General features: G+C 44.0%; 48 protein-coding genes, 1 rRNA gene and 1 other annotated feature (1 of these 50 running past the window's edge). Of the genes, 17 read left to right on the forward strand and 32 right to left on the reverse strand.

What is annotated here, in order from left to right:
* The 4 genes from VIB_RS01180 to rluD form a co-directional block, all read right to left on the reverse strand.
* Positions 1–664, reverse strand: a 16S ribosomal RNA gene (locus VIB_RS01180); the annotation flags it as partial.
* Between the two features lie 569 nt (positions 665–1,233).
* The gene (gene clpB / locus VIB_RS01185) at positions 1,234–3,807 is read right to left on the reverse strand and encodes an ATP-dependent chaperone ClpB (RefSeq protein ID WP_040903771.1); all 2,574 of its coding nucleotides are present in this window, start codon (positions 3,805–3,807) and stop codon (positions 1,234–1,236) included.
* A gap of 241 nt (positions 3,808–4,048) precedes the next feature.
* A complete protein-coding gene (gene pgeF / locus VIB_RS01190; protein WP_004394103.1) occupies positions 4,049–4,774 on the reverse strand; it encodes a peptidoglycan editing factor PgeF in 726 nt (241 codons plus the stop codon).
* Positions 4,775–4,777: 3 nt separating this feature from the next.
* Positions 4,778–5,752 carry a 23S rRNA pseudouridine(1911/1915/1917) synthase RluD gene (gene rluD, locus VIB_RS01195; RefSeq protein WP_004394104.1) on the reverse strand — a complete coding sequence of 325 codons (975 nt, stop codon included), beginning with the start codon at positions 5,750–5,752 and terminating at the stop codon, positions 4,778–4,780.
* A gap of 155 nt (positions 5,753–5,907) precedes the next feature.
* Between rluD and VIB_RS01200 the strand changes: the two genes are divergently transcribed.
* From VIB_RS01200 to yjjX, 4 genes are all read left to right on the forward strand, one after another.
* Positions 5,908–6,636, forward strand: a complete 729-nt coding sequence (locus VIB_RS01200) for an outer membrane protein assembly factor BamD (protein WP_004394105.1) — start codon at positions 5,908–5,910, stop codon at positions 6,634–6,636.
* 428 nt (positions 6,637–7,064) lie between these two features.
* Entirely contained in the window at positions 7,065–7,391 is a 327-nt protein-coding gene (gene hpf, locus VIB_RS01205; RefSeq protein ID WP_004394106.1) for a ribosome hibernation-promoting factor, HPF/YfiA family, read from the forward strand.
* Positions 7,392–7,502: 111 nt separating this feature from the next.
* Positions 7,503–7,627, forward strand: a sequence feature (Phe leader region).
* Positions 7,628–7,638: 11 nt separating this feature from the next.
* Positions 7,639–8,820 carry a prephenate dehydratase gene (pheA, locus tag VIB_RS01210; protein ID WP_004394107.1) on the forward strand — a complete coding sequence of 394 codons (1,182 nt, stop codon included), beginning with the start codon at positions 7,639–7,641 and terminating at the stop codon, positions 8,818–8,820.
* Positions 8,821–9,102: 282 nt separating this feature from the next.
* Complete coding sequence (gene yjjX / locus VIB_RS01215) at positions 9,103–9,663, forward strand: inosine/xanthosine triphosphatase (RefSeq protein ID WP_004394108.1); 561 nt, start codon at positions 9,103–9,105, stop codon at positions 9,661–9,663.
* A gap of 124 nt (positions 9,664–9,787) precedes the next feature.
* Here the strand turns inward: yjjX and trpR are convergent, their stop codons facing one another.
* Positions 9,788–10,081 (reverse strand): trp operon repressor, encoded by a 294-nt coding sequence (gene trpR, locus VIB_RS01220; RefSeq protein ID WP_004394109.1) that lies wholly within the window; start codon positions 10,079–10,081, stop codon positions 9,788–9,790.
* 55 nt (positions 10,082–10,136) lie between these two features.
* A complete protein-coding gene (locus VIB_RS01225; RefSeq protein WP_004394110.1) occupies positions 10,137–12,098 on the reverse strand; it encodes a transglycosylase SLT domain-containing protein in 1,962 nt (653 codons plus the stop codon).
* A gap of 272 nt (positions 12,099–12,370) precedes the next feature.
* Between VIB_RS01225 and ettA the strand changes: the two genes are divergently transcribed.
* Positions 12,371–14,038 (forward strand): energy-dependent translational throttle protein EttA, encoded by a 1,668-nt coding sequence (gene ettA / locus VIB_RS01230; RefSeq protein ID WP_004394112.1) that lies wholly within the window; start codon positions 12,371–12,373, stop codon positions 14,036–14,038.
* Positions 14,039–14,175: 137 nt separating this feature from the next.
* Entirely contained in the window at positions 14,176–14,541 is a 366-nt protein-coding gene (locus VIB_RS01235) for a PilZ domain-containing protein (protein WP_040903853.1), read from the forward strand.
* 6 nt (positions 14,542–14,547) lie between these two features.
* Here VIB_RS01235 and tyrA read toward each other — a convergent pair whose 3' ends face one another.
* Together tyrA and VIB_RS01245 are read right to left on the reverse strand one after the other, a co-directional pair.
* Positions 14,548–15,672: a bifunctional chorismate mutase/prephenate dehydrogenase gene (gene tyrA / locus VIB_RS01240; RefSeq protein ID WP_004394114.1), complete on the reverse strand. Its 1,125-nt coding sequence runs from the start codon at positions 15,670–15,672 to the stop codon at positions 14,548–14,550.
* 14 nt (positions 15,673–15,686) lie between these two features.
* The gene (locus VIB_RS01245; RefSeq protein WP_004394115.1) at positions 15,687–16,760 is read right to left on the reverse strand and encodes a 3-deoxy-7-phosphoheptulonate synthase; all 1,074 of its coding nucleotides are present in this window, start codon (positions 16,758–16,760) and stop codon (positions 15,687–15,689) included.
* 246 nt (positions 16,761–17,006) lie between these two features.
* On the opposite strand from VIB_RS01245, the gene VIB_RS01250 reads away from it, so the two are divergent.
* Positions 17,007–18,686, forward strand: coding sequence for a sensor histidine kinase (locus VIB_RS01250; protein ID WP_004394116.1), 1,680 nt, complete (start codon positions 17,007–17,009; stop codon positions 18,684–18,686).
* Between the two features lie 3 nt (positions 18,687–18,689).
* Entirely contained in the window at positions 18,690–19,412 is a 723-nt protein-coding gene (btsR, locus tag VIB_RS01255; protein ID WP_004394117.1) for a two-component system response regulator BtsR, read from the forward strand.
* Between the two features lie 41 nt (positions 19,413–19,453).
* Here btsR and nagZ read toward each other — a convergent pair whose 3' ends face one another.
* Positions 19,454–20,443 carry a beta-N-acetylhexosaminidase gene (nagZ, locus tag VIB_RS01260; protein ID WP_004394118.1) on the reverse strand — a complete coding sequence of 330 codons (990 nt, stop codon included), beginning with the start codon at positions 20,441–20,443 and terminating at the stop codon, positions 19,454–19,456.
* Positions 20,444–20,627: 184 nt separating this feature from the next.
* Here nagZ and VIB_RS01265 point away from each other — a divergent pair, with 184 nt between their 5' ends.
* Positions 20,628–21,737 carry an anhydro-N-acetylmuramic acid kinase gene (locus VIB_RS01265; protein WP_004394119.1) on the forward strand — a complete coding sequence of 370 codons (1,110 nt, stop codon included), beginning with the start codon at positions 20,628–20,630 and terminating at the stop codon, positions 21,735–21,737.
* A 21-nt stretch (positions 21,738–21,758) separates the two neighbouring features.
* Here the strand turns inward: VIB_RS01265 and VIB_RS01270 are convergent, their stop codons facing one another.
* Positions 21,759–22,100 carry a DUF2799 domain-containing protein gene (locus VIB_RS01270; RefSeq protein WP_040903772.1) on the reverse strand — a complete coding sequence of 114 codons (342 nt, stop codon included), beginning with the start codon at positions 22,098–22,100 and terminating at the stop codon, positions 21,759–21,761.
* Between the two features lie 225 nt (positions 22,101–22,325).
* Here VIB_RS01270 and VIB_RS01275 point away from each other — a divergent pair, with 225 nt between their 5' ends.
* Positions 22,326–23,813, forward strand: a complete 1,488-nt coding sequence (locus VIB_RS01275) for a carbon starvation CstA family protein (RefSeq protein WP_004394121.1) — start codon at positions 22,326–22,328, stop codon at positions 23,811–23,813.
* Positions 23,814–23,928: 115 nt separating this feature from the next.
* On the opposite strand, the gene ispH is transcribed toward VIB_RS01275, so the two are convergent.
* The 6 genes from ispH to murJ form a co-directional block, all read right to left on the reverse strand.
* On the reverse strand, positions 23,929–24,891 hold the full coding sequence (gene ispH, locus VIB_RS01280; protein ID WP_040903774.1) for a 4-hydroxy-3-methylbut-2-enyl diphosphate reductase: 963 nt from the start codon (positions 24,889–24,891) through the stop codon (positions 23,929–23,931).
* 29 nt (positions 24,892–24,920) lie between these two features.
* Complete coding sequence (gene fkpB / locus VIB_RS01285) at positions 24,921–25,352, reverse strand: FKBP-type peptidyl-prolyl cis-trans isomerase (protein WP_040903775.1); 432 nt, start codon at positions 25,350–25,352, stop codon at positions 24,921–24,923.
* Between the two features lie 220 nt (positions 25,353–25,572).
* Entirely contained in the window at positions 25,573–26,070 is a 498-nt protein-coding gene (lspA, locus tag VIB_RS01290; protein ID WP_040903778.1) for a signal peptidase II, read from the reverse strand.
* Between the two features lie 33 nt (positions 26,071–26,103).
* Entirely contained in the window at positions 26,104–28,950 is a 2,847-nt protein-coding gene (gene ileS, locus VIB_RS01295) for an isoleucine--tRNA ligase (RefSeq protein ID WP_004394125.1), read from the reverse strand.
* 30 nt (positions 28,951–28,980) lie between these two features.
* Positions 28,981–29,949, reverse strand: a complete 969-nt coding sequence (gene ribF, locus VIB_RS01300) for a bifunctional riboflavin kinase/FAD synthetase (RefSeq protein WP_040903781.1) — start codon at positions 29,947–29,949, stop codon at positions 28,981–28,983.
* Between the two features lie 185 nt (positions 29,950–30,134).
* On the reverse strand, positions 30,135–31,697 hold the full coding sequence (murJ, locus tag VIB_RS01305; RefSeq protein WP_040903855.1) for a murein biosynthesis integral membrane protein MurJ: 1,563 nt from the start codon (positions 31,695–31,697) through the stop codon (positions 30,135–30,137).
* A 353-nt stretch (positions 31,698–32,050) separates the two neighbouring features.
* On the opposite strand from murJ, the gene rpsT reads away from it, so the two are divergent.
* Positions 32,051–32,311, forward strand: a complete 261-nt coding sequence (gene rpsT / locus VIB_RS01310; protein WP_004394128.1) for a 30S ribosomal protein S20 — start codon at positions 32,051–32,053, stop codon at positions 32,309–32,311.
* A gap of 159 nt (positions 32,312–32,470) precedes the next feature.
* Here rpsT and VIB_RS01315 read toward each other — a convergent pair whose 3' ends face one another.
* Together VIB_RS01315 and nhaR are read right to left on the reverse strand one after the other, a co-directional pair.
* Positions 32,471–32,767, reverse strand: a complete 297-nt coding sequence (locus VIB_RS01315; protein ID WP_040903783.1) for an ArsR/SmtB family transcription factor — start codon at positions 32,765–32,767, stop codon at positions 32,471–32,473.
* A 306-nt stretch (positions 32,768–33,073) separates the two neighbouring features.
* Positions 33,074–33,964: a transcriptional activator NhaR gene (nhaR, locus tag VIB_RS01320; RefSeq protein WP_004394129.1), complete on the reverse strand. Its 891-nt coding sequence runs from the start codon at positions 33,962–33,964 to the stop codon at positions 33,074–33,076.
* A gap of 360 nt (positions 33,965–34,324) precedes the next feature.
* Between nhaR and VIB_RS01325 the strand changes: the two genes are divergently transcribed.
* On the forward strand, positions 34,325–35,473 hold the full coding sequence (locus tag VIB_RS01325; RefSeq protein WP_004394130.1) for a Na/Pi symporter: 1,149 nt from the start codon (positions 34,325–34,327) through the stop codon (positions 35,471–35,473).
* Positions 35,474–35,659: 186 nt separating this feature from the next.
* Here VIB_RS01325 and VIB_RS01330 read toward each other — a convergent pair whose 3' ends face one another.
* Genes VIB_RS01330 through rppH form a run of 5 tightly spaced genes read right to left on the reverse strand, consistent with a single transcriptional unit; the run spans position 35,660 to position 40,947 of the window.
* Positions 35,660–36,511, reverse strand: coding sequence for a thymidylate synthase (locus tag VIB_RS01330; protein ID WP_004394131.1), 852 nt, complete (start codon positions 36,509–36,511; stop codon positions 35,660–35,662).
* Positions 36,508–37,335: a prolipoprotein diacylglyceryl transferase gene (gene lgt, locus VIB_RS01335; RefSeq protein ID WP_004394132.1), complete on the reverse strand. Its 828-nt coding sequence runs from the start codon at positions 37,333–37,335 to the stop codon at positions 36,508–36,510. Before lgt ends, VIB_RS01330 begins: the two co-directional genes overlap by 4 nt.
* A 30-nt stretch (positions 37,336–37,365) precedes the next feature.
* On the reverse strand, positions 37,366–38,163 hold the full coding sequence (locus VIB_RS01340) for a sulfite exporter TauE/SafE family protein (RefSeq protein ID WP_004394133.1): 798 nt from the start codon (positions 38,161–38,163) through the stop codon (positions 37,366–37,368).
* A gap of 17 nt (positions 38,164–38,180) precedes the next feature.
* Entirely contained in the window at positions 38,181–40,427 is a 2,247-nt protein-coding gene (gene ptsP / locus VIB_RS01345; protein ID WP_004394134.1) for a phosphoenolpyruvate--protein phosphotransferase, read from the reverse strand.
* A gap of 1 nt (position 40,428) precedes the next feature.
* A complete protein-coding gene (gene rppH, locus VIB_RS01350) occupies positions 40,429–40,947 on the reverse strand; it encodes an RNA pyrophosphohydrolase (RefSeq protein WP_040903856.1) in 519 nt (172 codons plus the stop codon).
* A 620-nt stretch (positions 40,948–41,567) separates the two neighbouring features.
* On the opposite strand from rppH, the gene mutH reads away from it, so the two are divergent.
* Both mutH and VIB_RS01360 read left to right on the forward strand, forming a co-directional pair.
* Positions 41,568–42,236 (forward strand): DNA mismatch repair endonuclease MutH, encoded by a 669-nt coding sequence (mutH, locus tag VIB_RS01355; protein WP_004394135.1) that lies wholly within the window; start codon positions 41,568–41,570, stop codon positions 42,234–42,236.
* Positions 42,237–42,457: 221 nt separating this feature from the next.
* Positions 42,458–43,492, forward strand: a complete 1,035-nt coding sequence (locus tag VIB_RS01360) for an NADP(H)-dependent aldo-keto reductase (RefSeq protein ID WP_004394136.1) — start codon at positions 42,458–42,460, stop codon at positions 43,490–43,492.
* A 50-nt stretch (positions 43,493–43,542) separates the two neighbouring features.
* Here the strand turns inward: VIB_RS01360 and vpsR are convergent, their stop codons facing one another.
* The 4 genes from vpsR to brnQ all read right to left on the reverse strand — a co-directional run bounded on the left by vpsR (position 43,543) and on the right by brnQ (position 49,478).
* A complete protein-coding gene (gene vpsR / locus VIB_RS01365; RefSeq protein WP_004394137.1) occupies positions 43,543–44,871 on the reverse strand; it encodes a cyclic-di-GMP-binding transcriptional regulator VpsR in 1,329 nt (442 codons plus the stop codon).
* Positions 44,872–45,271: 400 nt separating this feature from the next.
* Positions 45,272–46,804 (reverse strand): lysine--tRNA ligase, encoded by a 1,533-nt coding sequence (gene lysS, locus VIB_RS01370; protein WP_004394138.1) that lies wholly within the window; start codon positions 46,802–46,804, stop codon positions 45,272–45,274.
* 32 nt (positions 46,805–46,836) lie between these two features.
* Positions 46,837–47,935, reverse strand: a protein-coding gene (gene prfB, locus VIB_RS01375; RefSeq protein ID WP_115152517.1) for a peptide chain release factor 2 whose coding sequence is annotated in 2 segments (ribosomal slippage) — positions 46,837–47,859 and positions 47,861–47,935 — 1,098 coding nt in all. Because the reading frame shifts where the segments join, the coding sequence is not laid out codon by codon here.
* A 229-nt stretch (positions 47,936–48,164) separates the two neighbouring features.
* On the reverse strand, positions 48,165–49,478 hold the full coding sequence (gene brnQ, locus VIB_RS01380; protein WP_004394140.1) for a branched-chain amino acid transport system II carrier protein: 1,314 nt from the start codon (positions 49,476–49,478) through the stop codon (positions 48,165–48,167).
* Between the two features lie 305 nt (positions 49,479–49,783).
* Here brnQ and VIB_RS01385 point away from each other — a divergent pair, with 305 nt between their 5' ends.
* Together VIB_RS01385 and srmB are read left to right on the forward strand one after the other, a co-directional pair.
* Complete coding sequence (locus VIB_RS01385) at positions 49,784–50,506, forward strand: tRNA1(Val) (adenine(37)-N6)-methyltransferase (protein ID WP_004394141.1); 723 nt, start codon at positions 49,784–49,786, stop codon at positions 50,504–50,506.
* A gap of 89 nt (positions 50,507–50,595) precedes the next feature.
* Positions 50,596–51,831 (forward strand): ATP-dependent RNA helicase SrmB, encoded by a 1,236-nt coding sequence (srmB, locus tag VIB_RS01390; protein WP_004394142.1) that lies wholly within the window; start codon positions 50,596–50,598, stop codon positions 51,829–51,831.
* Positions 51,832–51,896: 65 nt separating this feature from the next.
* Here srmB and prfC read toward each other — a convergent pair whose 3' ends face one another.
* Positions 51,897–53,486, reverse strand: coding sequence for a peptide chain release factor 3 (prfC, locus tag VIB_RS01395; RefSeq protein ID WP_004394143.1), 1,590 nt, complete (start codon positions 53,484–53,486; stop codon positions 51,897–51,899).
* 192 nt (positions 53,487–53,678) lie between these two features.
* Here prfC and VIB_RS01400 point away from each other — a divergent pair, with 192 nt between their 5' ends.
* Complete coding sequence (locus VIB_RS01400) at positions 53,679–55,703, forward strand: putative bifunctional diguanylate cyclase/phosphodiesterase (protein WP_115152519.1); 2,025 nt, start codon at positions 53,679–53,681, stop codon at positions 55,701–55,703.
* A 56-nt stretch (positions 55,704–55,759) separates the two neighbouring features.
* Here the strand turns inward: VIB_RS01400 and rimI are convergent, their stop codons facing one another.
* The 4 genes from rimI to ubiT all read right to left on the reverse strand — a co-directional run.
* Entirely contained in the window at positions 55,760–56,206 is a 447-nt protein-coding gene (gene rimI, locus VIB_RS01405; RefSeq protein WP_040903786.1) for a ribosomal protein S18-alanine N-acetyltransferase, read from the reverse strand.
* A 3-nt stretch (positions 56,207–56,209) separates the two neighbouring features.
* Positions 56,210–56,611, reverse strand: coding sequence for a DNA polymerase III subunit psi (locus VIB_RS01410; RefSeq protein ID WP_040903788.1), 402 nt, complete (start codon positions 56,609–56,611; stop codon positions 56,210–56,212).
* Positions 56,612–56,696: 85 nt separating this feature from the next.
* Entirely contained in the window at positions 56,697–57,218 is a 522-nt protein-coding gene (locus VIB_RS01415) for a GNAT family N-acetyltransferase (protein ID WP_004394146.1), read from the reverse strand.
* A protein-coding gene (gene ubiT / locus VIB_RS01420) for a ubiquinone anaerobic biosynthesis accessory factor UbiT (protein WP_040903790.1) crosses the window boundary here: on the reverse strand, positions 57,202–57,671 show its 3' portion. Its footprint extends 58 nt past the window's final position; only the last 470 of its 528 coding nucleotides appear in the window; its start codon lies off the right edge, out of view; it ends in the stop codon at positions 57,202–57,204. The genes VIB_RS01415 and ubiT overlap by 17 nt, the downstream gene beginning before the upstream one ends.

A 57,671-nucleotide genomic window follows, 5' to 3' on the forward strand; every position in this document is an offset into this window, starting at 1 on the left:
GCCAGTTTCAAATGCAACTCCGAGGTTGAGCCCCGGGCTTTCACATCTGACTTAACAAACCACCTGCATGCGCTTTACGCCCAGTAATTCCGATTAACGCTCGCACCCTCCGTATTACCGCGGCTGCTGGCACGGAGTTAGCCGGTGCTTCTTCTGTCGCTAACGTCAAAGAATACCGCTATTAACGATACTCCCTTCCTCACGACTGAAAGTACTTTACAACCCGAAGGCCTTCTTCATACACGCGGCATGGCTGCATCAGGCTTGCGCCCATTGTGCAATATTCCCCACTGCTGCCTCCCGTAGGAGTCTGGACCGTGTCTCAGTTCCAGTGTGGCTGATCATCCTCTCAGACCAGCTAGGGATCGTCGCCTTGGTGAGCCATTACCTCACCAACTAGCTAATCCCACCTGGGCATATCCTGACGCGAGAGGCCTTGCGGTCCCCCTCTTTGGTCCCTGTTCATTATAAACAAGGGCATCATGCGGTATTAGCCATCGTTTCCAATGGTTATCCCCCACATCAGGGCAATTTCCCAGGCATTACTCACCCGTCCGCCGCTCGTCAGCAAAGAAAGCAAGCTTCCTTCCTGTTACCGCTCGACTTGCATGTGTTAGGCCTGCCGCCAGCGTTCAATCTGAGCCATGATCAAACTCTTCAATTTAAGTTCTTTTTGGCTCAATGAATACTGACTCTAAATTACCTAGCTCCTATAAATAGAAGCGTAATTCAAAGCTATTATCGTTCCAACAGAACGATAATGAATTGACTGTGCCGATAGTGCTAAAAGCGCTATCAATTTGGTCACTCAGTTCATTGAAACCGAAGTGCTTATTGCTAAGCATTTTGATTATCATCAACGAGTGCCCACACAGATTGATTGGTTTAAATTGTTAAAGAGCTGGCTTGCGAATCTCTCGTTGAGCTTCGAAGCGGAGGTGAATTCTAGCGAGTTAATTTGAAGAGTCAAACACTTTTTCAAATTTTCTTTTTTAGAAGCTTTCCCTCAACCAACACTGCCTGAAGCCTTGCGGCGTCTGCCGTGTCAGTGAGGGCGCATTATAGGGATAAAATTCAGGTTGGCAATAGTAAAAACAAGAAAAAAGCACACAAGCGAATCAAGCGCTCAATAAACCATCAAAAAACTGAATTCACCCGATTTATTGACTGATTTCGACCTTGGTCAATAAACAAAGAAGGCTATGCCACGAGCATAGCCTTCATAAAAAAGAGTTACTGATGAGCGACGATATCACCCTCTTTAACATCAAGATAGATTGGTGTACCAGGAATAAATTGCCCTGATAATATCGATTTTGCTAATGGATTCTCTATTGTTTGCTGAATAGCACGTTTTAACGGTCTTGCACCATATACTGGATCAAAACCAATGTGGGCAACAAGATCTAACGCGTCATCGCTAACAATTAATCCATAATCTTTATCCGCTAAACGTTGACGTAAACGCTCTAACTGAATAAAGGCAATAGATTTAATCTGCTCTTGAGCTAATGGATGGAACACCACACTTTCATCAATCCGGTTTAAAAACTCGGGACGAAAATGTTTGCTCACGACCTCCATAACTTGCTCTTTCATAGTCTGATAATCCAAATGAGCAAAATTTTCTTGGATGCGTGATGACCCTAAATTCGAGGTCATGATCACTACCGTATTACGAAAATCAACGGTTCGACCTTGACCATCGGTTAATCGACCATCATCGAGCACTTGTAATAAAATATTGAACACATCAGGATGCGCTTTCTCAACCTCGTCCAACAACAATACGGAATAGGGTTTACGCCGTACCGCTTCAGTCAAGTATCCGCCCTCTTCATAACCTACATAACCAGGAGGCGCACCAACAAGACGAGCTACTGAATGTTTTTCCATAAATTCAGACATGTCGATACGCACCATGGCATCTTCACTATCGAACATGAAATTAGCCAGCGTTTTACAAAGCTCAGTTTTCCCTACACCCGTTGGACCTAAGAATAAAAAAGAACCTATTGGGCGATTAGGATCCGATAATCCAGCTCGACTACGACGAATAGCATCAGCAACCACCTCAACCGCCTCCGACTGCCCGATGACACGTTGATGTAAAAACGTTTCCATCTGCAACAGCTTCTCTTTTTCGGCTTCCAGCATTTTCGCAACAGGAATCCCCGTCTGTTTTGACAATACTTCAGCAATTTCTTCATCGGTAACTTTATTGCGTAACAAGGTCATCTCTTGCATTTCAGCTTGAGTCGCTAAATCTAGCTGTTTTTCTAGTTCAGGAATCCGTCCATATTGTAACTCAGACATGCGGTTTAAATCACCAGCACGTCTTGCCACTTCTAAATCTAAACGCGCTTGTTCTAATGCTGATTTAATGTGTTGCGTTCCCGATAACGCTGCTTTTTCTGTGTTCCAAATTTCTTCTAATTCTGAATACTCGCGCTCTTTTTCTTTTAACTCATCATTAATAATGCCCAAACGCTTTTCGCTCGCATCATCGTGTTCATTGCTTAATGCTTGCTGTTCAATCTTCAATTGAATGATTTTTCGTTCCAATTTGTCGAGCACTTCCGGTTTCGAGTCCATTTGGATACGAATACTCGAAGCGGCTTCATCGATTAAATCGATCGCTTTATCTGGTAATTGACGATCGGAGATATAACGATGCGATAATGTTGCCGCAGCAACAATCGCAGGATCGGTAATCTCAACATGATGGTGCAATTCATAGCGCTCTTTTAACCCTCTTAGGATCGCCACCGTATCTTCAACGCTCGGCTCATCGACTAAGACTTTTTGGAAACGACGCTCCAATGCCGGATCTTTTTCGATATACTGGCGATATTCATCGAGTGTTGTCGCGCCAACGCAATGCAATTCTCCACGCGCCAATGCCGGTTTGAGCATATTCCCGGCATCCATCGAGCCTTCACCTTTACCCGCGCCGACCATGGTATGTAATTCATCAATAAATAAGATGACATTACCTTCTTCTTTGGCCAGCTCGTTCAGCACCGATTTTAAACGCTCTTCAAATTCACCGCGATATTTAGCTCCTGCAACTAAAGCGCCCATATCAAGAGACAGAACTCGCCGACCGCGTAGCCCTTCTGGTACTTCATTATTAATAATTCGCTGTGCTAAACCTTCGACAATGGCGGTTTTACCAACACCAGGTTCACCGATGATCACTGGGTTGTTTTTCGTACGCCGTTGCAATACTTGAATGGTACGGCGAATTTCATCGTCACGACCTATCACCGGGTCTAATTTGCTCTGCTCAGCTCGTTCAGTCAGATCAATCGTGAATTTTTCTAAAGCTTGACGCAGTTCTTCGGCATTAGGATCATTAACTTTTTGCCCACCACGGATAGTTTCAATCGCTGCAGAGAGCTTTTTCTCACTCAATCCAACCTCTTTTAATAATTGACCAAGAGGTCCTTTATCTTCGATTGCCGCTAGCAAGAATATTTCAGAGGAGATGTACGCATCTTGGCGTTTTTGTGCCACTTTATCACAGAGATTAAATAACGTACCCAACGCACCAGATAGCTGAACATCACCACCAATCCCACTCACTTTAGGGAGCCTGTCGAGCATCTCGCCTAGTTTTGAGCGTAACTGTGCCACGTCAATATTCAACATGGTTAACAACGGACGAATAGGGCTGCCATTTTGATCGAGCAGTGCCACCATTAAATGAACTGGCTCGATATACTGATGATCACGACCTAGAGCCAAAGACTGCGCATCAGAAATGGCTATTTGAAATTTACTGGTAAATCTATCAAGACGCATAACCACCTTCCTAATCTCATTCAAGAGAAACTAATCACATAGAGAACATGGTTACGCAAAGAAGATATTTCAAGTCAAAGAGGATAACTTTATGAGCAAAAAACACGCTATATAAGCGCTATAGAACAAAGGACAAAGGACAAACTTAAAGTGACTAACAAGCGCTAGCTCGTTAGGTGACAAAAAAAGGTTAACTATACAGAGTCAGATTTTAATCATGAAACCGTGCTATTTTGTCTGGCTATTCTATCCAGATGAAGCAAGCCTGTCGGCCTGTTACACCATCGCGGCGGTACGAATAAAATTGTTGATCATGTTGATAAGTACATAAATCACTTTTAATCACCTGATCAATACCAATTTTTGCTAAACGTAATTGTGCAAGTTGAGCGATATCGGCCAACCATTTTCCACAATTTGATGTTGCTGAAAAAGCCCTTTGCGCATGACTATCATAATCGCAAAAAGCCTGCCTAACTTCGTCACCAACCTCAAAGGCTTGAGGACCAATCGCAGGACCAAGCCAGATTAAAACATCATCAGAAAACTTGTCTAGAGCCTGTTCCACAATCCCTCCGGCTAATCCTCGCCAACCCGCATGAACCGCGGCAACTCGAGTACCTTGTATATTGGTAATCAATACTGGTAAACAATCAGCTATCATGGCTGAACAAACGACACGCGGAGTCGAAGTGACAAGACCATCAGCATCCAGCACTTTATGACTAGGCTGGCTGACTTCAATCACTCGAGTGGAATGTGTTTGATTAAGCCAGATAGGCGAGGATGGCATCTGACAGTATTGTTGCAACCAGTCGCGATTCCTTGTCACTATCGACGGATCATCCCCAACATGCATGCCAACATTCAAACCATCGTAAGGCGGTACAGAAAATCCACCATCACGGGTTGAACAAAACGCTTTCACATTGTTAGGCGCTGGCCAGTTAGGAATGATCACCGACATGGTTTAATACTCTTGCGAATAGTTTAGTTTAGCATCTTCACGTAGCGCTTCTGTCATAATAACCATATCATCGGGCACCGGAGCATGAAACTCAAGCTCTTCGCCAGTGATCGGGTGTTCAAATTTTAACATTACGGCATGCAGTGCTTGTCTATCAAAAGCTCTAATCATTTCTGTGAGCTCAGGGGTTGCTCCTTTAGGAATACGCGCCCGACCACCATAAGCACTGTCACCTAACAACGGATGTTGCAGATAAGCCATGTGTACTCGAATTTGGTGAGTTCGGCCGGTTTCTAAACGCAAGCGAATCCGGGTATGTTCACGAAAATGTTCTGCGACACGATAATGCGTGACCGCAGGTTTGCCCATTTGATTCACCGCCATTAAGGTACGCTTTGTTGAATGACGACCGATTGGTTTATCAATCATGCCACCCGCGGTCATTTTACCGATCGCAATCGCTTCATATTCACGGGTAATATTGCGTTTTTGCAAATCTCTTACCAAACGTGTTTGTGCTGGTACTGTCTTTGCGACCACCATTAAACCTGTCGTATCTTTATCAAGACGATGCACAATCCCTGCACGTGGCACTTCGGCAATCGGTGGATAATGAAAGAGTAAAGCATTTAATACGGTCCGATCTGGCGTTCCCGCCCCCGGATGAACGACAAAATCTCTGGGTTTATTGATCACCAAAATATCGTCATCTTCATAAACGATATTAAGTGGAATATCTTGCGCTTCCCAGCGTTGTTCATCTTCTAGCTCGGCTAGAACGGTAATGCACTCTCCCCCCATCACTTTGGTCCGTGGTTTAGTGACCACCGTTCCATTGACTGTAATTTTGCCATCTAATAACCACTCTTTAAGACGAGAGCGGGAAAAATCGACAAATAATTCTGCTACCGCTTGATCTAAACGCTGACCAAGCTGGCTTTCTTTTACTGTTTGAGTTAATTCAATCTGCTGAGCCATATCGAACTTTTTTAAAAACCGTGAGACTAATAGCCACGAGTGTGGAAAAATATGTTTTCATTGTATCTGTTACTGATCGGAAAGTAACGAAACGATTTACGGAGCAAGCTCGCTCCAAGTTTAAGAAGCTTTATTGCAAGGAACCTAACCCTGACATGAAATACCAAACTTTATCAGGCTTACTCGCATTATCTTTATTAGTTGGCTGTTCAAGTAAAGAAGAGATTGTCCCTGACGTTCCACCCGCAGAGTTGTACAGCGATGCTCAAACCTCATTGCAAAGCGGTAATTGGTTAACCGCCATCGATAAGTTAGAAGCGCTAGACTCTCGCTATCCATTCGGAGCGTATTCAGAGCAGGTTCAGCTGGACTTGATCTACGCTTACTATAAAAATGATGATCTCGCTTTAGGGCTTGCGACCATTGAACGTTTTATTCGACTCAATCCCACTCATGAAAAAATGGATTGGGTTCTGTACATGCGCGGCTTAACTCATATGGCCCAAGATCGAAACTTTATGCACGATCTATTCAACATTGACCGTAGTGATCGCGACCCTGAACCGGTAAAAGCCGCTTTCGCAGATTTTAAGCGTCTACTCGAACGTTACCCAAACAGTTTATACGCTAATGATGCACAACAACGCATGATTGCTTTGAAAAATCGTTTAGCTGAATATGACTTAGCGACGGCTGATTTTTATTTACGCCGTGAGGCTTGGATCGCCGCAATTAATCGAACTCAAGAGCTACAGAAAACCTATCCGGGTACTGAAGCGGCACGCAAATCCTTATCTATTCAGCTAAAAGCCTATCAACAACTAGGCTTGACGGATGCGGCCGAGCGAACCAAACAGCTAATGCAACTGAACACTCTTCCTTAAGCTTAAATTCAGTATCATGATTACCCCTCAGTTCTATAACTAAACGACTGAGTTATGGGTAAGCGAAAAATCAATGCCCCAACTTGCATTAATCAATAATGCAAGTGGGGGCATCGTGACTCAAGTGGATAAGTAACAAAGGATTAAATCGTAATAAAGCGAAGCATTAAGGAAGCTATATGGCATTTTTTAGGCCGTAACAAAGCGCTAAAATAGGTATAATATTTAGTGATTCCACTCACCAATCTAGCGCTTTCTTTGATAATAACAAGTCTTTTTATCCACTATTCCTACCACACTTTGCGAAAGATCACGTTTGCTTTCAAGCGTCTCAACACCCAACAAAAAAGAGATCTGGATCACATTATTTTATCCAGAAACCTGTAATCTGAAGTTAACCCATAAGGGATGCAACAGAGGAAAACACTATGCAAATGAACATCACTGGCAAAAACATTGAAATCACCTCTGCAATCCGTAGCTACATTGAGAGTAAGTTTAAAAAGCTCGAAAAATGGCAAGTCGATATTACCGGTTGCCAAGCAAGCTTTAGTGAACAACCCAATAAGCAGAAAAAATTTGAAGCGACGGTCACTATCCCGAAAGGTCAACTAGTCGCTTCTGCAATTCACGAGGATCTCTATGCCGCGATTAATGAAGTTGAACAAAAATTAGAGCGACAGCTCAATAAATTGCGCCATAAACCCGATGCTCGTCGTACCGAGAAACCTGAAATTGTAGAAGTCGAAGAATAATCTTCCCCTGTTATCCATTTAGCGCCTTAGGGCGCTATTTTTTTGCTTGACGCTGTTTACTGGCTTGCTTATTGTGTCCATTCAGTCGCTAAGGTAGCAATAACCGATGTTAACCTCTCATTTTCTGTTTGTTTTTAACTTCTTTTTTCTCCAATAATCTTGGAGGCTTGCTCGTTTAAAGAAAATAAGTCAAAAACGAACAGACAGAAAGCCTCCCATCGGGAGGCTTTTTTATAAGGATTTAGTTATGACCAGCCCAAAACTGTCACTAGAAGAGATTCGAGACCGATTAAACACCATTGATAATCAGCTACTTAAGTTGCTTTCCGAACGTCGCCAACTGAGTGTCGAGGTCGCCAAGAGTAAAGTACAAACTTCAAAGCCCGTACGCGACCCTGTTCGAGAGCAGCAACTATTGGTTAAGTTAATTCAAATCGGTAAACAGGATTATCAATTAGACGCCCAATACATTACCAAACTGTTCCATACGATTATTGAAGATTCCGTATTACTGCAGCAAGCTTATTTACAAAACCTAGCTAATCCACAAAACCGTAAGCCATTGGCTAGAGTTGCTTTTCTCGGTGCGAAAGGCTCTTACTCACATCTTGCGACCCGAGAATATTTCAGCCGTAAAAATACTGAGCTTATCGAACTCAATTGCGAACAATTTAGAGACATTACCAAAACCGTTGAATCCGGCCATGCGGATTATGGTGTTTTACCGATTGAAAACACCAGTTCAGGCTCGATTAATGAAGTTTATGACTTACTTCAACATACCACCCTATATATCGTCGGCGAGATCACTCAACCAATAGAACACTGCTTAGTAGCCACACAAGATATCCGCTTAGAAGCGTTGAAAATTCTCTATTCACACCCACAGCCACACCAACAATGCAGTGAGTTTTTAAGTCGCTTGCAAGGGGTCAAACTAGAAACCTGCGCTAGCACTGCCGATGCGATGAAAAAAGTACAACAACTGCAACGTGATGATGTTGCAGCAATTGGCAATGCAGCAAGTGGCAAATTGTATGGCTTACAATCGATTAAAACCAATATCGCTAACCAAACAGAAAACCATACTCGGTTTATCGTCGTTGCCCGTAAACCGATTGAAGTCTCAACTCAAATTCCAGCAAAAACCACCCTGATTATGTCCACGGCACAAGAGGCTGGCTCATTAGTCGCCACCCTATTAGTGCTCCAACGTTATGGTATTAATATGACCAAACTGGAATCCAGACCTATCATGGGTAATCCGTGGGAAGAGATGTTCTATGTCGACTTGCAAGCTCATCTGGATTCAGACGAGATGCAAAAAGCACTCAGTGAGCTAACTAAACTGACCAAACATTTAAAGGTGCTTGGCTGTTATCCTATTGAAAATATTAAACCCACTCAGGTTAAGTTAACCCCAGCGTAAAAACACTGCTGATGGTGCAATATCTAACAATATTGAGTGACTGATAAGTGGGAAGCACGTCAGTCACCATTAATATAGATAACCATAGTGATTGAAACGAACGTAGCTATACCCAAACGACTTGGAGTTGCAGGTAGACGGCAAGTAAGTAAATCCCGATGAGCATAGGCAAACTATGTGATTGGGGAGCCAACACCGCTACAACTTCAAGTAGGAGGGGATAACACCGCAACAATTCAAGTAGCAACAACATATTGACTAGGAAATAAAGAGAATCACAACATGTCATCAAATCAAGCCATTATCCACATCATCGTCGCTTCACTGAATCCTGCCAAAATTAATGCCGTCAAAAGCGCTTTTGAGCAATTATTTCCTAATCATACATTGCAATTACAGGGCGTAACGGTTGATAGCGGTGTTGCTGCTCAACCAATGAGCGATGAAGAGACCAAACAAGGCGCACTTAATCGAGTACACCATGCCGAACAAGCTCATCCAGGAGCTGATTTTTATGTGGGCTTAGAAGCCGGCATTGAACACGGAATGACGTTTGCTTGGATGATCGTTAAATCGGCAGAACAATATGGAGAATCTCGTTCTGCCAGCTTAATGTTACCTCCTGCCATTAACCAACGTTTACACGCCAATAATGAACTTGGTGAGATTATGGATGAAGTATTTGGTACCGATAACATCAAACAAAAAGGAGGAGCGATCAGTTTACTTACTCAACATCACTTAACTCGTAGCTCAGTTTACCATCAGGCACTTATTTTAGCGTTAGTACCATTTTTGAACCCTGATTTGTTTTTATCTGCAGGTAACGATCTGAAAAAGTAGTTGGTAGGTTAAGCTTATACTTATGCGGTATAAACAAATAAGTACAAGCTTAACTTAATAAAATAAAACGTTTTTTTCTGGTTTACTGCGAAATGATTCATATCACGGCAAGTAATAAATCGCGCTACTTCAGTAATAACGCCGCCAAAGCTTCACGCTCTGTTAATGAGCGGGATTTCAGCTCATTAGACCCACGAGTAATGGTCGCTACGCCCACTCCTAGAAGTTGGCTCATTTGTCGTTGAGATAACTCCCCTTTCAGTAACTCACAGAGAATATTAACTCGTGCAACTAATGCCTCTCGTTCATCAGGGGTCATTAACATGGTCAGTAGCATCTCATGTTGATCGAGTGATGCTGCTTGTTGCACCAAGGTTAATAATTCGCTCCAGTCACTGTAATCCGGTTGTGTTGACATGGTTGTACTCGTTAAGTGATACATGATCCGTATTGTAGAACAGACTGCGAGGGAATCAATACATAGTCTGCAACTCATTGTCGGTTAAAAATGGGCCATTTACTCCCATCACATCGCGATAGTAAGTTTCAAACATCAACACGTTTTGGATATAGCCTCTGGTTTCGCGAAATGGAATCGCCTCAATAAACGCATAAGCATCTAACTGACCTTGAGTCTGTTCTCGCCAGCGATCGACTCGGCTGGGGCCAGCATTGTAAGCAGCAAAAGCTAAAATACGATTATTGTTGTATCTCGCCAATAAATCATTCAAATAGTGACTGCCAATTTCAATATTTTTACCGACTTGGAAAAGCTCATCCTCATGTTGATAACTTAAACGATATTTTTGCGCGGTATAGCGAGCCGTTGTCGGCATGACCTGCATAATGCCCCGAGCACCAACAGGAGAACGCGCTTCGATATCCATCGCACTTTCTTGCCTCGCCAACGACATCAAGGTAATCGGATCAATACCATGTTTCTCTCCATAAAAATTGAACCACCATTGATGAGCGAGAGGAAAACGTAACTGAGTGTTATCCCATAAATTAGCCGATATCGTCGCGCGGACCGTTAAATGATACCAATGTTGTGTGGCAGCATAGACCGCGAGCATCTCTTTGCTGGGTTGTTCCACTCGCTGCAATAGCCAATTCCATTCGCTCTTCGCTGCGGCGATTTTATCGCGCTCAATCAACTCACCGATGCGAATGAGCTCTGTTTGATAAGGTTTAATCAACTCGCGATTTAAAGAGAGCGTCGAACTTGGGTATTGAATAGATTGTTGTAATGCTTCTGCTGCAGCAACACTATAAAAATTACGTAACCCGAGTAAGCTACGCATTCTTTTCAGTCCCTGTTCCGCTTGTCCTGCTTGTAATTCACTGCGTGCTAACCAATATTGCCAACGCGTTGAAGCTTTATCTTCTGCGGGTAATTGCTCTATCCACTTAGCTATTCCCTGCCAATCCATACTGCGCAACGCTAAACGTATTCGAGTTTCAATTAAGTGGGTATTATCACTGCCCATAATCATACTATCGCGCCATTGTTGAAGCTCAGGTGGTTCGACACTCATCATACGTAAAGCGATATATTGCCCAGTCCGAGCACGCAACGAATCCGACCAATCTAGCTGTTTATCAACTAATATCCATAACCGTTGGGCTTGAATCGCATCGGCTCTCGCTGCTTTTTCTAACGCCAGCTCCACCTGACGATACAACAGGGTTTTATCGCGATACTGGGTAATAAAACTCACTACCGTTTCAGGTTTGTCGTACAAGCCGATCATTGCCAACGCTTCTGCATGTGTCGGTTTGCCATCCAGCTTACTGGCTAAATGACGCATTAATGACCGATTTCGCCCTTCAAAAGCCAATAGCATACGTTGTAAAACTAGACTATCCGTCAAGCCACCTTGCTGCTCCCACACCGTGAAGAGCGGATCGCAAGCCGAAGAAACACTTGCGCCACTTTGCCACAGCGCTTTAGCGCCAACGAAGGCTTCGTTGTAACGCCCAGTTTTTAACTTGGCATGATAATAGTGACAGCGATACGTTTCTCCATTGGGTTCATTCGGTGAAAACTTCAACATCTCCGCCCACTTTCCCTGACTCGCTAAAGCATCAAAATAAGGTGCACTGATCCGATTTGAAAAAGGAAATGTTTTATGACTATCGATAAAATTACGCACCACAATCGGAGATTTATCACCTAAATCAATCAAAAAGCTCCGATAGTCGAGATATGGTGTTAATGGATAATCGGCTATCTGTTTGCGCGCTTTTTTGAAACGTGTGACATCTTTATTATCTAACCATTGGTGTGCTTGTTCATACAATTCACGTTGCGCTTCTAAGTCTAAGGTTTTGCTAACCCCTAAGTGACTAAAACTCATTGCACCGATCAAAACGCAGCCGAGCAGCATTGATGAACTGTGCTTATGCCGTTTCAATAAAACCCGATACCCCATTGCGATGATCCCTTCTATTTCCCTTTCCCAATTCACATTATTACGCAGATTCTTCAGCGAAATGTAAAGGTGTAAGATGTAAACTTGAAGTCAATAGTAATAAAAAACCTTAATCTACTTGTTGCATTTAATTTTCTTACACATTGTGTGGTTCATTTCCCCAGTCAGAAACCGTCAACCAAGCAAAATAACTGGCTGACGAGTAACAAAAGGATTAGCTTTGATATAGAATAATGGCTTTGTTCTGTTTGAAAGATTAGGAATGATCGGCAATGGCTGAATACGTCTATACCATGTCGCGGGTGAGCAAAGTTGTGCCTCCTAAGCGTCAAATCCTCAAAGATATTTCGTTAAGCTTTTTCCCTGGTGCTAAAATCGGCGTGCTTGGCCTCAATGGCTCAGGTAAATCGACACTCCTACGCATTATGGCAGGGATTGATCAAGATTTTGATGGCGAAGCTCGTCCGCAACCCGGCTTAAATGTGGGATACCTTCCCCAAGAGCCTGTCTTGGACGAAAATAAGACGGTGCGTGAAGTGGTTGAAGAAGCGGTTGCTGATGTGGCCCATGCACTCAAGCGACTCGATGAAGTCTACGCCGCTTATGCTGAACCGGACGCAGACTTCGACGCCCTAGCCAAAGAGCAAGGCGAGTTAGAATCGCTGATCCAAGCCAAAGATGGTCATAATTTAGAAGCCGCTCTTGAGCGCGCCGCCGACGCTTTACGTCTGCCTGAATGGGATGCCAAAATCGCCACTCTATCAGGTGGTGAACGCCGCCGAGTAGCGATTTGTCGTTTACTGCTTGAAAAGCCCGATATGCTACTGCTCGATGAGCCCACCAACCACTTAGATGCTGAATCTGTGGCTTGGCTTGAGCACTTCTTGGTTGATTATAGCGGTACTGTGGTGGCGATTACCCACGACCGTTACTTCCTCGATAATGCTGCAGGTTGGATTTTAGAACTGGACCGTGGTGAAGGTATTCCATGGCAAGGTAACTACACGTCTTGGCTAGAACAAAAAGATGAACGTTTGAAACAAGAAAAAGCTGGGGAAAGTGCCCGTCAAAAAACTATCGAAAAAGAGCTAGAATGGGTTCGTCAAAATCCAAAAGGTCGTCAAGCTAAATCTAAAGCGCGGATGGCTCGCTTTGAAGAGATGACCACTGGCCAATACCAAAAACGTAACGAAACCAATGAATTGTTCATCCCACCTGGTGAGCGTCTCGGTGATAAAGTGCTAGAAGTCAACAACCTAACCAAATCGTTTGGTGATCGCGTACTGATTGATAATCTGTCATTCAGCATGCCGAAAGGCGCGATCGTTGGTATTGTCGGTGCTAACGGCGCCGGTAAATCAACCTTATTTAAAATGCTTAGTGGCGCTGAGCAGCCCGATTCAGGAACCATTGAGTTAGGTGAAACGGTTAAATTAGCTTCGGTCGACCAGTTCCGTGACAGCATGGATGACAAGAAAACGGTCTTCCAAGAGATCTCTGAAGGCGCGGATATCATTAAGATCAATAACTTTGAAATTCCAGCGCGAGCGTACTGCTCTCGCTTCAACTTTAAAGGTAATGATCAGCAAAAAATCATTGGTGAGCTATCTGGGGGGGAGCGTAACCGCGTCCATCTAGCCAAGCTGCTTAAAGCGGGAGGCAACGTCCTACTGCTCGATGAACCAACCAACGACTTAGATGTTGAAACCCTACGCGCACTCGAAGAAGCCTTATTGGGATTCCCAGGCTGTGCGATGGTGATTTCGCACGACCGTTGGTTCCTTGACCGTATTGCCACTCATATCCTTGATTATCGGGATGAGGGACAAGTGAACTTCTATGAAGGTAACTATACCGAATATATGGAATGGCTAAAGCGCACGCTTGGCGCTCAAGCGGCTGAGCCACATCGTATTAAGTACAAACGGATCAGCAAATAACCCGTTGCCCAGATTAAAGCTACCTTCGGGTAGCTTTTTTTGCTCTGCACAAAACCTTATTTCGTGCGCCAAATTCGAGTTAAGGCACCTGCACTCTGCTATGCTTAATGCGTACTCATTACGCAATTGTAGGACTTATGATCGAACGTCGACAGTTTTCACGCATCCTTTACCAAGCGCCAGCAATGTTACAGCAAGGCGATATACAGCTCACGACTTGTATCCACGATCTCTCTTTACGAGGTTTACTCTTGTGGGCCGTCGATGAACCCAATTTAGATAGCGATCAGTTAGTAGACGTGGCGTTTACCCTGCCGGAAAGCGAGATCACGATTCGTTTAAGCGGACAATTGGTGCGGCAAAATGAGCGTATTCTGCATATCAAGATAGTTCATATTGATTTAGAGAGTATCGCCCATTTAAAACGCCTAGTAGAACTCAATATCGGTGATGACGAGCTTTTACACCGCGATTTAGAACATTTAGTGACTGAGGCTCCATAACGTTTCTCAACGTTGCCAAGCATCGCTGGCGTGTTTAAGTAAGTGCTGACTCTCTTGCATAAACTGCTGAGAATAGTCGCCAAACCAATCGCTCACTTGGTTAAATTGGCTAACAAAACCTAGTTTATCCCCTTGTTTAAGCAAGCCGACCGCTTGTTCCAAACTATCCTGAAAACGGCCAATCATCTCAATATTCTCTTGCGAAGATAAAATAATATCCGCGTATAAATTTGGGTCTTGCCCAAACAAACGCCCGACCATCGCCAATTCGAGACGGTAAATCGGTGAGCTTAATTTAAGCAACTGTTCAATATTAGGATTAACTTTACTTAAATGCAGACCGTAAACAAATGAAGTGAAGTGACGTAATGCTTGAATTAAGGTCATACCTTGATCGTGCTCTTGGGCATCAATGGCACATAAACTCGCTCCCCAAATCGCAAATTGGTCCAGCAGCCATTGATACTGCTCCACTCCTCGGCCATCACAATACACGATGACTTGCTTTGCTAAGCTTGGAACATCAGGTCCGAACATCGGGTGTAAACCAACCACAGGGCCAGAATGAACCTTCAACATGGCCGCCAACGGCTTCGATTTAATTGACGTTAAATCACATAAAATACAATCGGAAGGGAGTTGATTGAGTTTCTCAATCACATCGACAGTCAAATCTATCGGTACTGTCACCACCACTAAACCTGCATTATGTAAGAGTTCATCGGCGCGATGCCAATCTTGGCTACCCAGTACTTTGACCTGATAACCGGATAAATCAAACATGCGAGCAAACAGGCGACCGAGTTGACCATGACCACCGATGATCACCACTGAGCGTAATTCAGGCTTTAAACATTTAAAACCTGAGTCTTTCTCACTGGCGTAAGACTCGCGCATGGTTCGGCGTAAAATATCTTCGATTAATTGTGGTGGCACACCTTGTGCTTCAGCTTCAGTACGGCGCGACGCCAGCATACTCGCTTCCCGTTCTGGAACATAAATCGGCAATCCGTAACGGCTTTTGACCTCTCCGACTTGCTCAACTAATGCTAAACGGCGAGCCAGTAAATCAATCATCTGTTTATCCAATGCGTCGATTTGTTCCCGTAATGCATTCAACTCTTCAGCCATCGTTGTTCCTTTATCTACGATTTACAGCGGTCTGCTAAAAAAGGCACCAGCGCCTGGTGAGCATGACGCAATAATTGTTCTGTCGTTTGCCAATCAATACATGCATCCGTGATTGAAACGCCGTATTGCATTTGCGATTTAGGTAGCTCCGCTGATTGATTTCCTTCGTTTAAGTGACTTTCAATCATCACACCGATGATCGAGCGGTTTCCTTCGCGAATTTGATGAATCACATCTTCGGCCACCAATGGCTGGCGACGATAATCTTTACGTGAGTTGGCATGACTGCAATCGACCATCAATGCCGCGTCCAACCCAAAACCGGTTAATTGTTGTTCACACTCAGCGACCGAAACGGAATCGTAATTGGTTTGTTTGCCGCCACGTAAAATAACATGGCCATTCATATTGCCTTGTGTGGTTAAAAGAGCCACTTGCCCTTCACGATTAATGCCCATAAAACGGTGGCTTGATGACGCGGCTTGCATCGCGTTAATCGCCGTCGATAAGCTACCATCGGTACCATTTTTAAAGCCAATCGGCATAGAAAGACCACTGGCCATCTCACGGTGAGTTTGTGATTCCGTCGTTCGAGCGCCAATCGCTGCCCAGCTGAAAGTATCGGCTAAATATTGCGGACTGATCGGATCAAGCGCCTCTGTCGCAAGTGGCATGCCCATCTCCGCTAAATCTACCAATAATTGACGGCCAACATGTAAGCCATGCTCAATATCAAACGATCCATCAAGATGCGGGTCATTAATCAGACCTTTCCAGCCAACCGTGGTACGTGGTTTCTCAAAGTAAACTCGCATCACAATATACAGTTGATCGCTCAGCTCAGCCGCCAATGCCTGCAGTCGTTTAGCATACTCTTTTGCGGCTTGAATATCATGAATAGAACAAGGGCCACAAACCACCAATAAACGGTGATCACGTTTATGGATAATATCCGCGATGGTTTGCCGAGATTGTCGAATCGACAGTCTGGCTTTTTCACTTAATGGCAGTTTAGCTTTTAATGCATCAGGGGTAATCAATACCTGTTCATCAACGATATTAATGTCACTTAAATCACTTTTCTTCATTGCTACACCTGTAATCTTTAATTTACACCAAAATGTATTTGGTGACCAAAACTCAACTAAACACAAAATAACAGGCTAAAAAAACATTGCAAGTGTAAATTTAAAAAAACAATTTGTGTAAACTAAAAATTACACACTGGGTGCGGCATAGCATTGGAAAAGTAATTCATTAAACCAATGTATTTTATTGCCTTCAAGTTACTTAAAATAGCGGCTTTGACTCTTTATGACTAGGCGCAAACATCGATGGAACTGATCCTCTCCCTACTACAGCAAATGTGTGTCTACTTAGTCTTGGCTTATATGCTGAGTAAAACCCCAATCTTTCTGCCATTACTCAACATTTCAGGTCATTTTAGTCATAAAATGACCGTTTATGTGCTGTTTTCATTGTTTTGTATTATGGGCACCTACTTCGGATTGCACATTGATGATGCGATAGCCAACACGCGAGCCATTGGCGCGGTTATGGGCGGGTTATTTGGTGGTCCTTTGGTCGGTTTTGCTGTCGGGTTAACAGGAGGTCTGCACCGTTATTCTCTTGGTGGGTTTACCGATCTTGCTTGCGCTATTTCGACCACTGCAGAAGGGCTGATTGGCGGCATCTTTCATGCTTATTTACTTAAACGAGGCAAACGCCATTTACTGTTTAGCCCTAGTGTGGTGTTTGGCATTACCTTCGTCGCTGAAATTGTGCAGATGGTTTTGATCTTACTGATTGCTAAGCCGTTTAGTGAGGCTTATCACCTCGTGTCTGCGATTGCGGCGCCGATGATCATCGCCAACTCAGTAGGGGCGGCACTGTTTATGAGTATTTTACAAGATAGGAAAACCATTTTTGATGAGTATTCGGCGACTTTTTCACGCCGAGCGTTAAACATCGCCGAACGTTCGGTTGGCATTTTAGCGGCAGGTTTCACTCCAGAAAATGCCCATAAAATTGCTCGTATTGTTTATGAACAAACCAATGTGGGTGCCGTTTCAATTACCGATTGCGACAAAATCCTCGCTTTTGTCGGCGTTGGCGATGATCACCATCGACCGAATACCGCGATATCTTCACAAAGCACTTTAGACGCCATAAATCGTAATGCGATCATTTATCTTGATGGTAAAGAGCATCCCTATCAATGCTCATTATCGGCAAACTGTAAATTGGGTTCCGCATTGATTATTCCACTACGAGCAGGAGATCGAGTGATCGGGACCATCAAGTTGTACGAGCCGAAACGGAAATTATTTTCAACCATTAATGTCTCAATGGGCCAAGGTATTGCTCAACTACTCTCAAGCCAAATTCTGTATGGTGAATATCAAGCGAAACAAATTCTTCTCTCACGAGCTGAAATCAAATTACTGCAAGCTCAAGTCAACCCACATTTTTTATTCAATGCACTCAATACGATTAGCGCCGTGATCCGACGTGATCCAGCTAAAGCCCGCGATCTTATTCAGCATCTTTCGCAATTTTTCCGCAGTAATCTCAAGCAAAATGTTGAAACGGTCACCTTGCAAGATGAGCTCGCACACGTGAATGCCTATTTAACCATTGAAAAAGCACGTTTTAGCGATCGTTTAGAAGTTGAGATTACGATCGATGAGCCACTATTAACTCGTCAATTACCGAGCTTTACTTTGCAGCCCTTAGTGGAGAATGCGATTAAACATGGAGTATCTAATCTGCTCGAAGGCGGTAAAATACGCATCTATAATCTCGCCGAGCCTGCCGGTCAGCGCATAGTGGTGGAAGATAATGCGGGGAGTTATCAAACGCCACAACACGATCACGATGGTTTAGGAATGCACATTGTCGATAAACGTTTAATCCATAAGTTTGGTCACTCAGCAACGCTTAAAATTGACGTTGAGCCAAACCATTGCACGCGAATGAGTTTTCTCATTCCTGAACAACAACGAGGAGCTTAAGGGATGGTAACGTTATCAGCTTTAGTCATTGATGATGAGTGTTTGGCCCGAGAGGAACTCATTGAATTACTGAATGAAAATGGCAACATGCAGGTAATTGGTGAAGCGAATAATGCGATTGAGGGACTGAAAAAAATCAATCAACACAAACCAGATGTGGTTTTCTTAGATATTCAAATGCCTCAAATTACTGGAATAGATCTGCTCGCGATGCTCGATCCTGACACCATGCCCAAGGTGGTTTTCGTGACTGCCTATGATCAATATGCACTGCAAGCCTTTGAAGATAACGCCTTTGATTATTTACTTAAACCGGTCGATCCAACGCGGCTTGAAAAAACCATCCAACGTTTACAACGTAGCGTAGTGAAAACTCCAGATTACTCGATTCTCGCCCCCAATCAGCTTGATCAAGTTCCGTGTATCGGCCTCAATCGAATCATGATCATCCCAACGGGAGAGATCGAATTTGCTTGTAGTGATATTGCCGGAGTGCACGTGCAAACCGCGCAGCAGCGAGCCAGTAGTCAATTGACGTTAAAAGTCCTAGAAGAAAAAACGCCGCTGCTACGTTGTCATCGTCAATATCTGATCAATCTCAAAGCCATCAAAGAGATCAAATTATTAGACAACGGTCTTGCCGAGATCATCACCCGTTCAGGCTACATCGTCCCAGTAAGCCGCCGTTTTTTAAAAGAACTCAAAGAGAAATTGGGGTTTTATTAGCCCCAATTTATTAATGAGAGAATCCTATTGCCACGCTAAAGTTAAGCAGAAGCCTCAACCAAACGGCGCATTGCCAAAGACGCTTGCTGCCACTCTGATGAAGACTGTAGCTCACGATAAGTAAAACTCTGCTTTTTCAATAAGGATAATGCTTGTGGTACTTCACTGATCGGTAGATTATCCAGCACCTCAACCGCCGATTCGCGTCGATTACACATCAAAATCATGTCGCATCCCGCCGCTAAAGACTGCTGTGCACGTTGTGCTGGACCGCCCATCACTGCCGCCCCTTCCATACTTAAATCATCAGAAAAGACAATCCCTTGAAAACCGAGCTGTTGACGCAGTACTTGCTTTAACCAATAAGCCGAGCCACTGGCTGGTTGTGGATCATAATGAGGATAAATCACATGAGCAGGCATCATCGCATCCAAAAGACCTTGCTCGATATGAGCACTGAAAATGGCCATATCATCAGCAATCGAGTCACGTTCATCGATTGGCGTTTCAAGGTGTGAGTCTGCCAGCACCGCACCATGCCCAGGAAAATGCTTCCCTGTGGTAGCCATCCCGACCGCTTTCATGCCACGCAGGTAAGCTCCGCTATAGATCAGTACACTCTGCACATCATCACCAAAAGCTCGATTACCAATCGCTCGGCAATCAAAACCTTTGTCTAATACTGGGGCGAAGCTGAGATCAATATCATGGGCAATCAGTTCAGCAGCCATTAACCAACCACCACGATACGCCAACGCTTCACCATCAGCCGATTGTGCGTAGTATTGCGCTGCAGGAATTGGACTAAAACCATCACGAAAACGCTGCACTCGTCCCCCTTCTTGATCAACTCCAATCAATATTGGCCGTTTAGCCGCTTGACGAATAGCGTGATTAAGAGCAATTAACTGTTGGTTATCATGATAGTTACGAGCAAACAGTATGACGCCTCCTACCGTAGGGTGAGCGAGAATTTCACGGTCTTCCGCCGTCAATTCATAACCAGCGATATCAAGCCATAGCGGTCCCATGTTGGCTCCTTATACAATGAGAAAGTTGAGAGTATTATCGACGCCATGCTCGTGTCGTTAGCGTGATACGAGCAATAAAAATGCAAATTAGCATAGCGAGTAAAGTTATTCAGGTAGTTTTTCAATTACAATGTCGTTTATCTTATCAATCACTTGGCAAATCGTATAACGATCGGAGTCGCTTGTGGATAATCCTGAACTGTATATTGGCATCATGTCTGGCACCAGTATGGATGGCGTCGACAGTGCGTTAGTCTCCCTTACTGGTAATACCATCAAACTATTAGCACACGATAGTTTACCGATGCCAGAATCTATCAAGCAGCGCTTGTTAAATATTTGCTTAGGCCAGCCCACCAACTTACACGAGATTGGTCAATTGGATCATCAACTGGGTCATCTATACGCACACGCAGTAGAACAATTACTGGCGCGCAGTGGTTATCGCCCAGAGCAAATCACGGCGATTGGTAATCATGGGCAAACCGTCTTTCATCAACCTACGGGAGAAACACCATTTACCATTCAGTTGGGCGATGCGAACATTCTTGCTACCCGTACTGGGATCACCACCGTAGCCGATTTTCGACGTAAAGATATCGCATTGGGTGGTCAAGGAGCTCCGCTGGTCCCGGCTTTTCACCAAACCATTTTTAATGCCACCGATTCAACTCTCGTCGTTCTTAACATTGGTGGCATTGCTAATATCTCAGTACTCACCACTGATAAGCGTGTCATCGGCTACGATACAGGGCCTGGCAATGTGCTAATGGATTATTGGTGCGCGCAGCACACTGGTCGAGCTTATGACGAAAATGGTCAATGGGCTCGACAAGGGAAGGTAGATTTCCCCCTCTTGCAGCGATTAAAACAAGATACTTACTTTTCACAACCTGCGCCCAAAAGTACCGGTAGGGAATGGTTTAATCTCGCTTGGCTTGAAAGCAAATTGGCGGGATTAAGCGTAAACCAGCAAGATGTTCAACGTACATTATGCGAACTCACCGCACAAACCATTAGTGAACAAGTGAATCAGTATGCTCAAGGAGCTACACCACAGTTATTAGTCTGCGGTGGAGGGGCACAAAACCCCTTGTTAATGGAGCGCTTACAAGCCAACTTACCCACTTGGTTGGTTGCTCCCACTCAAGCGAAAGGCGTCGATGGTGATTATATGGAAGCCATGGCTTTTGCTTGGTTAGCCCAGCGAAGGATCCATGGTTTACCAAGCAACTTACCGGAGGTCACCGGCGCTAAACGAAGCACTTCGTTGGGCGTTATTTACTTACCTTAAACAAACGAACATGGCAGAACATCAGCGGTTGTATTCTCGCCAACCGCGCTGCCATTCCATGCGAAACTTATGGGCTTGCTCAGTCCCCTCGCAAACGCCTTCGTAATACTGTCCACTGAGCCCCATCTGATAGGCAAAGTTAGGGTTGCAATATTCTTGAACACCGTCTAGATAACCACGTTCATAATCAGCATGCTTGGCACTACCTAATTGAGATAGCGTTTGATAAGAGCGTTGTAAATTTCCAGCAATGCCATCGTTATAACCGATTTGATACCAATCTCCTTTCGCGGCGAGTTGATCATCGCTAGCGGCACAACCGAGCATTGCTAATAACCATAAAGCCATTACCCATCTTTTCATAAGTCACCTATCTACTGTCGTTAACCATTGTAACGTTTTATTAAAAACCACTTACCAAGCTTAAATGCCGCTTAATAAATTATACGACCACTGATAACAAAACGCCGTGCTAGTCACGAATTGTTCATTTAGTCTTCTACCGATTTTACCCCTACACATCCTACACCTAAGCCACTCAACGAAAAGTGAGCTAGGTATAATACAACCTGATAAAGGATACTGACTATGTTGTGGTTTCTCACCTGTGTTGCCGCGCTGATTGGTGGTTATTTTCTCTACGGTTTAGCCGTTGAAAAAATCTTTGGCATCAATGAACAACGCAAAACCCCCGCGCACACCAAAACCGATGGGGTCGATTATGTACCAATGTCTACACCTAAAGTCTACTTAGTCCAGTTGCTTAATATTGCTGGTGTAGGGCCTATTTTTGGTCCAATCATGGGCGCACTTTACGGTCCAGCAGCGATGCTATGGATTGTTGTCGGCTGTATTTTTGCTGGTGCGGTTCACGATTACTTCTCCGGCATGCTATCAATTCGTAACGGTGGCGCATCGGTACCTGCGATCACCGGACGTTACTTAGGCAATGGCGCCAAACATTTTATGAACATTTTTGCCATTGTTCTACTACTGCTGGTCGGTGTCGTCTTCGTGTCAGCGCCTGCTGGGATGATAACCAACCTTATCAACTCACAAACCCATTTCACCGTCACCATGACCAGCATGGTGGTGATCATTTTTGCTTACTACATTATCGCCACCATTGTCCCGGTGGATAAAATCATTGGCCGTTTTTACCCGCTGTTTGGCGCGCTGCTGATTTTTATGTCAGTGGGGCTAATGAGCGCTATCGCTTGGTCGAGCGATCATCAAGTTCTTGGTGGCTTTGAGATGCGAGATATGTTCAGTAATCTCAACCCTAATGATATGCCACTGTGGCCTGCACTATTTATTACCATCGCTTGCGGTGCTATCTCAGGTTTTCATGCCACGCAATCGCCGCTCATGGCACGCTGTATGGAAAATGAAAAAAATGGCCGCTTCGTGTTCTTTGGCGCGATGATCGGTGAAGGGATCATTGCTCTAATTTGGTGTACGATTGCCCTGTCTTTCTTCGGTTCACTCGATTCACTGTCTGCAGCGGTAGCGAATGGAGGACCAGGCAATGTCGTTTATAGTGCTTCCTTTGGTTTGCTTGGCGTATTTGGTGGAATACTGGCTTTTCTTGGTGTGGTAATTTTACCGATCACCTCTGGCGATACGGCGTTTCGTTCGAGCCGTTTGATTCTTGCCGAATATTTTAATATGGAGCAAAAAACGCTGCGCAATCGACTCATGATGGCGCTACCACTGTTTATTCTGGGTGGGATGTTAACCCAAGTCGACTTTGCGATTATTTGGCGCTACTTTGGTTTCGCTAACCAATTGACCGCGGTAATGATGTTATGGACCGCATCCGCTTATCTACTACGTCACAATAAGTTGCATTGGATCACAACCGTCCCAGCCCTGTTTATGACCACGGTTTGTGTGACCTTTATCCTCAGCAATAGTGCGCTGGGCTTTGGCTTAGCCATGACGCTCTCGACCATTATTGGAATAAGCACGTCATTAATCGCGATGGTCTATGTGATGCGTATTTCCAAAGGCAAAGGCGATATCGATTTGGCTGAACAGCAAGAGATTGAGAAGAACTCGGTCGAAACCGCTTAGCAAAATACGTCATCGTTAAGCTACTCGTATTAAGATCGGCGTAAAAAAGGGGCTAAATACATTAGCCCCTTTTTAGCCTGTGACGGTTAAGCCAACAGGCTCATTAAATCGGTTATCAATGAATCTGCTTAATTTGTAACTCTTTAGGTACTTCGAAAAACATATTTTCTTCTCGGCCTAATACCTCTTCAACGTCCGTAGCCCCAAAATCTTTAATTTGCTGCAAAATTTGATTAACCAACGCTTCAGGAGCAGAAGCACCAGCGGTTACCCCGATCATAGTGACATCATTAAACCAATCTGGTGAGATATCCTCAATACAATCAATCAAATAGCTAGGCGTGCCTAATTTTTCTGCCAGTTCTTTCAACCGCGTTGAGTTGGACGAATTTTTCGATCCCACAACGACCATCACGTCCACTTGCTCGGCCAAAATACGCACCGCGTCTTGGCGATTTTGTGTCGCGTAGCAGATATCATCTTTACGCGGCCCCTGAATTTCAGGGAAAACCTCACGCAGCTTTTCAATCACATCAGCCGTTTCGTCCACGGATAGGGTGGTTTGACTCACATAGTGTAAATGACTTGGATCTTTTACTTGAGTTTTTAAAGCATCGACATCTTCCGGCTTTTCCACCAAATACATCTTGCCTTTTTGACTGGCGTATTGCCCCATGGTGCCTTCCACTTCAGGATGCCCCGCATGACCAATCAAAACCACTTCCATATGGCGACGACTCGCACGCGCCACTTCCATATGGACTTTAGTGACCAAAGGACAAGTGGCATCAAATACCGTCAAGGCTCGTGCTTTGGCTTCTTGACGAACCGCTTGGGAAACACCATGAGCAGAGAAAATGACGATGCTATCGTCAGGAACTTCACTGAGCTCTTCAACAAATACAGCACCACGCTGTTTTAGTCCTTCAACCACAAAACGGTTATGGACTACTTCATGGCGAACATAGATCGGCGGCTGATACAGCTCTAATGCACGTTCAACAATGCTGATCGCGCGATCAACGCCAGCGCAAAAACCGCGCGGATTGGCTAACAATATTTTCATGTTATGGCTCATGGATTCAAATCGGGCTAGTGTAAAATAAATTAATCAACGGAGACAATTTCTACATCGAAAATAACCTCTTGGCCAGCAAGAGGGTGATTAAAATCAACGGTCACTGAGTCGCCAGCGATTGCGGTAATAATACCAGGAATTTCCATCCCATCAGGACCACTAAATGCCATAATAGTCCCAACATCGACGTCACTGTCACCGACAAATTTACCACGATCCATATAATGGATATGATCGGGGTTCGGCAATCCAAAAGCATCTTCAGCAGCCAGCTCAATCACTTTCTTCTCTCCCGCTTGCATACCATGCAAGTGACGTTCAAAATTATCACTAAGACTACCATCCCCCATGATCAATTTGGCAGGTTTTCCCATATTATGGGTACTATCCGCTACCGATCCATCCTTGAGTTTAATAGTAAAATGTAACGTCACAGCAGAATTATCAGTAATGATACTCACGTTATTAGGCTTCCTTAAAATGGTCAATCGCTTCTCATCGAGCGATTTATTATGATCAGTAACAGAAATGATGCACAGGGCACTCATTATTCGATATCTCGGCGCTGAGTGATAAACACGTTAGCGTTGTTGCAATACTCCCGACACGTTCTAACAAAAAGCGCCGACCGAATCAACGGACGACGCTTAAGGTTATTCAATGAGACGAGACTTCAAACTGTTATTTTTTATTGCGAAAGCCATCTAAAATAACCATCGCAGCCCCAATACAGATCGCGCTATCCGCTAAATTAAAGGCTGGCCAGTGGTAAGTTTTCCAATAAAAATCGAGATAATCGACCACAAAACCGTGTACGACACGATCAAAAACATTACCAACCGCACCACCAATGATCAATGCATAAGCAATATTATTCCATTTCTCCGTGGCGGGTAAACGGCGCATCCAATACACCAATAACGCTGTGACAGCAAAAGCAATGGCCGTAAATAGCCAACGCTGCCATCCCGCCTGTTCACTGAGAAAACTGAATGCTGCGCCGTAGTTATGAACATACAATAAATTAAAAAATGGCAGTACTTCTATCCGATTATGCCATCCATAACCCATGTTGTTCATGACGATCGATTTAATCCCGATGTCAGCCAGAAAAATCAGCAGCGCTAGCCACAGCCAACGCACACCGGATTGTTTTAACGTTAATGCCTGTTGAGTCATAGATAACCTTGGTAATGAAAGAAACCAATACGATTACGCGAACTGACGTTGTTCACCATCGCCATCAATGTTAGACACGCAACGACCACAAATGGTTTCATGGCCAGCAATCGTACCCACATCATCGGTATGGTGCCAACAGCGCTCGCATTTCTCGGCATCGACTTTACTCACCTCAACCCATAGACCATTAATCTCAGTGGCTTGGGCAAGCGCACTTTTTTCACTCAACGATTTGACTTCAGCTTTAGACGTTAACAAAACAAACCGTAACTCGTTATGCAGTCGCTTAAGCTTAGCGGCCAGTGCATCATCGACAAACAAAGTAACTTGCGCTTGTAACGAACCACCAATCACTTTTTCATTTCGAGCATTTTCGAGTAGCTTATTCACCGCACCACGAACGTGTTGGATATCGGTCCAAAATGCGTTGTTAAACGTTTCACTTTCGTCTAAACCAACCAGACCTTGATACCATTCGCTGGTAAAGACAAATTGACCGCGTGCTTGACCGTCAGCTTGCTTGGCTGGCATCGCGTGCCAAATCTCATCGGCTGTGAATGACATGATCGGTGCCATCCAACGTACTAACGCTTCCACGATATAATACAAGGCCGTTTGGCAGCTACGCTGCGCATGGCTACCGCGTTTTGCCGTGTATTGGCGATCTTTGATCACATCTAAATAGAATGAACCCATTTCAATTGAACAGAAATGCATTAAACGCTGTACGACTGCATGGGTGTTGTATTCATCGTAAGCTTTGATGATCTCTTGCTGCGCAGCCAATGCACGACCGACAGCCCAACGATCCAATGCCACCATTTCCTCAACAGGGATCATATCCGTCGCAGGATTAAAGCCATTAAGGTTAGCGAGGAAGAAACGAGCCGTATTGCGAATTCGGCGATAAGCATCGGCGCTGCGTTTTAAAATTTCATCAGACACCGCCACTTCACCAGTATAATCGGTCGACGCTACCCACAGACGTAAGATATCCGCACCTAATTTATTGGTGACATCTTTCGGCGCAACCACGTTACCAATCGATTTAGACATTTTACGTCCTTGACCATCAACCACAAATCCATGGGTTAACACCTCTTTATAAGGTGCTTTACCTTTCATTGCGACCGATGAGATCAATGACGATTGAAACCAACCGCGATGCTGATCCGAACCTTCAAGGTACATGTCAGCTTGTGCTCCGTTAAACTCAGGACGAGTATCAACAACCGCATAATGAGTTACGCCTGAATCGAACCAAACATCCAATGTATCCAGTACTTTTTCATACTGTTCAGCGTCAGCACCCAAGAGCTCAGCAGTATCGACATCCCACCACGCTTGAATGCCTTTTTGCTCAACCAACTGTGCAACTTTCTCAATTAAAGCAGGCGAGTTAGGATGTAATTCTGCCGTCTCTTTATGCACAAATAGAGCAATCGGAACGCCCCAAGTACGCTGACGAGAAATACACCACTCAGGACGGCCTTCAATCATACCTTCAATACGGCTTTGACCCCAATCTGGCATCCATTTTACGCCTTTGATTTCACTTAAGGCTTGTTCACGAAGACCCGCTTGATCCATCGAGATAAACCATTGAGGCGTCGCACGGAAAATGATTGGCGTTTTATGGCGCCAGCAATGTGGATAGCTGTGCTCATAAGCATGGTGATGCAACAACGCACCTTTTTCTTTCAATACTTCAACCACCGCATCGTTGGCTTTAAAGACATGTTGTCCTGCAAACAGTTCGGTATCTGAAAGATAAACCCCATTTGAACCGACAGGGTTGGCAACTTCAAGACCGTATTTTTGACCAACGGCAAAGTCTTCTTGACCGTGTCCTGGCGCAGTATGCACCACACCCGTCCCCGACTCGGTCGTCACATGATCGCCCAAAATGGCGGGAACCGTAAAATCATAGAATGGATGGTTAAACTGAGTGAGCTCAAGCTCGGCACCTGTGGCAAAGCCAAGATTATGGAAGTGCTCAATACCAGCGCGATCGATGACTTGCTTAGCAAGGTCAGAAGCAACAATGATTCGCTCAGGTTGCTCACCTTCAACTTGGATCAATACATATTCTAAATCATTGCGTAAACAAACCGCACGGTTAGCTGGCAGTGTCCATGGTGTGGTAGTCCAAATCACAATCGAAACCGGCCCATGACCTTGATGCCCCTCTGATAAGCCAAATTTTGCTAGTAAGCTGGCTTCATCAGTAGCACGAAAACGGACATCAATCGACGGCGATACTTTGTTCTTATACTCAACTTCTGCTTCAGCCAACGCCGAGCCACAATCGGTACACCAGTGAACCGGTTTAAAGCCCTTAAGCAGATGGCCATTATCGGCAATTTTACCTAACGCACGGATAATGTTCGCTTCAGTGGAAAAATCCATTGTCCGGTAAGGTTTATCCCATTCACCAAGAATGCCTAACCGTTTAAAACTCTCTTTTTGTCCTTCAACTTGCCCCGCCGCATAGTCACGACATTTTTCGCGAAACTCTGCCGCCGTCACTTTTTGACCCGGTTTACCGACTTTTTTCTCAACCATTAATTCAATCGGTAAGCCATGACAATCCCACCCAGGGATATAGGGCGCATCAAAACCTGATAACGTTTTGGATTTAATAATAATGTCTTTAAGAATCTTATTGAGTGCGTGACCAATATGAATGTCGCCGTTGGCATAAGGAGGGCCATCGTGCAGGACGAAAGATTTTTTGCCTTGTTTCGCTTGACGGATTGCTCCGTACAGATCTTCTTTGTACCAACGTGCTAGCATTTCTGGCTCACGTTTAGCCAGATCGCCACGCATTGGAAACCCTGTTTCAGGTAAGTTCAGGGTATCTTTATATTCACTCATCGATTCTTAATTCCGTTGTATTGGGCGACGTTAGACATTATACGAATCGGTGGAATCAACCGATTCGCTGTAAAGCTGCTGCAGCCACACCCTTGCTGCCTCAGCATCCAATTCAATTTGCTGTTTCAGTGCATCAAAAGATGCAAATTTTTGCTCATCACGCAACTTGTGCAATAAAGCCACTTCAAGTTGCTTACCATATAGATTGCCTTGAAAGTCAAAAAGATGCACTTCAAGTTGTTGCCGAACACCATTGACTGTCGGACGTTGACCAATATTCGCGACGCCGCCCAAAGGCAATGTCGAAAGACCATAGACCTCAACCACGTAAACACCAGAAACCGGTGATACGCATCGTTTAAGAGGAATATTTGCCGTTGGAAAACCAATCGTTCGCCCCAGTTTACGACCGTGCGAAACACGACCACTGATACTGTAGGCTCTGCCTAACATCGTATCGGCCGTTGCAAGTTGATCGCTGGCCAATGCTTCTCTGATTAAGGTACTACTGACACGTGACTGCTGAACACAAAAACTTTGTGTACTGACAACCTCGAAACCGTATTGCTCACCGGCTTGACGTAGCATCGCAAAATCACCTTTGCGACCTTGTCCAAAACAGAAATCATCACCAACAACCAGAAACTTAACACCCAATTGCCCGACCAACAAGTCACGGATAAAAGCCTGCGCTTCTAAATTAGCAAAACGGTGGTTAAAATTAACGCACAGTAAGCGATCAATGCCTAATTTCCCTAACTGAACAAACTTATCTCTTAAACGAGTAAGCCTTGCGGGAGCTTTCGATGTTAAAAACAGCTCCATGGGCTGCGGTTCAAAAGTCATCACCACGGAAGGCAAATTCAGCTGTTTGGCTCGCTGAGAAACTTGGCTTAATACTTGTTGATGACCAAGATGCACGCCATCAAAGTTACCGATAGTTAGCACACAACCATGATGATGAGGCTTGATATTATGAATACCGCGGATCAATTCCATTGGGATAAACTTAAAACCTATTATTCTTAATGGTACCGACACCCGATCGCAAAACAGACTGGCGCAAGTGAATCTCAACCATCATTAACGGTAAGAAACACACACCACCAGCACGATTAGAACTGACGATCAGCAGGGCATCTCTAATATGGATATAAAACCGACGGATTATACCTTAATTGTCATTAATCTGTCGCCGCTTTTAAATCTTTTAAACGTATCCCTAACAATAAGGCCGTTAACAAATAGGCAACCGCTCCGAGTACAATCAACCAACATAAAGTCAATGCTCGTTCAGTTAAACTCCACTTGAGCCAATCGGCCATGGAATCCAACTGCCAATAAATCGCCATGACCATCACAGCACCAGCAATAACTAAACGAGCAATAAATGCTAGCGTTTGGGTGGTCACTTTATACACGCCTTGCTGATGCAATCCGCGATAAAGTAGTGCCATATTAATGAATGCCGATAAGGCCGTCGCTGCCGCTAAACCGACATAACCAAAAGGCCAAGCAAAAATTGCATTGAAAATAATATTACTCAACATAGCTACAATGCCATAGCGAACCGGGGTTTTAATGTCTTGTCGTGAGTAATACCCCGGCGCTAAGACCTTAATTAACATAAAGTTTAATAAGCCCGTTGAATAAGCAAACAAAGACAGTGACGCCTGTTGAACATCATGAGCAGAAAACTCACCACGCATAAAAAGCACCATCAACATGGGTTTGGCTAACACCATCAATCCGAGCATCGCCGGAATACCCAGTAAGATGACCATTCTGACCCCCCAATCCATGGTCTGCGCAAAACCAGCTTGATGGGCATCGACATGTTTACGGGATAAAGCTGGTAAAATCACGGTTGCAATAGCGATTCCGAATAAACCAAGCGGAAATTCAAGTAAACGATCGGAATAATAAAGCCAACTGATCGAACCCGTTTGTAAGAAACTGGCAATAAAAGAGTCAAATAGCAGGTTAATTTGGCTAACAGATACCCCAAAAAGTGCTGGAATCATCAATGTACGAATTTTAACCACACCGGGATCTTTCCAAGCCCATTTCGGCCTAACTAACATACCTGCTTGGATCAAAAATGGCAGTTGGAATAGAAATTGGACTAAACCGCCCAAAAACACACCTATTGCCAAACCGATTTCTGGTTTAGCGAGATTAGGCGAAATATACCAAGCAGATAAAATCATCATTACATTAAGAAATACCGGCGTAAAAGACGAGACGGCAAATTTTCCTAACGTGTTTAGTACCGCCCCAGAAAGCGCGACAAAGGTAATAAACCATAAATAAGGGAACGTGATTTTAAGTAATAGGCTAGCCAACTCAAACTTTTCGGCAGCAGGACCTCCCGATAACCAATCTAAAAACCAGCCAGCGCCGAATAGCGCCGTTACGACACCGGAAAACAGTACACCGATTAAAGTCACGATCGTCACTAACAAACCAAGAGTACCAGAGACTTTGGCAATCAACTCTCGCGTTTTCTGTTTGTCTCCCGCAGCATGGTATTCCGTTAAGACAGGAACAAAAGCTTGCGAGAAAGCCCCTTCAGCAAATAGACGGCGTAAAAAGTTGGGGATACGATTAGCAAAGAAAAACACATCGGCACTCGCTCCCGCTCCCATTAAATTGGCCACGACAATATCCCGCACCAGTCCCAATACTCGGGAAATAAAGGTCATAGTACTGACGACAATACCAGACTTGAGTAAGCGTTTACTCACAGTAACCTCGAAGAAAAAACCTGAATATAAATACAAAGAATGAGTAGAGCGCATAAGCCGCCCTTCTCGCCAACTTACCTGAACAATCACGCTCCCAAGCGAGGGTAACCACTGGATGAAGGATAATATCGCGTAATCTTAAATAAGAATGTCAGGATGAGATCAGATAAGTATTAGCATTGCCCAAAAAATACTGTTAGAATCCACGCCATCTTAACCGTGAAAGCCTTGTGATACCAAACTTGTTTGGTTTAGACGGGTTTTTGCACAAATCATTTGACATTTAAGTGCAAATAAGGGATATTTCCGGCCCTTAAATTGTCACCGAACTAAAGTTTTTGGGAGTTAGACCCTTGGCAAATAACAAATCTGCTAAGAAGCGCGCTATCCAATCTGAAAAACGTCGTCAGCACAATGCTAGCCGTCGTTCAATGATGCGCACTTATATGAAGAAAACAGTTGCTGCAATTGCTGCTGGCGACAAAGAAGCTGCAACTGCTGCGTTTGCTGTAGTTACACCAATCCTTGACCGCATGGCGACTAAAGGCCTTATTCATAAGAATAAAGCAGCTCGTCATAAGTCTCGTTTCTCTGCTGCGATTAAAGCTCTATAATAGAACTTGATATCCATCAGTGATAAAAAAACCGGCTAAGGCCGGTTTTTTATTTATCTAACAACTTTGATTTTTCACTCTGTTGATCATAACAAAATCTTTTTTGTCATGGGGGCATCGTTTTTCATTTCCATTCAATCAAAGTCGAGTAACATCCTGTCAGCGAGCGCAATATAAACCATGTAAAAGCTCAATCATTGCTTTTACTTCATTACTGCTCAAGGTATAAAATACCGTTTGCGCCTCTTTGCGCGTCTCAACTAAGCCATCCCGTCTTAGCCAAGCTAGGTGTTGTGACAACGCAGACTGACTCAACTCTAATTTGCTGCATAACTCACCAACGGAAAGTTCTTGATTGTGCAACAAACAAAGAATTTGTAGCCGCCTCTCATTGGCCATGGCTTTTAATAACACCACTGCCTGAGCGGAGTTTTGTTCCATTTGTTCTAGGTTCATGAGTAAGCCCCTTTAAAAATAACAACTTAAACAAACTGACCTTAACGTGCTATCCGCCACAGTAAAAGTGAAGCCATTCAGCGTACGCTCAACAACTTATTATTTTGACGATGAGTTATAACTCTTAAGAGGCAAATCAACACTGCAGTTCGTTTAAATATATTGGCGCATCCAAGATCAGAACGAGCCTGCTATAGATTGACCAATCTGACAGATAGTAATCTATTTATTAACAATAATATACACCCAAACAAATCGAAAAAGTCCTGCATCGCGAATTAAGATAAGCGTTCCATTCACGCGTGATTATTTAAAAAAATGACTAAAATCAGCATCACAGACACTCTTCACTGCGGGGTGTTGAATCATTCTTTCCGCAAAAATCACGTAATATTCTTCTTTAATTTCTTCTAAACGACTCAGTAAATGTAAAGGACCTTCCTGCTCCATCTCTGAACGTAATAAAAGCGGAGCCATAAAAATCACATCCGGATGATACAAAGCAAATGCCTTCATTAAAGCCGCATCATCAAACTCTCCCAGAATATTCGGCTGCATACCTTGACGATCAAACCACTGCCTCACTTTACGTCCCATCGCCGTACGTCCTCCGGGAAGCAACAGTTTACGCTGAGTGAGTACGGCAGGATATTGGCCACGCTCTACCGCTCCACTGGAGAAAAACCCCATGTGGCTTTCACCTAATTTTTTGCTGAATAAACCAGGGCTCTGACTCGAATCAACCGGACAATCGGAAAGGATCATATCCAATTTATGCTGAGATAATTGTTCCAGCAGTAACTCGTGGGTCGATTCAAAACAACGCAAATGAATTCGATTGTCTTCCGGTACGGTGCTCATCAAAATTTTACTGACTAAACGTTTAGAAAGCGCATCAGCAACCCCGACATCGAAGAGCACATTGGATCGCTGGCTATAATTAACAATATCAAGCATCTCATAGCTGAGTCCAAACATCCGATCAGCGTATTTAAACACCAACTGCCCCAACTCGGTTGGCTCTATACTGCGACCATTACGCTTAGTTAACTTCCCCGCTAACCTATCTTCTAGCGCTTTTATTTGCCCCGTTACAGTTTGGGGAGTAAGAAAAAGTGCATCAGCCGCTTTAGTAACCGAGCCTTGCTTACAGACCATCCAAAAATAGTAGAGATGATTATAATTAAGATGTGACATGGCGTACTCAATCAATATATGGTGCGTCTGTTATAACAAACTCAGCTCTTACCAGCAAACACTTCGGTTTAACCGAAACATTTACTAAAACATTCTTCATTTTAACGAATTAAAAAAAACAAACCGTCATCGTTCAGACATAAAGAGCATCATTTTCTCGACGAAAACACATCCAGATACAAATTCAAAAACTCAATAATATTATCTAGTTAATAAAGAAATAAGACCTTAAAATCCATCATATTAACCAAACACTGACTTAACCCCTCCTTTGTAATATTACTGAAATATTTGTCATCTAACATCGCGGGCAGATTCAACAACAGACCTCAAATACTTATCCGGTCAATGGAGAACCCCATGATAAACCAAGCGACATCCACAGCGGTGCCAAGCTTAGCAATGACACGTTGGCTACGCTGGATTAACTTGGCACTGATGCTCTATCTATTGTTACTCGCCGTAGCAATGGTCGGCAGCGGATTTAAATGGTCAACGGGAGAGCATGCCAAAGCGCTCTTTGCCTTTGCCGCTCACCCTATCGCCGGTTTAATGATTGGCTTAGTCGCCACAGCCTTAATTCAATCATCCAGTACCGTCACCTCAATTATTGTCGGTTTAGTCGCGGGAGGGTTACCCGTTGAGATTGCCATTCCGATGGTCATGGGTGCCAATATTGGTACAACCGTCACCAACACACTGGTTAGCTTAGGCCATGTTCACTGTAAGCATGAGTTTAAACGAGCATTTGCTAGCGCAACCATTCATGATTTTTTCAATTTGCTCGCCGTACTTATTTTCTTACCTTTAGAGATGATGTTTGGGATTTTCGAAAAAATCTCTTATTGGCTAGTATCTCCTCTTATGTCAACGGGTGATATGAGCGTCAAAGGCCTCGATTTTATTGGTCCAGTGACTAAACCTATCGTTAATGGGCTGCAAGACCAGCTTAGCGTATTCGGTAATGTCTGGGGCGGGGTTAGCATGATTGTACTCGGGATCAGTATTATTTTTGTCGCGATACTGATGATGGGTAAATTAATGAAAAAACTGATGGTCGGCCCCGCTCGCGATATTTTGAAAAGCGCGATAGGCAAAGGTCCTTTACATGGTATCGCTTCAGGTACCGTCGTTACGGTTTTGGTCCAATCATCCACCACCACGACAACCTTGATCGTACCTTTGGTTGGCTCAGGAGTGTTAAAAGTTCGTGATGTTTATCCTTTCACCCTTGGGGCCAACATCGGAACTTGTATTACGGCGCTCCTAGCCGCAACCGCGGTCTCTGGTGAATTTGCGGTCTTTGCCTTACAAATTGCTTTAGTGCATTTGGTGTTTAATATCAGTGCAACACTCTTAATCTTTGGCATTCCATTTTTACGTGAGCTTCCACTGAAAGGAGCAGATTGGATTTCAGACCGTGCGGTAAAGAATAAAGCTTCGGTTGCACTCTATTTATTCATGGTCTTTGTTCTTCTTCCTGGATCGGTTCTCACACTGACAACCTAGTCCTTAGCGTTATCGACTACGCCAAAACAACAAAGCCGCCAAAGCATAGTGCTTGGCGGCTTTGTTATTATTCATCGACTCATGTTTCAATCAACGCTTCACCAAGACTCACCACGCTTATCTTTAGTGATCGTCTTTCTCGGCGTTGGCTCTTATCTCACGCTACACATAGATAAGAACCCACCACTAGACTGAGAAAGGATATTGAATCGGATCATGATGCTGATAATCGGTCACCGAGAAATCATCAAGGGTTACCCATGTTTCTAAATCTTCCAGTGAACGAATCTCTGGATTAATGTGGAACTGGGCAGCCGGTAATGGGTGACGCTTTAATTGAACATCACGCATTAATTCCAGTTGGTCTTCATAAATGTGCGCGTTAACAATTTTATGGTAAGCCAAGCCCGGTTTTTTACCGGTAATTTGCGCCATAACTGCCAAAAAAACATACACTTGAACCATGTTAAAATTCAGTCCAAGCGGGACATCACACGATCGTTGAGTGCTGTTTAGATAGAGTGTATCGCCCAACAAAGAAAAGTGATGACTATACATACACGGCCGCAAACAGCCCATGTGAAACTCACCCGGATTGTAAAAATTGAGAATTTCTCCTCTATCGTCAATACCGCGCGTTAAGTCATCAACAATTTTTTTCAGTTGGTCAATATGGCCACCATCGGGTTTAGTCCATGCTCGCCCTTGAACGCCATAAACTCGCCCCATATCATCTTCACCTTGACGATAAGGATTAGCGAGCCAAGCCGCGTTCATATTCGCATTCGCATCCCATGTTTTGGTACCTAGCTGACGAAAATCTGCGGCACTGTCATAGCCACGAATATAGCCAAGCAACTCAGCAACCGCTGATTTCCAAAAACTCTTTCGTGTCGTGACTAAGGGAAACTGATTATTTGCGACATCATAAGTGAGATCGGCATTAATCACGGTCAGACAGCGTTTACCGGTTCGTTCGTTCTCAACCCAGATGCCTTGATCAACAATTCTCTGGCAAAGGTCTAAATACTGCTTCACTTTACAACCTTACTTTTTTGCGGACTATCTTGATACATTTGGCGTTGATACGCCCATACCATTAATATCATTCCGAAGATAATCATCGGCGTAGATAGAATTTGTCCCATGGAGATCACATCACCAAACAAACCGAGTTGCACATCCGGTTCGCGAACAAACTCGACAAGGAAACGGAATGTACCATATCCGATCAAAAATAGCCCAGAAACGGCGCCTAGAGGACGCGGCTTTTTGATAAACCAATTTAAAATAAAAAACAGTACAATCCCTTCTAAAACCAATTCATAAAGTTGCGATGGATGGCGCGGTAATGGCCCCCCATTCGGGAAAACAAACGCCCAAGGAACATCGGTCACTCTTCCCCACAGTTCAGAGTTCATGAAGTTACCGAGCCTCCCCATGCCTAAACCGAACGGCACTAAAGGAGCGACAAAATCAGCAACACCAAAAAAAGTACGTTGCTGACGACGAGCGTACCAGAACATCGCCGTTATCACGCCCAGTAAACCACCGTGGAAAGACATTCCACCAGTCCATACTTTAAACAGATACAAGGGATCGGCTAAGAAAAGTTCAAAGTTATAGAAAAGAACATAACCAACTCGTCCTCCAATCACGACCCCTAAAAAGCCAGCAAAAAGCAAATCTGAAACCTGCTCACGCGTCCAACCGCTGCCTGGCTTATCGGCTCGACGATTAGCTAACCACATCGCAAATAAGAAGCCAAATAAATACATCATTCCGTACCAGCGCACAGAAAGTGGACCGATAGAAAACAACACCGGATCAATATTAGGAAAAGTAAGATAGCCTTGAGACATAAAGTAACGTTCTCTGTCTTAGATAAAAAGTTATTGCAACAACATCGTTATTGCTACGAGCATCAGGAAAAAAGCAAAAAAACGTTTTAACGTGACCGTCGGTAATCGTGACGCTAATTTTGCTCCGATCCGAGTAGTCAAGATTGAGGTGGAAGCAATGGCTAATAATGCAGGAAGATACACATAACCTAAGCTGTACTCAGGTAAGTTTTCGACTCGATAACCATGCAAAATAAAACCTAACATACCAGAAATGGCAATCACCAAACCACACACCGCCGATGAACCCACTGCTTTGCGCATCTCAACGCCGTGGTGATTGAGGAAAGGCACAGTCAATGATCCGCCGCCAATTCCCGCTAACGTAGAAATAATCCCGATCCCATTCCCTGATAATAACGTCACTATTGCTCCCGGCATCGGCCGTGTTGAACGGGCTTGCATCGAAGAACGCACCATCTGCAGCGCGAGAGCTAAAACGATAACACCAAATACTTTAGGTAGATAATGGCTCGGTATCCACTCGGCAACCACTGAGCCTAAAAAACCACCAGTAAGCACGCCCGGCAGCAGCCATTTAACAACAAATAAATCGATATTACCCAATTTAAGATGATTCAACGCAGAGGAAATAGAGGTGATGATGATCGTCGCTAAAGAGGTCGCCAGAGCAATATGCATAACAATCTCTGGATTAATACCCATTTTCGGTAACAAAAACAGCAGGGCAGGAACCACTAATAGCCCACCACCAATGCCCAATAAACCAGCCAACAATCCAACGACAGAACCTAATATAATTAGCAGAAGAATGAACTCAATACCCACAGTGGCGTCCTATTTGTTTATTTTTTACCAGCCCGCACAAATCCAGCGAAGCCTTTCGTTTCAAAATGGGTGAGCATCATATTATAAATGTCATGACCATACGATTGCATCAAGGCTTTATCAGCCAATAACTGTAATTCACGCCTTGCCGAATGGCGAACCAAATACTTTACTTTAGCCACATTCGATGCGTTCATACTCAGAGTTGAGTAGCCTAAACCGATGAGTAATAAAGCACCAAAAGGATCCCCCGCTAGCTCACCACAGACACAGACAGGTAAAGAATACTGCTGACAGGTTTGCGAAATTTGTTTCAATGCCATAATCACTGCAGGATGCATTGAATCATAGACATCAGAAACGTGAGTATTGTTCCTATCAACCGCTAAAAGATACTGCGTTAAATCGTTGGTTCCTACTGAAATAAAATCGACTTTCTTAGCAATCAATGGCAATAGATAGAGCATGGAAGGCACTTCAAGCATAATACCGATTTTAGGTCTGACAATGCTGGCATCGACTTTGATCGATTCTTGATAGGCTTGCTCGATAAATCGCCTCGCATCATCAAGCTCTTTTACCCCAGAAATCATCGGCAACAAAATACGCAAATTATCATGGCCACTACTGGCTCGCAGCATCGCTCGTAATTGAATTAAGAAAATATCGGGGTGATCTAAAGTAAAACGAATACCACGCCAGCCTAAAAATGGATTATCTTCATCAATGGGTAAATAAGGAAGCGGTTTATCACCACCAATATCTAAGGTCCGCATCACGACGGGCTGCTCGGGATAGCCTTCAAGGACCGCTCGATATTGCTGAATTTGCTCTTCTTCAGAAGGTAAACGCTGTTGAAGTAAAAAAGAAATTTCGGTGCGATAGAGCCCGATACCATCAATGCCTTGGTTAATGGCAATATTCGTATCAGCGCTTAACCCCGCATTTAATAGTAACTCAATCTGCACACCATCTTCGGTTAATGCGGGCTCTAAAATGGCCTCATTGACCATTTGTGCCAATTGTCGCTCTTCATAAGCCAGCGCACGATATTCAGCGAGAATAGGCTTACTAGGAGAAAGATATAACTTACCACTGTAACCATCAACAATCGCTTTTTTGCCATTCACTTGCTTTAAGTTCAGTGACACACCCATCACCGCTGGAATACCCAACGCGCGAGATAAAATGGCGGCATGTGAATTGGCTGCCCCCTCTAAAGAGACCACGGCCAATAACTTATCTTTTGGTAACCCCGCCAGTATCGATGCGGTTAGCTCTCGCACCACTAAGATAATCGGTTTATCTAACTGCTGCTGTTCATGTTCTGTATTGTAAAGAAAATAGAGTAACCGCTGCCCCAGTTCACGTATGTCTTGTGAACGCTCACGCAAATAAGCATCGGACATACGAGCAAAGCGGTTGGAATAGCTTTCGACAACTTGGCGCACCGCCCAGTCAGCGCGATCACCTTTCAGAACTTGCGCTTTCAGATCATTACGCAACATCGGATCATTGAGTAAGTGGGTAAATAAATCGAAAATCGCCAGCGCTTCTTTATTGATATCGTTATCAAGCTTTTTACGTAACTTACGAAAATCATTCAACGCATTTTCAATTGCCCGCGTTAACCAAGCTTGTTCTCTCTCTTTATCTAAGGTTGAGGCGGGAGAGACGTCTGTTAACTGCGGTTGAGAGTCATCCCACCATAACTCACCAATCGCGACTCCCGTTGAAGCAGCGATGCCACTGACAGACTGTTGTTTCTTAGATAACAGCCAGTGTCCTTGCGTTTGTGAGTGGGCAATGATCACCGCTAACTGAGCCGCCAGCGTCACCAAGAAAGAGACTTCCATCTCGCTAAACAGACGGGGCGATTTTTGCTGTACCACCAAAACTCCCAACACTTGTTTACGATAAATGATGGGCGTACCAAGAAAAGAGTGATAAACCTCCTCTCCCAGTTGTTTAAAATATTTAAAATTAGGATGTTGTGACGCTTTAGCAAGGTTAATCGGCTCAGCGGTGCGTTTGACTAAACCCACTAAGCCTTCATCAAAGCCAATATGAATTTTATCGCCTTTGAATTTTAACCCTTGCGTCGCCATTAACTCGAGGCGAGACATCTCTTCATTTGCTAAGTAGACCGTACAACACTCGGTGCTCATCGCTATGCACGTCTGTTTGACAAAAATATCCAATGCTTGATAAACATCTTCCACTTTTGATACTTGTTCAACAATATCCCTTAGCTGAGAGAGCATGTTATCCCCTACGGTTTTTTCGTTTACCTTTTATTTTACGTTCCTTAAACGGCATGGCTAAAGAGACAAACTCTTTCATTGCTCGCCGATAAACATCACGCTTAAAAGACACAACTTGCCTAACTGGATACCAATAGCTTACCCAGCGCCAACCATCAAATTCAGGGGTACTACCGCGTTGCATGTTGATTTTTGATTCATCACATTCCAGACGCAGTAAGAACCATTTCTGTTTTTGTCCAATACAGACAGGTTGAGAGTCCCATCGCACTAAGCGTTTTGGTAATTTGTATCTTAACCAATGACGACTAGTGGCAATGACTTTGACATCTTTCTTCGTTAAACCAACCTCTTCGTAAAGCTCCCTAAACATTGCTTGTTCGGGAGATTCACCCTCATCAATTCCCCCTTGAGGAAACTGCCATGAGTGTTGTCCATATCGTTTCGCCCAGAATACCTGACCATGGTTGTTACAAATCACAATACCTACATTGAGTCGGTAACCATCGCCATCGATCACTGGCAAACCTCTCATAAAATCTTAATGATGTTGATTTTTCCACATATCCCCAGCAGGAGCAAACGAACTCGTGTGATTCAGGCGAGATTTATTAACGATCAAGAGAAAACTGCATAACTTTCACTCATTCCTATAGTTATCAACAACAGAATGAGAGACAGAGCACATTTATTCACGTTTTCTGTGAATAACCATGTGAAGAAAACGAAGAGCTAGGAAAGAAATGCTACATTTAATCCTATCATTAAACCGACAACAAAAAATAAAACGAGAAATAAACCTTAAAAAACAAAAAGATGAAAATAATTAAAATATAACACTTAGAATATCGAGGGAAAGATCAAACGTATAACTACGCCGCTCAAAGATCCATCAAATGTGTGGTTATCCACACTTGAATGAATTTATCAGCCTAACATTGGTTTTTCATCGCTCATATCGCTAGTGAAAACCCTGTTTATTCATACATGAATTAGATAAACCCTAACTATCGACGATTATTTAGGTTCGGTTGTGGATAACTTTTAATGATGATCTTTTCATCACTTCATCGTAAAGAGTCTATTACTCCCGGAAAGGAGTTTTTGTTACACTAGGACTTTTACCTCAGTGCCTTTCCTATGCCATTAGAACCTAAAAGTGAACAAGAGCTTCTTTATCGAGCACAACACATTGCAGGACTGAGTTTTGCAGAACTTGCTGAGCATGCGCGGATTCCAGTTCCTGCGGATCTAAAAAAAGATAAAGGTTGGGTGGGTCAACTATTAGAGTGGCATTTAGGCGCAAGTGCTGGCAGTAAACCGCAACAAGACTTTGCCGATTTAGGTATCGAGCTAAAAAGCATTCCGATTGGTTATACTGGTAAGCCTCTTGAAACCACCTTTGTGTGCGTCGCACCGTTAACCGGTGTCCAAGGACTGACATGGGAAAATAGTCATGTCCGGCAAAAATTGTCGCGGGTGTTATGGATCCCTGTTCAAGGAGAGCGGGAGATCCCGTTAGCGGAACGTCGAGTAGGATCGCCTCTGATTTGGAGCCCTTCAGCTACAGAAGAAGCACAATTAAAAGCCGATTGGGAAGAATTGATGGAGTTTATTGTACTCGGTAAAATTGCTGACATTACCGCAAGACATGGTGAAGTATTACAACTTAGGCCGAAAGCCGCTAATAGCCGAGCGTTAACCGAAGCCTATGGCGCCAATGGTCGCCCTATCCGAACGTTGCCACGTGGTTTTTATCTGCGTACTCAATTTACCGCGCAAATACTCCAACAGCATTATCTGTATTAAGCCATGCTCACCAAACTGTCAACGGGTGATCCCTTCTCTTCTACGTTTAAGGTGAAACGGGCAGTGACTTTACCCTATCCCTTGGATTATAGTGGAATCAATCTATTCAGTTTCTATCTCCCGAAATCCTGAGCGTTTACGACAAACGAGGACTTTCCGTCCCTCGGTTTTACGAAGCGCCGACTAGAGGTAAGGGAGCTTAACGGTAACAAGGAAGTACAATGCAATATACAAAATTACCGCATTCAACATTAGAAATAAGTAAAATTTGCTTAGGTACCATGACGTTTGGTGAACAAAATGATCAAGCACAGGCCTTTCAGCAACTCGATTACGCTCTTGAACGTGGCGTCAATTTTATCGACACGGCTGAGATGTACCCTGTCCCACCCAGCGCAAAAACCCAAGGCCTAACCGAAGAGTACATCGGCCGCTGGTTAGAGAAATCGGCGAAACGCGAAAAAGTCGTTCTCGCCACCAAAGTGGCAGGCCCACGTAGTGTCAGTTATATTCGCGATAAAATGGCTCTGGATCATCGTAATATTCATCAAGCGATCGACGATAGTTTACGTCGCTTAAAAACTGATTATATCGATCTCTACCAATTACACTGGCCGCAACGTCAAACCAATACCTTTGGTCTCCTCAATTACCCTTATCCAGAAACTCAAGAAGAGATCACCTTGATCGAAACCCTAGAAGCAATGAACGATTTGGTTCGGATGGGAAAAGTACGTTACATCGGCGTTTCAAATGAAACACCTTGGGGATTAATGACGTATCTTCGTCTGGCGGAGAAACACGATTTACCACGCATGGTCTCTATCCAAAATCCTTACAACTTACTGAATCGTAGTTTTGAAGTCGGGCTTTCAGAGATAAGTCATCACGAAGGCGTTAAGTTACTGGCCTACTCTCCATTGGCATTTGGTGCCTTGAGTGGTAAATATTTACATGGTGCACGCCCTAGTGGTGCACGCTGTTCTTTATACGAACGTTTTCAGCGTTATTTCACGCCACAAGGAATAGCCGCGACACAAGCGTATGTTGATTTAGCGCATGAGTTTGATTTGGATCCCGCACAGATGGCGCTGGCTTTTGTTAATCAAAGACCGTTTGTCGCCGCTAATATCATTGGGGCAACGACGCTTGAGCAATTAAAAGCCAATATTGATAGCGTAGAGGTTGTGCTGAGCGAAGAGCTGCTTGGTAAAATCAACCAGATTGCCATTCAATACTCGAATCCCTGCCCATAAACGCGATACAGCACCGTTAGGTTCTTTTTCAGGAACCTAACGGCTGACCACTAAAAAATCGAATCAGAGAGTAAGCCATGCTTATTCAAGAGACGATACATGGTCGCTCGGGATATGGCCAACTCTCTTGCCGCATGAGTGATTTGTCCTCGATGAGACTCTAACGCTTGGACTAATGCCTCTCGCTCTGAACGCTCTTTAATACTTTTTAACGTCCTTTTACTTTCACGTTTAGGTAGGTCAAGCTGCGTTTCATCAAGCATGATCGAATCAGACATCAATACCATTCGCTTAATTTGATTCATTAACTCACGTACGTTACCCGGCCAATCATATCGCTCCATACTTTGTAGCGCCTGCTCAGAAAAGCTGCGGGCTTGCGCGTTGTACTCTTTGGAGTACTCCTTTAAAAAATGGCCAGCAAACAGTGCAATATCACTCGCTCGCTCTCGCAAGCTAGGCACATTAATCCGCAGTACATTAATGTAATGATAGAGCTCTTCATTAAAATCACCATCAATCAAGGCTTTTTCAATATCAGTCGTATGGGTGGCTAGAATTCTGACATCCACCGCCTTTGCACCAATTGACGCCGGCAAGGTCCCTTGTTGGAAAAAATGCAATAAGTTGAGCTGTTGTCGTTTCGGTAAGGCCAAGATGTCATTGAGTAATAGTGTCCCCTGATGAGCTTTCGCTAAAAGAGGGGGGATTGAATCGGGATGTCCGATACCAAATAACTCGGCTTCAAGTTGATGTTCGGGTATGGCTCGGCAATTAACACTGACAAAAGGTTGATGAGCGCGAGAAGAGGTATTATGAATGGCTCTGGCGACCCTTTCTTTACCGACTCCATTTTCGCCGGAGATAAGAATACTGACATCCGTTGGCCCGATGCGTTTAATTTGATCGCGTAACCGTTTAATTGGCAGTGATTCTCCCAATAAGTCCATTTGGTTATTAATACCGTAGTTCGGCCATACTTTTTTTTCTAATTGCAGCATACCCAGTTGATGGCCAATGGTACTCAGTAATTGAGCATCAGGGATTGGCGCGGTAAAAAAATCGATACAGAAATTGACGATAAACTGGCAAATCGTATCAGAGCTGAGTTGAGACTCTCGAATAAATGCCAACCAACGAACCTGCTTATGGCTACTCACCAAATTAGCGATGCCATTTAAGCTAAATTCATCATGGCTAAGATCAACAATACCAATACATGGCCCAGTATTCGTAAATTGTTGGTCTGCTTTACGCAAATCAGCACATTGCATGCAACGCCATCCGGCCTTTTCTAAAACGGTTAACCACGGTTCGTAGCTGCCCCCAACGACAATCAGCGAACCGGGAACACAATCCATCCGAAATTGAGTGCCCATCAACAGGTTTCCTTATGAGTATTATTGTTATACAGCGCTGAATTGATTGATACCCATACAGCTTGGAGATACGGTCGGCAACCAAAACGGGCTTGGTCCGCCTCTCAATACCACTAACGATGACAAAAAGCCCCGCTTAACCAATCGGATTAGCGCACCAATTGGCCAAAAAGCAAAGATCGTTTTCGCTACCTTAGCGGTACTCTAAAATAGAATCTATCTCACGAGTAAGACTATAGGAAATATCACCCATAAACGAAGGGGTAATGACGGTTTTTTTGATCGCACGGCCTTTATTACACCAATCCATTACTCGTTAACACCATCGTCAATGCATCTCCCCCCAGTATCAAGCATAAAAAAACCGCCTCGTAGGCGGTTTTCAAATCATCATCAACCATTACTGTTGTGGACGCATCGCTGGGAATAAAATAACGTCACGAATCGTATGCGTATTAGTCAATAGCATCACTAAACGGTCAATACCAATTCCTTGACCTGCCGTCGGCGGCAAACCATGCTCAAGCGCAGTAATATAATCTGCGTCGTAGAACATCGCTTCATCATCACCAGATTCTTTCGCTTCAACTTGTGATTTAAAGCGTGCATCTTGATCTTCAGCATCATTCAGTTCTGAGAAGCCGTTTGCTACTTCACGACCGCCAATGAAAAACTCAAAGCGATCAGTAAAGAATGGATTATCATCACTACGACGAGCCAATGGTGAGATATCCGCTGGATAGCCAGTAATGAATGTCGGCTGCATCAGTTTCGGCTCTGCGGTTTCACCAAAAATCTCTTCAAGAAGCTGGCCGCAAGTCCAGAAAGGTTCGACATCAACATGAACCGATTTGGCAATCGACACCATAAGATCACGATTTTGTAGATCATCTTCAGTTAATGCTTGAATTTGCGCATGCTGAGGATTGTAGTGCTTGATGGCTTCAAACATGCTCATGCGAGCGTATTTACCACCAAATTCCACGGTTTCATCACCATAAGGCATCGACGTTGAGCCGAGGACTTCAAGTGCAACCGTACTCAGTAGCTCTTCAGTGAAATCCATCAAGTCTTTATAATCCGCGTACGCCATATAGAATTCCATCATGGTGAATTCTGGATTATGGCGCGGCGACAAACCTTCGTTACGGAAGTTACGGTTGATTTCAAAAACGCGATCAAAGCCACCGACAACCAAACGTTTTAAGTAAAGCTCTGGAGCAATACGCAAATACATTGGCATATCAAGCGCGTTATGATGAGTGATAAATGGACGTGCACTGGCTCCACCAGGAATGACGTGCATCATCGGAGTTTCGACTTCCATAAACTGTTTTGAAGTCATAAAATTACGAATCGCTGACATCACTTTAGAGCGGATGACAAACGCTTGACGAGAATCTTCATTGACAATCAAATCCACGTAACGTTGACGATAACGCATCTCTTGATCGGTTAAACCATGGAATTTTTCAGGCAATGGACGTAGCGCTTTAGTAAGCAGTTCATACTGCTCAATGTTCACGTAAAGATCGCCTTTACCTGACTTATGCAAAGCGCCTTTCACCCCAATAATGTCACCAATATCAAGCCCTTGATACTTTTCTTTTAGCTCAGCTTGTACCGTTTTATCAGCATAAGCTTGAATACGACCAGACGTCTCTTGAATCACTAAAAAAGGACCACGCTTAGCCATCACTCGACCCGCGATGGAAACAACATGATTGAGTGCTTCCAGTTCTTCTTTGCTCTTCTCACCGAACTCTGCTTGTAGATCACCCGCTAAGCTATCACGACGAAAGTCATTCGGGTGACCGTTCGCCTTACAACTTTTACGAATGTGCTCTAACTTACTACGACGCTCTGCAATTAGTTTGTTTTCTTCTTGCGCGATTTGCTCTTGATTCGTTTCGTTTTGAACAGCATCAGTCATTTTGCATGTACCTTGTTTTGTCGGTAAAAAGCTTACAGACCTGATTTCAGGCTAGCTTCAATAAATTTATCTAAATCACCATCGAGAACCGCTTGTGTATTACGGTTCTCAACTCCAGTACGCAAGTCTTTGATCCGTGAATCATCTAATACGTAAGAGCGAATTTGGCTTCCCCAACCAATGTCCGATTTAGCATCTTCATTGGCTTGTTTTTCAGCATTTTGTTTTTGTAATTCCAACTCAAACAATTTGGCGCGTAGTTGCTTCATCGCTTGGTCTTTGTTTTTATGCTGAGAACGATCGTTTTGGCACTGCACCACAGTATTGGTCGGAACGTGGGTAATACGCACCGCTGATTCTGTGGTGTTAACGTGCTGACCACCAGCCCCCGATGCACGATATACGTCGATACGTAAATCTGCAGGGTTAATATCTACGGCAATATTTTCGTCAATTTCTGGGTAAACAAATGCTGAAGCAAAAGAAGTATGACGACGGCCGCCAGAATCAAACGGGGATTTACGAACTAAACGATGCACTCCCGTTTCGGTTCTTAGCCAGCCATAAGCGTAGTCCCCGATAATACGCACAGTCGCCGATTTAAGTCCAGCAACATCACCCTCGGAAACTTCAATCACTTCGGTCTTAAAGCCTTTGTCATCCGCCCAACGCAAATACATCCGCAATAGCATTGATGTCCAGTCTTGAGCTTCTGTACCACCAGAACCAGCTTGTAAATCAATGTAGCAATGCGCAGCATCGTGATCACCAGAAAACATGCGCCGAAACTCTAATTGCGCGAGTTTCGCTTCAAGCTCTTCGAGTTCAGGCAAAACTTCATCAAACGTTTCTTGATCCTGAGCTTCAATCGCCAGTTCAAGTAAACCTTCGACATCATCAACCCCCTGTTCAAGCTGGTTAATGGTTTCCACTACCGCTTGTAACGAAGATCGCTCTTTGCCTAACGCTTGTGCGCGCTCAGGTTCATTCCACACATTAGGTTGTTCAAGTTCAGCATTGACTTCTTCTAGACGCTCTTGCTTAGCGTCATAGTCAAAGATACCCCCTGAGGATCGATGTGCGCTGTGACACGTCCTGGATACGGGTTTTAATCGGATTGATTTCAAACATAGTTATTTTGACTTTATGAATAGAATTTAACCGCAGAATTCTACTGAAAAATGTGACGAAGATACAGGAAAAGTTGTCTAGAAAAAAGGCGGAGTCAACGACTCCGCCGAGGGGAAAGTTTGATTTTAGCGACAACCCGCCATTAACCATCATTAGGATGGATGGTGGTTAAGCGCTTTCGGTACCTAGAGGAGAGATTCCTCATTGACACGCTCAATCAACAGTGTCGCTAAGCGACATCATTAGAAGATTGTTCTACCACTGAGCGAGCCATAAAAAACATGCATATTAGCGCCGCTAAAGACGGTAAAACCCAACCCATACCGACATCAAACAGTGGCAACATGTCGAACATTGACATATCAAGCCCAACAACCTGAGCAGCATCAATTAAAGCAAACAAGAACGCAACCAAGGTTACGACTCGAAATGCCACTTTAGGATTAGGCATTTTGTGGCGCACAAAGGCGAGGACTACCAGAGCTATCGCGACAGGATAAAGCGCAACCAAAACTGGAATCGACAAAGCAATCAGCTGAGATAAACCAACATTAGCAACCACTGCACAAGCAACGCCATTAATCACTACCCAAGCGCGGTATGGAAGAGGCGTCAAGGAGCAGAAATAGTCAGAACATGCAGAAATAAGACCAATCGCCGTCGTTAAACAGGCTAAAAGGACGATCGTGGATAAGACTAATTGACCATAAGGACCAAATAAGGCTTGTACATATTGGCTCAATATAAAGCCACCATTGTCCGCACCACCCGCGATGGCTGAGCTGGTTGCGCCAAGATAAAACAGAGAGATGTACACCGAAGCAAGACCAAAGGCAGCAATAAAAGCTGAACTGATGAGGTATTTCGTCGTCGCACGCTGCTCGGTAATGCCCTTACTACGCAAGGCATCAACAATCAACATCCCAAACATCAAGGCTGCTAAGGTATCCATGGTGTTGTAACCTTCCAAGAAACCTTTAGTGAAAGGTTGAGTGGCATAAGGTCCAGTGGCCGGCATCCAATCACCTTGAGGGTCTAGGAATACGCCAATCGCCAACACCACAAGACCGATAAATAAGGCCGGTGTCAACACTTTACCGATCAAATCAATTAAACGCCCTTGCGACCAAGAGAAAAACATCGCTACCAAAAAGAAAAGGATCGAAAAAATAGTCAGGTGAGCTTGAGAGCTATCAGCAAAGAGCGGACTAACGGCCATTTCATAAGCAACGAGCCCGGTTCGTGGCGCAGCAAAAGCCGGACCAATAATAATGAAGATCAATACGGCAATCAGTGTCGCCACTTTGGCGGGGAGATCTTTAGTGAGGTGATTCCAACTGCCTCCAGCGATCGCCACCGCAATGATCGTCACTAAAGGCAGTCCTACCGCCGTCAATAAAAAGCCACCCATGGCGGACATCAAGTTTATCCCAGCTTGTTGACCCGCTAATGGCGGAAAGATAATGTTGCCTGCGCCTAAAAAGAAGGCAAATAGCATAAAGCCTAATGCGGCAATATCTGTTAATTTTAACGTCTGTTTCACAGATAACCCTTATATTACGTATTTAATGAATGTTGTGTGTGCATCTTTAGACAGTACAAGCCATCTAATTTTTAGTGAAGGCGAATAATGAACAACCTATCCGCATTTCGCAATAGCTAAGGGAAAAACACTACATTAATTTATACCGAAGGTTCAATAGCAGTTGAATACACTAACTTTAAAAACATTAACGGAATGATATTTCAATTATCACCCCAAATGTTCCGGTGTTGGTCAGCATAAAACACCAAACAAAAAACCAACAGTAGCTTAACTTTCTAAAAACAAATCCATAGCGATATTTAATGAATACTGATTTACCGATAACCAAAGGCTTTCATTTTAAGCAATTTACCATTGAAACAGGACACAGTGGGATGCCAGTCAGTACTGATGGCGTACTATTGGGAGCTTGGGCTTTCACCCGACCACCCGATCGTTTACTTGATATCGGTTGTGGTACTGGCTTATTAAGCTTGATGTGCGCGCAACGCTTTACCCATAGCCAAATTTGCGCCGTCGATATTGATCAGCAAGCATTTTTAGCCGCTTCAAATAATATTCGTCGCTCAGTATGGTCGTCACGCATTGAAGTGATGCATGGTGATATTAACACCTTGCGTTTTACTCAGCCGTTTGATGCCATAATTTGTAACCCGCCCTATTTTAATAGTGGGCAACCCGCTCAACAGCAAACGCGAGCGATCGCACGCCATACTGAAACACTGTCTCACCAACAATTACTAGACTGTTTCGCACAACATTTACCCCCACAAGGTACTGCCAGCTTGATTTTACCTCAGCAAGAAGGGCAGATTTTTATTGATCAAGCGCAGCAACAAGGTTGGTATTTAACCCGACTCTGTCAAGTTAGGACCGCACCACACAAACCGATTCAACGGCTATTATTTGAACTGAGCCGAACTCACCAACCATTACAAGCGAGCGAGCTGATCATTCGTGAATCCAATGACTATAGTGAAGCATTTATTCAGCTTACCCGTGCTTTTTATCTTAAGATGGTGTAATTAAAGATGTGATCTAGACGAGGATCCAACTATAATGTGCGCCCTCTATTTTAGACTATTCAGCCCGAGCCTTGCGGAGTAAATAAACTGTGACTAAAACCTTTGCTGACCTAGAACTGGATGACAATCTCCTTGATGCAATTAAAGAATTAGGCTTCGAACGCCCAACTCAAGTGCAAGAGGAGGCGATTCCCCACGCCCTGGACGGTAGAGATATTCTTGCCTCTGCTCCGACAGGCACCGGAAAAACGGCAGCGTTTGTGATTCCAGCTCTGCAATATTTACAAGATTTTCCACGTAAGAAACCGGGGCCAGCGCGTATGCTGATCCTAACCCCAACACGTGAATTAGCGATGCAGATCACTGAGCAAGCTCGTCAGCTCGCCAAACATACTCGGCTGAATATCTTCACCATCACTGGTGGTGTGCAATATCAAGAACACGCCGATATTTTAGCGACCACACAAGATATTGTGGTGGCTACACCGGGGCGTCTGCTTGAATACATTAACGCTGAGCGCTTTGATTGCCGAGCGATTGAGTGGTTGATCCTTGATGAAGCAGACCGCATGCTGGACATGGGCTTTGGTCCTGTCGTCGATCGTTTAGCGGCTGAATGCCGTTGGCGTAAACAAACCTTACTCTTTTCTGCGACCTTAGAAGGCCGTGGTGTTGAAGGATTTACCGCGGATCTCCTGAATAATCCAGCAGAAATTACCGCAGAGCCGCCTCGTCGTGAACGAAAAAAAATCGCACAGTGGTATCATCGTGCTGACAGCATGAAGCATAAACTCGAGCTATTGAAAGTGATTCTTACCCAGCAAGCTGAGCGTTCAATCGTGTTTATCAAAACTCGTGAACGTTTAGCAGAACTACGGGGAGAGTTAGAGCGAGCTCAAATCCCTTGCGCTTGGATCCAAGGTGAAATGCCACAAGATCGACGTAATAATGCCATCAGTCGTTTTCGTGAAGGCGATATCAATATCCTACTGGCGACCGATGTTGCTGCGCGAGGCATTGATATTCCCGATGTCAGCCACGTGATTAACTTTGATATGCCACGCAGTGCCGATGTCTATCTCCACCGTATTGGTCGAACCGCTCGAGCTGGTAAAAAAGGCAATGCGATCTCTTTAGTCGAAGCGCATGATCAAATGATGATGGATCGTGTCGCTCGTTATGTAAAAGAAGAGATTAAAGAACGCTTTATTGATGGATTACGCCCAACGCATAAAAAATCAGTGTTTAAGAAAAAGAAAAAAGACGAGAGTAAAAAGAAAGTTGCCGCCAAAAGCGTAAAGAAAAAAACCAAGAAAAAGAAATAAGCCCAATAAAAAAGCCGATGAACAATCCATCGGCTTTTTTTATTACTCATCCGTTAACGATGCCGCTAGTGTTCACGTGTCGCTCGGAAAATAATTTCCGGAGCACGTTCTTGCGCTAAGTTAAGGTTAACCATGGTTGGAGCGATATACGCTAAGTTATCACCGCCATCCAGAGCTAAATTACTTTGGTTTTTACGCTTAAACTCTTCGAGCTTCTTCGCGTCAGCACACTCAACCCAACGCGCGGTTGCCACATTGACGCCTTCGTAAATCGCTTCCACATTGTATTCTGATTTCAAACGTGCCACGACCACGTCAAACTGCAGTACCCCCACCGCACCAACAATCAAATCGTTATTTTGCAGTGGACGGAAAACTTGCACGGCTCCCTCTTCAGAGAGTTGCACTAGCCCTTTCAGTAGCTGTTTTTGTTTAAGAGGATCGCGCAGACGAATGCGGCGGAACAGCTCTGGAGCAAAGTTAGGGATCCCAGAAAATTTCAGTGATTCACCTTGGGTAAAAGTATCGCCAATTTGAATTGTACCGTGGTTATGTAAACCAATGATATCTCCAGCGAAAGCTTCTTCGGCACGTGAGCGGTCACCAGCCATAAAAGTCACTGCATCAGAAATACTAACTTGCTTACCAAGGCGAACATGATTCATCTTCATGCCCTGTTTGTACGTCCCAGAAACAATGCGCATAAAGGCAATACGATCTCGGTGTTTAGGATCCATATTGGCTTGAATTTTAAATACAAAACCAGAGAACTTCTCTTCTGTCGCTTCAACCACGCGCTCATTTGCTTGACGAGCCAAAGGCGCAGGAGCCCACTCGGTTAGCCCATCGAGCATATGATCAACACCAAAGTTACCGAGTGCGGTACCAAAAAATACCGGCGTCAGTGCACCTTGCATAAAGAGATCAAGATCAAACTCGTGAGAGGCACCCAACACCAACTCTAACTCTTCACGTAATTGATTGGCTAAATCAGTCCCAATTTGAGTATCTAACTCCGGGTTATTTAGCCCTTTGATCACTCGTTGCTCTTGGATAGTATGTCCCTGTCCAGAAGAGTATAAAATGGTTTCATCACGATGGATGTGGTACACCCCTTTAAACGCTTTACCACAACCAATCGGCCATGTGATCGGTGCACAAGCAATGTTTAGCTCATCTTCGACCTCATCGAGCAGCTCCATCGGTTCTCGAATTTCACGGTCCAATTTATTCATAAAGGTAATAATTGGCGTATCGCGCAGACGAGTGACTTCCATCAACTTACGAGTTCGATCCTCAACCCCTTTTGCCGCATCGATCACCATCAAACATGAATCGACCGCCGTTAATGTCCGATAGGTATCCTCCGAGAAATCTTCATGTCCCGGAGTATCCAACAGATTGACCAACGCATTTTGATAAGGGAACTGCATTACCGATGTGGTGACAGAGATGCCGCGCTCTTTCTCCATCTCCATCCAGTCAGATTTAGCATGCTGTGCAGAACCACGGCCTTTTACTGTACCTGCGGTTTGGATAGCACGTCCAAATAATAAGACTTTTTCGGTGATGGTGGTTTTACCCGCATCGGGGTGCGAGATAATAGCAAAGGTTCGGCGCTTTGAGACTTCGCCGATAAAAGGAGTCGTTGACATGCAAGGTATCTTCTTTTTCGGCCGACAGCTAACTCAATGCGAGGTGTCGACCTTATGGTTCAAATTATCGGATATTCTCGCTGATCTTAAGGCTTGGAGCAACTAAAGGCGTATCGCATTATTTAATCAGAAAAGTTAATTTATCTATCATTATGAACTATAAATACTAAACACTTAAAAATAGATTCAACGCTGATGACATTAAAGCCTATCAACTCCCTTGCGTTTCGACAAGCGAACACCGTATTTTGGGTCTCCGTGTTGGTTGGCCTCTGCTTTAGCATGTACCATACTTTGGTCGATTTGCATCATGAACAAAAACGAGTTGAAGAGTATTATCAATTCAAACTCGTGCAAAATTACACCAATGCCAGCCAAGCGGCTTACCATCTTAATCATCTATTGGCAGAGCAAGTGGTCTCTTCTTTGATGACGGATCCAGCCATCATTAACGCAGCAGTGATTGATGATTTTGGTGATGTACTGGCTAAGCAGCAGCGACCTATCAGTCATTCCTCGTTAATGATAAACAGTTTGGTGAGTTACCTTACACCTGAAAGTCCAGTTTTTGTCAGTGAATTACATCAACCCGATTCACAGATTGTGGTCGGCAAACTGAGTTTTATGATTGATGGCAATAGCATTGCTCATGCATTTATCGCCAAAACCACCCGAGTGATTCTGTTTGACTTACTGCGTAATACGTTATTAACGGTTATTTTACTGGCCTTTTTTTACCGTAAACTCTCGCGTCCTATCACTACCTTAATTGACTGGGTACGTTCATTACCTACGGCTCAATCGCCCATCCCCACCAATTTACTACGCCCCAAAGATGAATTAAGCGAGCTTGCCTCTAGCTTTCACTCTTTATGGCAAGACAAAGAAAAAGCGCAAGCCAAACTAAACCATTTGGCTTACTACGACGGCTTAACTGGATTAGCTAACCGAGGGCTATTGCTGCAAACACTGACTCAAGCGATTGAATACGCACATCAACGCCAGCACACTGGGGCGCTTTTTTACTTAGATTTAGACCGCTTTAAAACCATTAATGATTCTTTAGGACACACGATTGGTGATACCTTAATTCAATCCATTGCCCACCGTTTACAAGCTTGGGCAAACCATAGTTATACTGCCGCTAGAGTCGGTGGTGATGAATTTGCAATCATTATTCCTAGTTTACCTTATCAACAAATTTCCAGTATCGCTCAGCAGTTACTGGCTTTGTTGGCTAACCCTCACTCGATCGATGGCCACCAGCTGTATTGTACGGCCAGCATTGGCATTGCCACCTTCCCTTCTGAAGGGGTCTCTAGTTTGGATGTGTTTCGACAAGCGGATACCGCCCTTTACCGTGCAAAAACCTGTGGGCGAAATAAATATCTATTTTATGAACCCGAAATGCAGGCGCAAGTAGAGACGTTTCTTGATATAGAGAAGGGGCTTCATGAAGCTTTGCAATTCCATCAATTAGAGCTTTATTACCAACCACAAGTGAATGAGCAGCATCAATTGATCGGTGTCGAAGCGTTAATCCGCTGGCATCATCCAGAAAAAGGGTTACTTCCTCCCGGTATTTTTATGCCAGTCGCTGAAGAGACCGGACAGATTTTACCGATTGGCCGCTGGATCATCGAGCAAGCTTGTTATCAACTCTCTCAATGGCAAAAACGTGGCGTGCTTCCTGAACATTTTCGCCGCCTAGCGATCAATATTAGCCCTCTTCAATTTTCACAGGCTTCCTTTGTGGAGCATATCGTCGCAACCTTGCAACAAAGCGGGATCAGTGGTCATTATATTGAGTTAGAAATCACTGAAGGCTTACTGTTAGAGAATATCGATGAAGCCATTCAAAAAATTGCTCAACTAAAAAATCAGTCGTTGCATTTGGCGATTGATGATTTTGGCACGGGGTATTCATCGCTACGCTACTTAAAAGATCTTGCGGTTGACGTATTAAAAATCGATCGTTCTTTTGTTACCCAATTACACTTAGATCCTAGCGCACAGGCGATTGTCGATACTATTTTATTGATTGCCAAACGTCTTGATTTGCAAGTGATTGCCGAGGGCGTTGAAGATAAGTTCGAGCTAGAAGCACTAAAAACCATGGGTTGCACACAGTTTCAAGGTTATTTGTTTGATAAGCCGTTGACCTGTCAAGAACTTGAGCAACGATTTACTCACCATTGTTACTCAAAAACGTCTTAGCGATGAATAAAAAGAGCGCGATACCCACAACGCTGAAGTATTAGTGAATGAAGAAATCAAAGGAAGAAATAACTCATGATGATCGCATCTTCTTTGCCATGCTCGGTCGGGTAATAATTAAAACGTCGATCAATCTCGTTAAAACCTGCATCTTGATACAACTGAAAAGCGCGTTGGTTACTCGCTCGCACTTCTAACCAAGCACTTTGTGCTTGCAAGCGCTCACCTTGCTGAATAAAGTCTTCAATCAATTGCTTACCGTAACCTTTACCCTGCTCACTTGGCGCAATCGCTAAGTTAAGTAAGGTAATTTCACCGACAACATGCTGCGCATAATAGTACCCCAATAGCTGATCGTTAAGTAACATAGCTCGATGGCATGCGCCACGGCTAGCTAAATCATTAATCATGCTCTGTGACCAAGGGTGAGAATGAGCCTGTTGTTCTATCGACCAAACTTGGCGTAAATGTTCAACAGAAAGGGGAACAAAATGGATACTCATTATTTATTGCGCTCCGTAGGCACAGATTTGTTGCCATAAATCTCGTCGATAATGCGTGTTGCCTTCAACCTCGCTTAACGCTGGCGTGTGTAATGCATTTGCCGTTGTGACGGCACTTGCTTGACAATCGACATACCATATCCATTGCAGATCATTGAGTTCCAATTGACAGAGTTGCTGAGGATAGACATGTCTGGCTTGTGATAAATTGAGATTAAAACTGTTTAATACTCGTTCCAACCAAACCAATTGTGAACCGGAAGGCAAAAGCGAGCTAACCAGTAATAATCGGCACTGTTTATCGAGAGACTCTATCGGGGGGGAGTAGCCAGCCAATCGCTGTGGATGAATAAGCTGCCACTCTTGAATACCCATCGCTTGTAAATAATGTTGCTGCTCAAACATAGTGTTCTACTTCACGAAATTTATCTGCATATGCTAACAAATATCGACCATCAAGCCTATAGCGGAAGTATTGAGAGCTATTCTGTTACTTATCTAAATGCTTAAAGGCATCGGTAAATTCAGGGCAATATTCAATGATACCTTGACGATCAATGAAGGCATCCTCCCATAAAGCGACCACTTGAAAAGCAGAGGCAAGCTCAGGCCATGGACAAGAAAAACCATGAGTCTGTGCTTCTTTAAACCCAAACCGTTGATAGTAATTAGGATCACCTAACACCACACAAGCAGGATAACCAAGCTCACCGAGTGAACTTAACCCTTCATTCACCAGCAATGCACCGATGCCTTGCTTGCGATGTTCTTTCGCCACGGCTAATGGTGCTAACCCTTGCCAGTTGAGATCCTCACCATTGAGTGTCACTGGACTAAACAGAGCGTAGCCGACAATCTCTCCTTGCTCGTCACAAGCCACTAATGACAGTGTTCGACGTCCATTCTCACGTAGTGATGTCACCAAATTAGCTTCACTATTGGTAGCGAATACCGCGCTTAATAATCGCTCAACAGCGAGAATATCCGCAGGAGCTTCAGTTCGAATAAGCATTCATTACCTCATTTTGTGTGTTTGGCATCTGCATGCCTTTATGCACAAAATCAGCCAACTGGTGAAGCAAAATTTGCAATACTGGAGGTAATTGTTCAAGATCCACACTATCCATCAAGTTTTTGACAGCCAATCCTAATTCGGTATCTCCTTCAATCGACAAACGTCTTTGGAAGAACAAGGTATCAGGATCCTCTTTACGACCAGCAATTAAAATAAAATCATTCAAATACCCACTAAAACTGACATCTTCTTGGCAAGGGCGATCGGCCACAATTAACTGCGGATGTTGATAGCTAATAAACCAACGTAATGCGAGATCATGTATTTCTATTTTAAGCCATTTTCCCTCAAGAAACTCAAAATCGCCATCAGCGAGCGCTTCTTGAAACACTAACTTCAGCCCCTCTAACAAGGCTGTTTTTTGTACTCGATGAGGCAATAAATGGACTG

Source organism: Vibrio metschnikovii CIP 69.14 (assembly GCF_000176155.1).
Lineage (GTDB): Bacteria > Pseudomonadota > Gammaproteobacteria > Enterobacterales > Vibrionaceae > Vibrio > Vibrio metschnikovii.

Coding starts and splice junctions, on each gene's coding strand:
- nagZ (WP_004394118.1), bottom strand. CDS start 20,443: ATGGGACCGCTATGGCTTGATATCGCTGGTTATGAATTGACGGCGGAA.
- lysS (WP_004394138.1), bottom strand. CDS start 46,804: ATGACTGATGCTGTTCAAAACGAAACGAATCAAGAGCAAATCGCGCAA.
- pheA (WP_004394107.1), top strand. CDS start 7,639: ATGACCAGCCCAAAACTGTCACTAGAAGAGATTCGAGACCGATTAAAC.
- VIB_RS01415 (WP_004394146.1), bottom strand. CDS start 57,218: ATGCTTATTCGAACTGAAGCTCCTGCGGATATTCTCGCTGTTGAGCGA.
- VIB_RS01235 (WP_040903853.1), top strand. CDS start 14,176: ATGATCGAACGTCGACAGTTTTCACGCATCCTTTACCAAGCGCCAGCA.
- lgt (WP_004394132.1), bottom strand. CDS start 37,335: ATGTCTCAAGGCTATCTTACTTTTCCTAATATTGATCCGGTGTTGTTT.
- ettA (WP_004394112.1), top strand. CDS start 12,371: ATGGCTGAATACGTCTATACCATGTCGCGGGTGAGCAAAGTTGTGCCT.
- VIB_RS01200 (WP_004394105.1), top strand. CDS start 5,908: ATGAAATACCAAACTTTATCAGGCTTACTCGCATTATCTTTATTAGTT.
- trpR (WP_004394109.1), bottom strand. CDS start 10,081: ATGTCAACACAACCGGATTACAGTGACTGGAGCGAATTATTAACCTTG.
- ribF (WP_040903781.1), bottom strand. CDS start 29,949: ATGGAATTGATCCGCGGTATTCATAATATCAAGCCTCATCATCATGGT.
- VIB_RS01250 (WP_004394116.1), top strand. CDS start 17,007: ATGGAACTGATCCTCTCCCTACTACAGCAAATGTGTGTCTACTTAGTC.
- pgeF (WP_004394103.1), bottom strand. CDS start 4,774: ATGTCGGTGATCATTCCTAACTGGCCAGCGCCTAACAATGTGAAAGCG.
- rimI (WP_040903786.1), bottom strand. CDS start 56,206: ATGAGTATCCATTTTGTTCCCCTTTCTGTTGAACATTTACGCCAAGTT.
- VIB_RS01385 (WP_004394141.1), top strand. CDS start 49,784: ATGAATACTGATTTACCGATAACCAAAGGCTTTCATTTTAAGCAATTT.
- prfC (WP_004394143.1), bottom strand. CDS start 53,486: ATGTCAACGACTCCTTTTATCGGCGAAGTCTCAAAGCGCCGAACCTTT.
- nhaR (WP_004394129.1), bottom strand. CDS start 33,964: ATGTCACATCTTAATTATAATCATCTCTACTATTTTTGGATGGTCTGT.
- VIB_RS01245 (WP_004394115.1), bottom strand. CDS start 16,760: ATGAAGAAAAGTGATTTAAGTGACATTAATATCGTTGATGAACAGGTA.
- VIB_RS01360 (WP_004394136.1), top strand. CDS start 42,458: ATGCAATATACAAAATTACCGCATTCAACATTAGAAATAAGTAAAATT.
- VIB_RS01410 (WP_040903788.1), bottom strand. CDS start 56,611: ATGTTTGAGCAGCAACATTATTTACAAGCGATGGGTATTCAAGAGTGG.
- VIB_RS01325 (WP_004394130.1), top strand. CDS start 34,325: ATGATAAACCAAGCGACATCCACAGCGGTGCCAAGCTTAGCAATGACA.
- btsR (WP_004394117.1), top strand. CDS start 18,690: ATGGTAACGTTATCAGCTTTAGTCATTGATGATGAGTGTTTGGCCCGA.
- tyrA (WP_004394114.1), bottom strand. CDS start 15,672: ATGGCTGAAGAGTTGAATGCATTACGGGAACAAATCGACGCATTGGAT.
- ptsP (WP_004394134.1), bottom strand. CDS start 40,427: ATGCTCTCTCAGCTAAGGGATATTGTTGAACAAGTATCAAAAGTGGAA.
- VIB_RS01225 (WP_004394110.1), bottom strand. CDS start 12,098: ATGGGGTATCGGGTTTTATTGAAACGGCATAAGCACAGTTCATCAATG.
- lspA (WP_040903778.1), bottom strand. CDS start 26,070: ATGACTCAACAGGCATTAACGTTAAAACAATCCGGTGTGCGTTGGCTG.
- vpsR (WP_004394137.1), bottom strand. CDS start 44,871: ATGGGCACTCAATTTCGGATGGATTGTGTTCCCGGTTCGCTGATTGTC.
- VIB_RS01315 (WP_040903783.1), bottom strand. CDS start 32,767: ATGAACCTAGAACAAATGGAACAAAACTCCGCTCAGGCAGTGGTGTTA.
- yjjX (WP_004394108.1), top strand. CDS start 9,103: ATGTCATCAAATCAAGCCATTATCCACATCATCGTCGCTTCACTGAAT.
- VIB_RS01275 (WP_004394121.1), top strand. CDS start 22,326: ATGTTGTGGTTTCTCACCTGTGTTGCCGCGCTGATTGGTGGTTATTTT.
- mutH (WP_004394135.1), top strand. CDS start 41,568: ATGCCATTAGAACCTAAAAGTGAACAAGAGCTTCTTTATCGAGCACAA.
- ispH (WP_040903774.1), bottom strand. CDS start 24,891: ATGAGCCATAACATGAAAATATTGTTAGCCAATCCGCGCGGTTTTTGC.
- VIB_RS01270 (WP_040903772.1), bottom strand. CDS start 22,100: ATGAAAAGATGGGTAATGGCTTTATGGTTATTAGCAATGCTCGGTTGT.
- rluD (WP_004394104.1), bottom strand. CDS start 5,752: ATGGCTCAGCAGATTGAATTAACTCAAACAGTAAAAGAAAGCCAGCTT.
- ileS (WP_004394125.1), bottom strand. CDS start 28,950: ATGAGTGAATATAAAGATACCCTGAACTTACCTGAAACAGGGTTTCCA.
- hpf (WP_004394106.1), top strand. CDS start 7,065: ATGCAAATGAACATCACTGGCAAAAACATTGAAATCACCTCTGCAATC.
- clpB (WP_040903771.1), bottom strand. CDS start 3,807: ATGCGTCTTGATAGATTTACCAGTAAATTTCAAATAGCCATTTCTGAT.